Source organism: Proteiniclasticum ruminis, assembly GCF_900115135.1.
GTDB classification, from domain to species: domain Bacteria; phylum Bacillota; class Clostridia; order Clostridiales; family Clostridiaceae; genus Proteiniclasticum; species Proteiniclasticum ruminis_A.
Genome location: NZ_FOVK01000004.1, coordinates 115344 through 172413 on the forward strand (window position 1 = coordinate 115344; position 57070 = coordinate 172413).

Annotated in this window: 56 protein-coding genes and 1 other annotated feature (1 of these 57 running past the window's edge); of the genes, 17 read left to right on the forward strand and 39 right to left on the reverse strand. The window is 45.0% G+C overall.

Annotated elements, in window-relative coordinates:
- Positions 1-64: 64 nt before the first annotated feature.
- The 7 genes from BM243_RS08075 to groES form a co-directional block, all read right to left on the reverse strand.
- A complete protein-coding gene (locus BM243_RS08075; RefSeq protein WP_074911867.1) occupies positions 65-619 on the reverse strand; it encodes a hypothetical protein in 555 nt (184 codons plus the stop codon).
- Positions 616-954, reverse strand: a complete 339-nt coding sequence (locus BM243_RS08080; RefSeq protein ID WP_074911868.1) for a type II secretion system protein — start codon at positions 952-954, stop codon at positions 616-618. The genes BM243_RS08075 and BM243_RS08080 overlap by 4 nt, the downstream gene beginning before the upstream one ends.
- 88 nt (positions 955-1042) lie before the next feature.
- A complete protein-coding gene (locus tag BM243_RS08085; protein WP_074911869.1) occupies positions 1043-1579 on the reverse strand; it encodes a helix-turn-helix domain-containing protein in 537 nt (178 codons plus the stop codon).
- Positions 1580-1651: 72 nt separating this feature from the next.
- On the reverse strand, positions 1652-2116 hold the full coding sequence (locus tag BM243_RS08090; RefSeq protein ID WP_074911870.1) for a hypothetical protein: 465 nt from the start codon (positions 2114-2116) through the stop codon (positions 1652-1654).
- On the reverse strand, positions 2113-2322 hold the full coding sequence (locus tag BM243_RS08095; protein ID WP_143093557.1) for a helix-turn-helix transcriptional regulator: 210 nt from the start codon (positions 2320-2322) through the stop codon (positions 2113-2115). Before BM243_RS08095 ends, BM243_RS08090 begins: the two co-directional genes overlap by 4 nt.
- 207 nt (positions 2323-2529) lie before the next feature.
- The gene (gene groL / locus BM243_RS08100) at positions 2530-4146 is read right to left on the reverse strand and encodes a chaperonin GroEL (protein WP_074911871.1); all 1617 of its coding nucleotides are present in this window, start codon (positions 4144-4146) and stop codon (positions 2530-2532) included.
- 18 nt (positions 4147-4164) lie between these two features.
- Positions 4165-4446: a co-chaperone GroES gene (groES, locus tag BM243_RS08105; protein ID WP_074911872.1), complete on the reverse strand. Its 282-nt coding sequence runs from the start codon at positions 4444-4446 to the stop codon at positions 4165-4167.
- Positions 4447-4776: 330 nt separating this feature from the next.
- Between groES and BM243_RS08110 the strand changes: the two genes are divergently transcribed.
- From BM243_RS08110 to BM243_RS08130, 5 genes are all read left to right on the forward strand, one after another.
- The gene (locus BM243_RS08110; protein ID WP_074911966.1) at positions 4777-5412 is read left to right on the forward strand and encodes a TIGR01906 family membrane protein; all 636 of its coding nucleotides are present in this window, start codon (positions 4777-4779) and stop codon (positions 5410-5412) included.
- A 63-nt stretch (positions 5413-5475) separates the two neighbouring features.
- The gene (locus tag BM243_RS08115) at positions 5476-5886 is read left to right on the forward strand and encodes a HutP family protein (RefSeq protein ID WP_031577000.1); all 411 of its coding nucleotides are present in this window, start codon (positions 5476-5478) and stop codon (positions 5884-5886) included.
- A 285-nt stretch (positions 5887-6171) separates the two neighbouring features.
- Positions 6172-7143, forward strand: coding sequence for an ABC transporter substrate-binding protein (locus BM243_RS08120; RefSeq protein WP_074911873.1), 972 nt, complete (start codon positions 6172-6174; stop codon positions 7141-7143).
- Positions 7143-8087: an ABC transporter permease gene (locus BM243_RS08125; protein WP_074911874.1), complete on the forward strand. Its 945-nt coding sequence runs from the start codon at positions 7143-7145 to the stop codon at positions 8085-8087. Before BM243_RS08120 ends, BM243_RS08125 begins: the two co-directional genes overlap by 1 nt.
- Positions 8053-8844 (forward strand): ABC transporter ATP-binding protein, encoded by a 792-nt coding sequence (locus BM243_RS08130; protein ID WP_074911875.1) that lies wholly within the window; start codon positions 8053-8055, stop codon positions 8842-8844. Before BM243_RS08125 ends, BM243_RS08130 begins: the two co-directional genes overlap by 35 nt.
- Positions 8845-8930: 86 nt before the next feature.
- Here the strand turns inward: BM243_RS08130 and BM243_RS08135 are convergent, their stop codons facing one another.
- The 5 genes from BM243_RS08135 to BM243_RS08155 form a co-directional block, all read right to left on the reverse strand.
- The gene (locus tag BM243_RS08135; RefSeq protein WP_074911876.1) at positions 8931-9890 is read right to left on the reverse strand and encodes a DNA-3-methyladenine glycosylase family protein; all 960 of its coding nucleotides are present in this window, start codon (positions 9888-9890) and stop codon (positions 8931-8933) included.
- Between the two features lie 12 nt (positions 9891-9902).
- Positions 9903-11297 carry an NADPH-dependent glutamate synthase gene (gene gltA / locus BM243_RS08140; protein ID WP_431602443.1) on the reverse strand — a complete coding sequence of 465 codons (1395 nt, stop codon included), beginning with the start codon at positions 11295-11297 and terminating at the stop codon, positions 9903-9905.
- Entirely contained in the window at positions 11278-12183 is a 906-nt protein-coding gene (locus BM243_RS08145; protein ID WP_074911878.1) for a sulfide/dihydroorotate dehydrogenase-like FAD/NAD-binding protein, read from the reverse strand. Before BM243_RS08145 ends, gltA begins: the two co-directional genes overlap by 20 nt.
- A gap of 138 nt (positions 12184-12321) precedes the next feature.
- Positions 12322-12957 (reverse strand): redox-sensing transcriptional repressor Rex, encoded by a 636-nt coding sequence (locus BM243_RS08150; protein ID WP_074911879.1) that lies wholly within the window; start codon positions 12955-12957, stop codon positions 12322-12324.
- Positions 12958-13282: 325 nt separating this feature from the next.
- Positions 13283-14020 (reverse strand): alpha/beta hydrolase, encoded by a 738-nt coding sequence (locus tag BM243_RS08155; RefSeq protein WP_074911880.1) that lies wholly within the window; start codon positions 14018-14020, stop codon positions 13283-13285.
- 218 nt (positions 14021-14238) lie between these two features.
- Between BM243_RS08155 and BM243_RS08160 the strand changes: the two genes are divergently transcribed.
- Complete coding sequence (locus BM243_RS08160) at positions 14239-15228, forward strand: hypothetical protein (RefSeq protein WP_074911881.1); 990 nt, start codon at positions 14239-14241, stop codon at positions 15226-15228.
- An 85-nt stretch (positions 15229-15313) separates the two neighbouring features.
- On the opposite strand, the gene BM243_RS08165 is transcribed toward BM243_RS08160, so the two are convergent.
- Positions 15314-15544 carry a glutaredoxin family protein gene (locus tag BM243_RS08165; protein WP_074911882.1) on the reverse strand — a complete coding sequence of 77 codons (231 nt, stop codon included), beginning with the start codon at positions 15542-15544 and terminating at the stop codon, positions 15314-15316.
- Between the two features lie 68 nt (positions 15545-15612).
- Positions 15613-15891 (reverse strand): cysteine-rich CWC family protein, encoded by a 279-nt coding sequence (locus tag BM243_RS08170; RefSeq protein WP_207646180.1) that lies wholly within the window; start codon positions 15889-15891, stop codon positions 15613-15615.
- A 99-nt stretch (positions 15892-15990) separates the two neighbouring features.
- Here BM243_RS08170 and rluF point away from each other — a divergent pair, with 99 nt between their 5' ends.
- Positions 15991-16710 (forward strand): 23S rRNA pseudouridine(2604) synthase RluF, encoded by a 720-nt coding sequence (gene rluF, locus BM243_RS08175; protein WP_074911883.1) that lies wholly within the window; start codon positions 15991-15993, stop codon positions 16708-16710.
- A gap of 442 nt (positions 16711-17152) precedes the next feature.
- Here the strand turns inward: rluF and BM243_RS08180 are convergent, their stop codons facing one another.
- Genes BM243_RS08180 through BM243_RS08200 form a run of 5 tightly spaced genes read right to left on the reverse strand, consistent with a single transcriptional unit; the run spans position 17153 to position 22129 of the window.
- Positions 17153-17755 carry an Rnf-Nqr domain containing protein gene (locus BM243_RS08180; RefSeq protein WP_074911884.1) on the reverse strand — a complete coding sequence of 201 codons (603 nt, stop codon included), beginning with the start codon at positions 17753-17755 and terminating at the stop codon, positions 17153-17155.
- Between the two features lies 1 nt (position 17756).
- On the reverse strand, positions 17757-18395 hold the full coding sequence (locus tag BM243_RS08185; protein ID WP_074911885.1) for an Rnf-Nqr domain containing protein: 639 nt from the start codon (positions 18393-18395) through the stop codon (positions 17757-17759).
- A gap of 13 nt (positions 18396-18408) precedes the next feature.
- The gene (locus BM243_RS08190) at positions 18409-19353 is read right to left on the reverse strand and encodes an FMN-binding protein (RefSeq protein ID WP_074911886.1); all 945 of its coding nucleotides are present in this window, start codon (positions 19351-19353) and stop codon (positions 18409-18411) included.
- A gap of 14 nt (positions 19354-19367) precedes the next feature.
- Complete coding sequence (locus BM243_RS08195; RefSeq protein WP_074911887.1) at positions 19368-20831, reverse strand: RnfABCDGE type electron transport complex subunit D; 1464 nt, start codon at positions 20829-20831, stop codon at positions 19368-19370.
- Positions 20832-20845: 14 nt separating this feature from the next.
- Positions 20846-22129, reverse strand: a complete 1284-nt coding sequence (locus tag BM243_RS08200) for an RnfABCDGE type electron transport complex subunit C (protein ID WP_074911968.1) — start codon at positions 22127-22129, stop codon at positions 20846-20848.
- A 507-nt stretch (positions 22130-22636) separates the two neighbouring features.
- Between BM243_RS08200 and ispF the strand changes: the two genes are divergently transcribed.
- Both ispF and BM243_RS08210 read left to right on the forward strand, forming a co-directional pair.
- Positions 22637-23113, forward strand: a complete 477-nt coding sequence (gene ispF, locus BM243_RS08205) for a 2-C-methyl-D-erythritol 2,4-cyclodiphosphate synthase (RefSeq protein WP_074911888.1) — start codon at positions 22637-22639, stop codon at positions 23111-23113.
- A 30-nt stretch (positions 23114-23143) separates the two neighbouring features.
- A complete protein-coding gene (locus BM243_RS08210; RefSeq protein WP_074911889.1) occupies positions 23144-23938 on the forward strand; it encodes a nitroreductase family protein in 795 nt (264 codons plus the stop codon).
- 229 nt (positions 23939-24167) lie between these two features.
- On the opposite strand, the gene BM243_RS08215 is transcribed toward BM243_RS08210, so the two are convergent.
- The 5 genes from BM243_RS08215 to trhA form a co-directional block, all read right to left on the reverse strand.
- Positions 24168-24497: a hypothetical protein gene (locus BM243_RS08215; RefSeq protein WP_074911890.1), complete on the reverse strand. Its 330-nt coding sequence runs from the start codon at positions 24495-24497 to the stop codon at positions 24168-24170.
- 160 nt (positions 24498-24657) lie between these two features.
- A complete protein-coding gene (proS, locus tag BM243_RS08220) occupies positions 24658-26094 on the reverse strand; it encodes a proline--tRNA ligase (protein ID WP_074911891.1) in 1437 nt (478 codons plus the stop codon).
- 48 nt (positions 26095-26142) lie between these two features.
- Positions 26143-26343 (reverse strand) — a binding site (T-box leader).
- A gap of 125 nt (positions 26344-26468) precedes the next feature.
- The gene (locus tag BM243_RS08225) at positions 26469-26735 is read right to left on the reverse strand and encodes a hypothetical protein (RefSeq protein WP_074911892.1); all 267 of its coding nucleotides are present in this window, start codon (positions 26733-26735) and stop codon (positions 26469-26471) included.
- A gap of 169 nt (positions 26736-26904) precedes the next feature.
- On the reverse strand, positions 26905-27954 hold the full coding sequence (locus tag BM243_RS08230; RefSeq protein ID WP_074911893.1) for a peptidoglycan DD-metalloendopeptidase family protein: 1050 nt from the start codon (positions 27952-27954) through the stop codon (positions 26905-26907).
- Between the two features lie 177 nt (positions 27955-28131).
- Positions 28132-28779, reverse strand: a complete 648-nt coding sequence (trhA, locus tag BM243_RS08235; protein WP_074911894.1) for a PAQR family membrane homeostasis protein TrhA — start codon at positions 28777-28779, stop codon at positions 28132-28134.
- 147 nt (positions 28780-28926) lie between these two features.
- Here trhA and BM243_RS08240 point away from each other — a divergent pair, with 147 nt between their 5' ends.
- Together BM243_RS08240 and BM243_RS08245 are read left to right on the forward strand one after the other, a co-directional pair.
- Positions 28927-29418, forward strand: a complete 492-nt coding sequence (locus BM243_RS08240; RefSeq protein ID WP_074911895.1) for a DUF1836 domain-containing protein — start codon at positions 28927-28929, stop codon at positions 29416-29418.
- A gap of 132 nt (positions 29419-29550) precedes the next feature.
- Positions 29551-30342 carry a VOC family protein gene (locus BM243_RS08245; RefSeq protein WP_074911896.1) on the forward strand — a complete coding sequence of 264 codons (792 nt, stop codon included), beginning with the start codon at positions 29551-29553 and terminating at the stop codon, positions 30340-30342.
- 100 nt (positions 30343-30442) lie between these two features.
- Here BM243_RS08245 and BM243_RS08250 read toward each other — a convergent pair whose 3' ends face one another.
- Positions 30443-32461, reverse strand: a complete 2019-nt coding sequence (locus tag BM243_RS08250) for a fructose-1,6-bisphosphatase (RefSeq protein WP_074911897.1) — start codon at positions 32459-32461, stop codon at positions 30443-30445.
- A 529-nt stretch (positions 32462-32990) separates the two neighbouring features.
- Between BM243_RS08250 and BM243_RS08255 the strand changes: the two genes are divergently transcribed.
- Positions 32991-34604 carry a sensor domain-containing diguanylate cyclase gene (locus tag BM243_RS08255; RefSeq protein WP_177213487.1) on the forward strand — a complete coding sequence of 538 codons (1614 nt, stop codon included), beginning with the start codon at positions 32991-32993 and terminating at the stop codon, positions 34602-34604.
- 99 nt (positions 34605-34703) lie between these two features.
- Here the strand turns inward: BM243_RS08255 and BM243_RS08260 are convergent, their stop codons facing one another.
- From BM243_RS08260 to BM243_RS08295, 8 genes are all read right to left on the reverse strand, one after another.
- On the reverse strand, positions 34704-37130 hold the full coding sequence (locus BM243_RS08260) for a sensor domain-containing phosphodiesterase (RefSeq protein ID WP_074911899.1): 2427 nt from the start codon (positions 37128-37130) through the stop codon (positions 34704-34706).
- A gap of 157 nt (positions 37131-37287) precedes the next feature.
- The gene (locus BM243_RS08265; protein WP_074911900.1) at positions 37288-37941 is read right to left on the reverse strand and encodes a vWA domain-containing protein; all 654 of its coding nucleotides are present in this window, start codon (positions 37939-37941) and stop codon (positions 37288-37290) included.
- Between the two features lie 79 nt (positions 37942-38020).
- Positions 38021-39040 (reverse strand): O-acetyl-ADP-ribose deacetylase, encoded by a 1020-nt coding sequence (locus tag BM243_RS08270; protein ID WP_074911901.1) that lies wholly within the window; start codon positions 39038-39040, stop codon positions 38021-38023.
- A gap of 482 nt (positions 39041-39522) precedes the next feature.
- On the reverse strand, positions 39523-40959 hold the full coding sequence (locus BM243_RS08275; RefSeq protein WP_074911902.1) for a YlbE family protein: 1437 nt from the start codon (positions 40957-40959) through the stop codon (positions 39523-39525).
- 2 nt (positions 40960-40961) lie between these two features.
- Entirely contained in the window at positions 40962-42509 is a 1548-nt protein-coding gene (fdrA, locus tag BM243_RS08280) for an acyl-CoA synthetase FdrA (RefSeq protein ID WP_074911903.1), read from the reverse strand.
- Between the two features lies 1 nt (position 42510).
- Complete coding sequence (locus BM243_RS08285; RefSeq protein WP_074911904.1) at positions 42511-43347, reverse strand: oxamate carbamoyltransferase subunit AllH family protein; 837 nt, start codon at positions 43345-43347, stop codon at positions 42511-42513.
- Positions 43348-43390: 43 nt separating this feature from the next.
- The gene (locus BM243_RS08290) at positions 43391-44641 is read right to left on the reverse strand and encodes an ankyrin repeat domain-containing protein (protein ID WP_074911905.1); all 1251 of its coding nucleotides are present in this window, start codon (positions 44639-44641) and stop codon (positions 43391-43393) included.
- Positions 44642-44727: 86 nt separating this feature from the next.
- Positions 44728-46266 carry a xanthine permease gene (locus BM243_RS08295; protein WP_074911906.1) on the reverse strand — a complete coding sequence of 513 codons (1539 nt, stop codon included), beginning with the start codon at positions 46264-46266 and terminating at the stop codon, positions 44728-44730.
- Between the two features lie 273 nt (positions 46267-46539).
- On the opposite strand from BM243_RS08295, the gene BM243_RS08300 reads away from it, so the two are divergent.
- A complete protein-coding gene (locus BM243_RS08300) occupies positions 46540-48228 on the forward strand; it encodes a PucR family transcriptional regulator (RefSeq protein ID WP_074911907.1) in 1689 nt (562 codons plus the stop codon).
- 98 nt (positions 48229-48326) lie between these two features.
- On the opposite strand, the gene arcC is transcribed toward BM243_RS08300, so the two are convergent.
- From arcC to BM243_RS08320, 4 genes are all read right to left on the reverse strand, one after another.
- Entirely contained in the window at positions 48327-49268 is a 942-nt protein-coding gene (gene arcC / locus BM243_RS08305) for a carbamate kinase (RefSeq protein ID WP_207646181.1), read from the reverse strand.
- A 173-nt stretch (positions 49269-49441) separates the two neighbouring features.
- Positions 49442-50269, reverse strand: coding sequence for a hypothetical protein (locus tag BM243_RS08310; RefSeq protein WP_074911908.1), 828 nt, complete (start codon positions 50267-50269; stop codon positions 49442-49444).
- Positions 50259-50489: a helix-turn-helix domain-containing protein gene (locus BM243_RS08315; RefSeq protein WP_031576925.1), complete on the reverse strand. Its 231-nt coding sequence runs from the start codon at positions 50487-50489 to the stop codon at positions 50259-50261. Before BM243_RS08315 ends, BM243_RS08310 begins: the two co-directional genes overlap by 11 nt.
- Positions 50490-50504: 15 nt before the next feature.
- The gene (locus BM243_RS08320; protein WP_074911909.1) at positions 50505-51491 is read right to left on the reverse strand and encodes a hypothetical protein; all 987 of its coding nucleotides are present in this window, start codon (positions 51489-51491) and stop codon (positions 50505-50507) included.
- 415 nt (positions 51492-51906) lie between these two features.
- On the opposite strand from BM243_RS08320, the gene BM243_RS08325 reads away from it, so the two are divergent.
- Genes BM243_RS08325 through BM243_RS08340 form a run of 4 tightly spaced genes read left to right on the forward strand, consistent with a single transcriptional unit; the run spans position 51907 to position 56298 of the window.
- The gene (locus BM243_RS08325; protein WP_074911910.1) at positions 51907-52326 is read left to right on the forward strand and encodes a MarR family winged helix-turn-helix transcriptional regulator; all 420 of its coding nucleotides are present in this window, start codon (positions 51907-51909) and stop codon (positions 52324-52326) included.
- 44 nt (positions 52327-52370) lie between these two features.
- On the forward strand, positions 52371-53882 hold the full coding sequence (locus tag BM243_RS08330; RefSeq protein WP_074911911.1) for a phytoene desaturase family protein: 1512 nt from the start codon (positions 52371-52373) through the stop codon (positions 53880-53882).
- Positions 53882-54823, forward strand: coding sequence for a phytoene/squalene synthase family protein (locus BM243_RS08335; RefSeq protein ID WP_074911912.1), 942 nt, complete (start codon positions 53882-53884; stop codon positions 54821-54823). Before BM243_RS08330 ends, BM243_RS08335 begins: the two co-directional genes overlap by 1 nt.
- Positions 54824-54855: 32 nt before the next feature.
- Positions 54856-56298: a DUF92 domain-containing protein gene (locus tag BM243_RS08340; protein ID WP_074911913.1), complete on the forward strand. Its 1443-nt coding sequence runs from the start codon at positions 54856-54858 to the stop codon at positions 56296-56298.
- A gap of 81 nt (positions 56299-56379) precedes the next feature.
- Here BM243_RS08340 and BM243_RS08345 read toward each other — a convergent pair whose 3' ends face one another.
- Both BM243_RS08345 and BM243_RS08350 read right to left on the reverse strand, forming a co-directional pair.
- The gene (locus tag BM243_RS08345) at positions 56380-56631 is read right to left on the reverse strand and encodes a hypothetical protein (RefSeq protein ID WP_074911914.1); all 252 of its coding nucleotides are present in this window, start codon (positions 56629-56631) and stop codon (positions 56380-56382) included.
- Between the two features lie 71 nt (positions 56632-56702).
- Positions 56703-57070: the 3' portion of a hypothetical protein gene (locus BM243_RS08350; protein WP_074911915.1), read on the reverse strand. It continues 175 nt past the right edge of the window; 368 of the gene's 543 nt are visible here — the last part of the coding sequence; its start codon lies off the right edge, out of view; it ends in the stop codon at positions 56703-56705.

Consider the following 57070-nt stretch of genomic DNA (forward strand, 5'->3'; position numbering starts at 1 on the left):
ATTTTGCAGGAATTGCGTTGCTTTTCACAGGTTCATAAAAGATAACCTTCACAATCTCCCAATCCTAAAGCAAAATCCCAAAGAACTTATGAAACTCATCAACATGAGAGAGTAGAAGTCCAAAGAACAGAAACGGAAGAAAATAGATTTCCCTTCTGCGTCCAACCACTGCGTAGAGGAGACCTAATGCGGAAGCGTAGAACAAAGTGTAGAACACATTCCGCCCATAGGCCATGGAGATGAAAAGAAGCACATAAACATCTGCTTCTCCAAAATAGAACTGAAGCTTCCTGCTTTTCTTATAAAGAGGCAGCAGGAGCATAAAGAGAGCGGCAATATAGCTGTGATGGGTATAAAATCCAGAGAGGGCAAAGGGCACCATGAGATAAAGAGAAAGATTGTAGACTCTTCCAGAATAGTGGTCTGTATAGACCCCGGAGAGAAATGCGCTGTAGAAGAACACTTCAAGAAAAGAGAAGCTGAAATAATAGGAAGAAAGGACCAGAAGGATTCCATAGATTATGGCTGACACCATCCAGTCTGGTCTTTTCTCTTTCAGCAGGTGCTTTCCAAGAAGGATTCCACCCAGTGGTCCTAAGATTCTACAGAGATGGATCATGAGGAGGGACTTTCAATGCCTTCCGTAAACTCCCTCAGATATTTCAGTGTTTTTTCCTGATACTCTGCTGAAACCTTTTTACGGGCAGCCAAGTAATCCGTACTTGTTAGGGGCACTGCCGATAAGGCTATGGTTTCAGCAATCTTATTGCTGGCTTCCAGATTATAGACATCCACATAGTTCAGCGCCTCCCGGACATAAGCTCTTTGCTCCAGTTCATTCGCCTTGCCCACGATGCCCTGATATTTCGGTGCGGACATGGCCATGAGAATACTGGAAATACCAAGAACAATAAGAAGCTCCACCAGAGAAAATCCCCTTTTCTTGTTTTTCATTTTCTTTCCTCCTTTCCTTTGATACCCTCATTATAGGAAGGAGAACCCTGCTTTATTCACTTCACAAAAAAAAGGATGATTGCTCATCCTAATAACTGAGAGATTTCAGTTTCAGCTCCACCGTATGTTCATCCAGAAGAATGATGTGGTATAGAGAGGTGAGTCTGTCTTTCAGCTTCTCCTCTTCTTTATTCCCCCCAGAAAGCTGACGGTGCATAAAGTAGTAAAGAGCTTCAATGATGCCCACGCCTCCACCGGTGCCAAGCTCCGTACCAAGCCTTGCGGTATCTGAAAGCTGTCCGCTTTTCACATCCTTCATGACTTCAGTAAACTCCCCTTCCACCAGAAATCTTTCTTTCATGGCATCCACAGCAATTTTCAGCTCATCCCAGTTTCTCACCACAAACCGCTCTTCTTCTTTCTGGATCCTTAAAAGCTGGTCCAGTACTTCGCCAGGTGAAATCCCGGTGGCATCAGAAAGAGCCGATAGGATTTTCACCGAGTAGCTCCCTGGATCTTTCTTGTTGGCACTGGATAAGGTCTGCTGAGAAATCCCAGTCCTTTTCGATACATCATAACGGGTAAGACCAAATTTTTGTAGAAATACGTCCATACACTGATTCATTTTTACACCTCATACTCAAATATTTTTTACTTAATTATATTTTAGTAAAAAATATCGTAGTAGTCAAGAGTTTTATTCATTATATTTTTTTAGGTAATAAAATAAGAAAAGCATGGCTTCCAAAGTAATGCCAATGACCAAAGCAAGAATCAGTGTGTGTACTGAGATCATTTTCTTATTCATAAAAAAGGAGAGTGCCGCAATCACTAGCATGAGCGCATTGAAGGTAAAATAATTGGATTTTCTGTTGGCATCCATGACAATCTTTTTTTCCCGTTCGTCCTCTTCTGTAACTGCTAGATTTCTTACCATGAGGGATCGAAAACCTCTGATCTTCTCTCCTCTCATGCTGTTCCAGAAGAGAAGAAGACAGACGGCTATTAGAATAGCAATCGAAACAAAAAGAAGAAGCAAGTCTTCAAATTCCAAATAGGCTCCATGAAAAGCCCCATAAAACGACATCCTTGTCAGATAGACCCCATATAGTGCCCAAACAAGTAAAATGCCAAGTATTTGTCCTATGATTGTTTTTTTCATTTTGTGTCCTCCGTTCTGTAAAATATTTCTTCGATGGGTACCTGAAACAAATCTGAAAGCTTAAAAGCCAGTTCCAGTGATGGCGTATAGCTGCCCTTTTCCAGTGCGATAATGGTCTGGCGCGTCACATTCGCTTTTTTTGCCAGATCCTCCTGGGTGTACCCCAGCTTCGCACGGAACAGCTTGATATTGTTCTCCATTGCCATATCTTTCTCCCTCCCTCTCCTAGATTCTAAACCGGTTTTATACACCAATTGTAAAGTTAACTATACATAAAGTCAAGTATATTTTACATTTTGTATGGTTTACTTTACTTTTTAAAGCCAACGTATACGGTCATAAAGTAAAGCAAAGCAAAAAAATAAAGACGGCGCTAAAAACACCGTCTTCATAAACATATTTAATTTATATACTTAGTACATTCCGCCCATATCTGGAGTTGGCATCATAGGCTTGTCTTCCTTGATGTCCACCACAGCTGCCTCTGTGGTCAGGAAGGTTGCAGCAACGGATGCCGCATTCTGAAGAGCAGATCTTGTAACCTTCGTTGGATCCACGATACCAACCTTCACCATATCCACCAGTTCTTCTGTGATGATGTTGAAGCCAATGCCCTTCTCGCTGTGCTTCACCTTTTCGATGACAACGGAGCCTTCTACTCCACCATTGATGGCGATCTGTCTTAGTGGCTCTTCAAGAGCTCTCTTCACGATATTGATACCTACAACCACATCTGGGTCTTCGCTGGTCAGAGATCCTACTGCATCAATGACATTGATGTAGGCAGTTCCACCACCCGCAACGATACCTTCTTCTACTGCAGCCTTAGTTGCAGCCAGAGCATCTTCCATACGGAGCTTCTTTTCCTTCAGCTCTGTTTCAGACGCTGCACCCACCTTAATGACCGCTACGCCACCAGCAAGCTTTGCCAGTCTTTCTGAAAGCTTTTCCTTGTCAAACTCGGAAGTGGTCTCTTCCATCTGAGCCTTGATGACATGGACTCTATTCGCAATCTCTTCTTTAGAACCTCTTCCGCTGACAATGACCGTCTGGTCCTTATTGATTCTTACGGTATCTGCGCTTCCCAGCATATCGATGGTCGCATCCTTCAGTTCTCTGCCGAGCTCTTCAGAGATGACCTGTCCACCTGTAAGGATAGCGATGTCCTGAAGCATTTCTTTTCTTCTGTCTCCAAATCCTGGAGCCTTTACAGCCACACAGACGAAGGTTCCTCTCAGCTTATTCACAACAAGTGTCGCGATGACTTCACTTTCAATGTCATCCGCGATGAGAAGAAGCTTCTTTCCTGTCTGTACCACCTGTTCCAGCACTGGAAGGATTTCCTGGATGGTGTTGATCTTCTTGTCTGTGATGAGGATGAAAGGATCGTCAAGAACTGCTTCCATCTTTTCTGTATTGGTAGCCATGTAAGCAGAAACATATCCTCTGTCAAACTGCATACCTTCCACCACTTCCAGCTCTGTGCCAAAAGTTTTGGACTCTTCTACTGTAATTACACCCTGGGTGCCTACTCTCTCCATGGCATCAGAAATGAGAAGTCCCACTTCCTCGTCCTGAGCAGAAACTGCAGCCACTCTTGCGATGTCTTCTTTGCCTCCAATAGCAACACTCTGCTCTTTGATGGCTTCTACGGCTTTATCCACAGCAAGCTTGATTCCCTGACGGATGAACATCGGATTTGCTCCTGCTGTCACATTCTTCAGACCTTCCTTGATCATGGACTGAGCCAGCACCGTTGCAGTAGTGGTTCCATCTCCAGCCACATCGTTGGTCTTGGTGGAAACTTCCTTCACCAGCTGTGCCCCCATGTTCTCATAAGCATCTTCCAGTTCAATTTCTCTTGCAATGGTCACACCGTCATTGGTGATGAGAGGTGCGCCAAACTTCTTTTCCAGGACCACATTTCTTCCCTTAGGTCCCAATGTAACCTTCACGGTGTCTGCAAGGATGTCCACACCCTTTTGCATCGCTCTTCTTGCTTCTTCTCCATAGATGATTGTCTTTGCCATAATCGTCTACTCCTCCTACTACTCTATAATTGCCAGAATATCGTTTTGTCGAACCACGATGACTTCTTCACCCTCATGCTTCACTTCTGTGCCTGCATATTTGGAGAAGAGAACCTTGTCACCAACTTTAACTTCCATTTCCACTTTATTGCCATCCACATAGCCTCCTGGACCTACTGCAATGACTTCAGCCTCCTGTGGCTTTTCCTTGCTGGAACCTGTGAGGACAATACCGGACTTTGTGGTTTCCTCGGCTTCGCGTCTTCTAAGTACTACTCTGTCTCCTAATGGTCTGATCACTTTGACATTCCTCCTATTAACTAACTTTTATTAGCACTCATCAATGCCGAGTGCTAACATCTATTCTTATTATAATTTATTTGTTTCCGATTTCAACTAGAATTTTATAGTCATTCTCTTAAATACGGCATAAATCCGGACAAAAAAGTAATTTAGCTTCCACTTTCTATAAAAATCTCCAATTATCTTTCAATATCTTTGTTCTACTCACGGCTCCAAAATCATGATATCATTATTCTAATTGGATTGCGAGGACATTCGTTCCTTTCTTTCCCACTAAGAAACGAGGTGAACATGGAAGCCTTTCCAAGATGCTTCCAGAAGCAGCATATGAATAAATTCAAAACAGCTCTCTACGCACTGATTCACGCCGTTGCCGTACTTACAGGCTCGGTGCTTTTAGGTCTTAACACCAGAATCCTCTATTATATGAACATCACAAAGATTCAGGCCCAAAACGGAGAATATGACTATGCGCTCATTAAAAGCAACTACGATATTCTCATCGACTATCTGAATCCTTTTTACCGGGGAAAGCTTCAGCTCAATGGACTTCCCATGTCTCCCCAGGGTGAGTTTCACTTCTATGAAGTCAAGGTCATTTTTGACCTTGTTTGGATCCTTTTCGCCGTCAGTCTGATCCTGTCAGTCTTATTGTTTATTAAGAGGAAACGTGAAAACCAGCTGGGATACCTAAAGGGGGCTGCTGCCTTCACATTTATTCTTCCCCTCCTTCTTGGCATCCCCTTTGTCGTCAATTTCTCCAGGGCCTTTGTGGTATTCCATGAGATTGCATTTTCCAATGATTACTGGATTTTTGATCCCAACATCGATCCAGTCATCCGGATCTTACCTGAATGGTTCTTTATGTATGCTGCATTTCTCATTCTCCTCTATATGGTTCTTCTGGCTCTTCTGACGCTATTTCTTGAGAAGACCTTTGGAAAAAAGAAGCAGGACGCCTGAATATTTGATAGAATGAAAGAAAGAACGCAGAAAACACTATGGTGAAATTGTGAGGAATAGGATATGAACAAGAGTTTAGATGTACCAAGAGAAGCCGTAAGGCTTGCACTCACCAGCCGTGAGGAAGAACGGGACTATATCAGGAAGCTGGAAGCCCTGGGTGGAAAAGCCGCTGCAGTGGACATCGGTGGGAACATCTCCATCAGCATCAGCAAGATCCTGGAAAGAGCCCTGGTGGCCTCCAAAAGAGTGGGGCTTATTAAGGAAGAGTATGCAGAGGAAGGGGCTGTCATGGGTGCTGCCCGGGATGCCCTCATGCAGGTGCTGGAACGTTCCAACAATCTCAATGTGGGTGGAAAAATCGGGCTGGTTCGCATGGGCAATGACCTGGCCGTCTGTATTTATGTGAGCATTGGCCTGCTTCATCTTAATGAGTTTGCCATCGGTATTGGTCACAGAACTTTAACTGTATAGAAAAATCCGTTAAGAGGCGCAATTTATCTAGCGTCTCTTTTATTTTGTGTTCAACTTTCAGAATCTTTCGATGTAGTTGTTTTCATTTTCAAAGTACTTCGAAAATTATATAATTTTACCGCTAATTTTTAAAGAATTCTAAAATTGCGCCTCATTTTTCATCATTGTTACAAGAAACTCCGGGTTTCACTGAACTTGATAAAGTTCTGATCCCTCTATATAATAAGGTAATTCATAATTTGTTCAAGATTATGGAAGAACAGTAGTATTAGGAGGATATGTAGAATGGTAGGAAAGAAACTCGTGGCCCTCGGTATTGTGGCCATGGCCCTTGCAGTGGCAGGGTGCCAGGAAAAAAAGGAACTCACTCAAATTGGCATCAATCAGTTTGTGGTGCACGAAGCACTGGATGCTTCAAGACAAGGATTTTTGGATGTGCTCAAGGAGAATGGTTATGTAGAAGGAGAGGACATCGAAATCGACTATAAGAATGCCCAGGGAGAACAGCCCACAGCGCTGGCCATCGCCGAAGATTTTGTAGCAAAGAAGAAAGATCTCATCTTCGCCATTGCAACCCCAAGCGCCCAGGCATCTTACAACGCAACGAAAGATATTCCGATTCTCATCACTGCGGTGACCGATCCTGTGGATGCAGGCATCGCGGAATCCTTTGAGAATCCAGGCAAAAATGTTACTGGAACCTCTGACGGTGTACCCATCGGACCTCAGCTGGAGATCCTCAAAAAGGTGCTCCCTGATGCTAAAACCATCGGAGTCATTTATAACACTTCAGAACCCAACTCCACCTATCAGGTCAATGCACTGAAAAAAGCAGCAGCGGATATGGGCTTTACCGTCAAAGAAGCCGGCATCACAGCCCTTAGCGATGTCAATGCGGTGCTCCCCAGTGTCCTGAAAGAAGTGGATGTCCTTTATACCCCCACAGACAATATGGTCGCTTCAGCCTATGCGCTTATCGTAAAACTGGCCAATGACGAGAAAATTCCAGTCTTCTGCGCAGAAGACGCTGGCGTCAACGTGGGCGGACTCATTTCCGCAGGTCTTGACTACTATGAGCTGGGCAGAGAAACCGGACTCATGGCCCTTGAGATCCTGAAGGGAAAAGAACCCAAAGAACTCCCCATCTCCACCATGAAAAATCCCATCATCGTGGTGAACAAAAAGGCTGCGGAATCTTTAGGCATTACCATTCCAGAGGAGATTCTGTCTGTCGCGAAAGTGGCAGGTGAAAAATAATGAGTATTCTCATCAGTATTCTGGAACAGGGTCTGCTTTTTGCAATTCTTGTATTCGGAATCTATATCACCTATAAAATCATGGATTTTGCGGACCTTTCTGTGGACGGCACCTATCCCCTTGGAGCTGCCACCGCTGCAGTACTCCTTCTTAGAGGAATGAATCCATGGGCTGCAACAATCCTGGGAGCTATGACGGCTTCCTTGGGTGGCCTTGTAACAGGAATCATCCATACCAAGCTGAAGATCAATGGACTCATGGCAGGGATTCTCGTTATGTTCGGTCTTTACTCCGTAAACCTTAGGGTCATGGGAAAAGCCAACATTCCGCTTTTTGCTGAAACCACAGTGTTCACACTGCCGGAAGTTTCCATAGGTGGGGAAAACCTCAGCACACTCTTGCTTCTCCTTCTCATCGTGACGGTTCTTCTCTTTGTTTATGAAGCCTTTTTCAGAACAAAAACCGGCTTTTTCTTAAGAGCCGTGGGCGACAACGAAGAGATCCTCACCTCGCTGGGGGCAGATGCCCATAAAATCAAAATTCTCGGTCTTATGACCGCAAACTTTTTAGCTGGCCTTTCCGGTGCTCTCACCGCTCAGTATCAGGGATTCTCTGATGTGGGCATGGGTACTGGAAGCGCAGTCACCGCCCTTGCGGCGGTCATCATCGGAAGCTCTCTTTTGAAGAAGCTGAGCCTGCCTATGACTTCCATCGCTCTATCCGGTGCTGTGCTCTATAAGGGTATTTTAGTGCTGGTTCTAAGACTTGGACTGGACCCCAACGACTTCAAACTGGCCACCGCCATTGCGGTGATCCTAGCCATGGGCATGAGTTCCGGGGCACTGAAGAAAAGACGCAAACAAAGCGGGTTGAAGAAAGAGACCAAAGAGGATAAAGGAGGTGCCTTCTATGCTAAAGCTGCAAAACTTGTCAAAAACCTTTAATCCAGGCACCCCCATTGAAAATACTGTGCTGAAAAACCTCAGCCTTCAGGTGAAGGAAAAAGACTTCATCAGTCTTCTGGGTTCCAACGGTGCAGGTAAGTCCACACTTCTTCATCTCATTGCAGGAACCTATGAGGCTGATGGCGGTCTTATCCTTTTGGATGGACAAGATATCACCTACGAGAAAGCCCATGTGAGAGCAAAGCTTCTTGGTAGAGTCCATCAGGACCCCAGACTCTCTGTCTCTCCTTCCATGACGCTTCTGGAAAACCTTTCTTTGGCCGATGCCAAAGGAGAGAGCTTCAGCCTGAAAAAAGCAGTGGACATAAAGAGAATCAGCTACTACAAAGAGCAGCTGGCCTCTTTGGGCCTTGGCCTTGAGTCCAAGCTCCACACAAAAATAGGGCTCCTCTCCGGCGGCCAGCGTCAGGCTGTGGCCCTCTTTATGGCCGTGATGAAGAAACCGAAGCTTCTGCTTCTCGATGAACATACCGCCGCACTGGACCCCAGAACCTCAGAACTCATTATGAAAGTCACGGAGAGCCTGATCCAAAAAGAAGGCATCACCACCCTCATGGTCACCCATAACATGAATCACGCCTTGGCCTACGGCAACAGACTGGTGATGATGCATGAGGGCGAAATTGTAGAAGACCTCTCTCTGGAAGAAAAGGCAGCCCTTTCTACAAAGGATCTCATTGCCCTCTTCCAGAAAAACGCTCATTCCGTGGAGGACCGCATGGTGCTCCAAGTATAAAGCCTCTTCACTCCTAAAATAGAAGAGACCCTGAAGGATACGCTGCTTACCTGCCGCTGGTTCCTTCGGGGTCTCTTCTTTTATTTCTACTTCTTTTCTTCCGGGATCCTGATTTTCTTCTCTCTGGCGTAGTAAAACAGATACTGCTGGGAAAACCCTGCAAGAGATCCAAACTTTTCCTTGGCAAAGCTGCGCATCTTCGGGAGACTCTTGGGCTCTGTACCATAAAAATAAACCATGGCTTTCTTCACCCAGACATCCACAGGAAAAGCACCGGTCTTCCCCATGGAGAACAGCATGACGCAGTCCGCCACTTTGATGCCAACCCCTGGGAATCTCTCAAGGGCTTTCAGGCACTCCTCCTCTGGAAGAGCCGAAATGTATGTCAGATCATAAGAAAGGATCTCCCTCTCTTCAGGGGTCAGCGCTCTCTTCTCTATTTCTTTCTTCAGATGAGACGCCTTATAAACAAGCTTTGCGGTCTTTTCGATGTAGGCAGCCCGATATCCAAGACCTAGTTCCCGAAGCTCCTCTTCTGTGGCTCTGGAAAGCGCTTCTGGCGTAGGAAACGCTTCATAGGTCTCTCCCTTATACTGAATGGACTGACCATACTTCTCACTGATTCTTCGAATGCCTTCCCGGATTTTAGGAATCAGATTGTTGGAGGAAAGAATAAAAGAGATGAGGGTTTCAAAAGGATCCTGCCTGAGAATGCGGATGCCAAAGCCGAAGGATACAGCTTTCTTCAGTAGCGGATCTTTTCTCAGCGCCCCCTTGATCTTGCCGTAGTCTCTTGAAAGATCAAAATAGTCTCTGAAAAAGCTTTGAAAGTCTTCCTTTGTGATGCCAAGAAGATAAACATCATTCTCCACAAGCTTCACTTCCAGCACTTTCCCTTCCACGATGCCCAGATAATGATCCTTCTCCATATTTTGGCTTGTCCACCGGAAACACTGTCCGCATTCAAAGATCTGCTGAGGGTGAAAATGCTTCACTTCCTTTAACGCAATCCCATCCTCCAAAATCTCCATCTCTTTATAATCCATCTCGTCCTCTCTTTACTTCTCTTTTCCCATCAGGTACTCATGAATGCCCTTGGCTGCAGTTTTTCCTGCGCTCATGGCGAGTATCACCGTGGCAGAACCTGTCACCGCATCTCCTCCAGCAAACACGCCTTCCAGGCTGGTGGCTCCAGATTCTTCTTTCACCAGGATGCACCCTCTTCTATTCGTTTCAATGCCTTTGGTGGTGCTGGAGATCAGCGGATTGGGCGATGTCCCAAGGCTCATGATGACACTGTCGCAGGGCATGGTGAACTCGCTTCCTTCAATTTCCATAGGCCGTCTTCTTCCAGAGGCATCGGGTTCTCCCAGCTCCATTTTCACGCAGACCATGCCTTTCACAAATCCCCTTTCATCCACCAGGATTTCCTTCGGATTTGTCAGAAGGTTCATCTCAATCCCTTCTTCGATGGCGTGATGCACTTCTTCCGCTCTGGCTGGAATCTCCTTTTCGGATCTTCTGTAGACAATGCTTGCTTTTGCGCCAAGTCTCGCTGCAGTTCTTGCCGCATCCATGGCCACATTGCCTGCGCCTACCACCGCCACATGCTTTCCATGACTGATGGGGGTATCGTAGCCTTCCTGGAACGCTTTCATAAGATTTGCCCTGGTCAGGTACTCATTGGCAGACATGACTCCGTTGGCATTTTCACCTGGGATTCCCATGAACATGGGAAGTCCTGCTCCGGATCCAATGAACACCGCTTCGAATCCTTCTTCCTCAAACAGACTTTCTATGGTCACCGTCCGGCCCACAATAACGTTGGTCTCGATGGTGACCCCCAGATCCTTCAGTAGCCTGATTTCTTCCTTAACAATGGTTTCCTTCGGCAGTCTGAACTCCGGTATACCGTACACCAGTACCCCGCCTGGCTCGTGCAGCGCTTCAAAAATGGTCACTTCGTAGCCTAATTTTGCCAGATCTCCCGCACAGGTGAGACCCGCAGGGCCGCTGCCCACCACTGCCACTTTATGTCCGTTTGCCGGCGCCTTCTCTGTGTTCTTATATCCCGTCTCCATAGCCCAGTCTGCCACAAAACGCTCCAGTTTTCCGATGTTCACAGGTTCTCCCTTGATGCCCACAATGCATTTTCCTTCGCACTGCTCTTCCTGAGGACAGACTCTGCCACAGACTGCTGGGAGGTTACTGGCTTCCCCGATGGTGTCTCTTGCTTTATCGATGCGCCCGTCCTTCAGTTCCTGGATGAACCTAGGAATGTTGATGGCCACAGGACATGCGCCCACACATCTTGGATTTCTGCATTGGAGACAACGCTCTGCTTCTCTAAGAGCTTCCTCCTGATTATAGCCAAAACTGACTTCCTTGAAGTTCTTCACTCTCTCTTCGGGCTTCTGCTCCCGAACAGGTACTCTATTTTTCATCATGGGCAATCTCTCCTAAACTGCAGAATCCGGAATCCTTATGAACATCCTTCTGCTCTTTCTCGATGGTTTTCTTCCCTTCCTGGGACTTGTACATGGACTGTCTTCTCATGGCTTCATCAAACTGGATCAGGTGCCCGTCAAACTCCGGACCATCTACACAAGCGAATTTCACTTCATCTCCCACAGTGACTCTGCAGGCCCCACACATACCTGTGCCATCCACCATGATGGGATTCAGGGATACGATGGTTTTCAGCTGGTATTCCTTGGTGAGCCTTGACACAAATTTCATCATGATCATGGGACCAATGGCCACACAAAGATCGTAGTTTTTTTCTCCATCATCCAGAAGCTCCTTCAGCTTTTCTGTGACAAGCCCGTGATACCCATAACTGCCATCATCGGTACAAATGTAGAGATTTTCAGCCACTTCCCGAAACTCCTTTTCAAGAATCAGGGTGTGCTTAGATTTCGTTCCGATGATCACATCCACTTTGATGCCTTTTTCTTTCAGCATCTTCACTTGAGGATACACAGGCGCAGTTCCTACACCGCCTGCAATGAAGACAATTCTATGCTCTTTCAGTTTCTCTGCTTCTTCCGTCACTACTTCTGATGGATTCCCCAAGGGGCCGACAAAATCTCTGATTTCTTCCCCGGCTTCCTTCTCCGCAAGTTTTTTCGTCGATGCACCCAGCGTCTGAAAAACAATGGACACACTTCCTTCTTCCCTGTCATAGTCACAGATGGTTAGAGGCACTCTCTCTCCTCTCTCATCCACCTTCACAATGACAAACTGACCTGGCAGAGCGCTTTTTGCCACTCTTTTCGCTTCAATATCCATCTGGTAGATATTGGGCACCAGTTCTTTTTTCCGTAAAATTTTATACATTTGTTTCCCCCAACATATTTCATTTTAGAGCCTGGCTCTATCCTTTTTCAGTATACGGACTTCTCTTCCTTTGTTCAAGAAAAAACAATGAGCAACAATGAAAAAGAGGCCTCCGCGGAGACCTCTTCCTATGACTTTTTACTTATCCAGATCGTTCATGAGATACACCAAAGTCAGAAGACTTTCACTCAAGTGCACATTCTCAATGGATACATTCTCTGGTACATGGATGTCTATGGGGGCGAAGTTCCAGATGCCCTTGACGCCATTTGCCACCAGAGTGTCTGCTACCCTCTGCGCCACGGTGTGTGGTACACAGATGATGCCGATGTCTGTCTTGTTGTTTTTCAGGAACTCATCCATGGTGTCAATATCGCTGATTTCGATATCTTTCATCTTCATGCCAATGAGCTTGGGATTCACATCAAAAATTCCATTGAGATCGAATCCGAACTTCTCGAATCTTGTGTAGTTTGCCACAGCCTGACCGATGTTTCCTGCACCAATGATGATGGTGCTGTATCTTTTGTCCAGCCCCAAAATGGTGGAAATCTCATTGTAAAGCTCTTTCACGTTATATCCGTATCCTTGCTGACCGAAACCACCGAAGCAGTTGAAGTCCTGGCGAATCTGGGAAGCGGTGAATCCGATCTTCTCGCTCAGTTCTTTGGAGGAAACACGGTCCACATCATTTCTCAGAAGCTCTGCCAGATGTCTGTAGTATTTTGGTAATCTTTTAATTACGGCCATAGAAATATCTTTTTTCTTGTCCATCCTTACACCTCATCGTTAAATAAATTTCTAACAATATCATACCATAAATTATTTTAAGTTGTGTATATTTTTGTCAAAGAAAATCTGATTTTTGATCAATTTTATGAATTTCTCAGAAATACCCCCATTATGTATTAGGATATTTTCATAATTGCATCAGAAATCTATATATATTTAAATTTTCCAAAGCTGCCGCAAACCCTCCTGTGGTTTTCTGTTCCGGTCTCCAGCACTTTGTCTTCAAACAGGACAGTATAAAAAGGAAAACCTCTGCCGTACAAGAGAACTCGACGCAGAGGTATTATTTCACATTAAAGTTCTAGGTCTAGGGAAGGATTTCTAAAAGCGCATCCAGCACATACTGCTGCTGGTCATCGAAACTGATATCCGGGAGACTGTCTCCCTTCTGGATGCCATAATTTCCGAAACTCGCATGATTGCCTCCCCGGATGACGACGCCTTCAAAGCTTTTTGGCAGACGGTCCTGAGCCTCCTGAAGGCTTTCAAAATCCACCACCTGGTCTTTGTCACCCACCAGGGAGTATACAGGAAACGGTGCAGAGGATAAATCAGTGTTCCCTGCTGGATAGGACGCAAGAAGAATCAGACCGTCTACTGTATCCTGATTCTTTTGTGCAAAACTTGACGCGGAGACACCTCCTAAAGAATGTCCAATGAGAACCCATGGCATCTCCTCATTCACGTAGCTTTTGGCTGCGTTATTTTCCAGTATGGACAGTTTGAACGGCACCTTTACGATTACTGTCTTATAGCCAAGAGCGGCAATCTTTCGTGCTAAATGCCCATAAGCCCGTTCAGAGACTCTTCCGCCAGGATAAATCACAACGCCTCCTTTGGGAGAAGAGGGTGTGAATACGAGGTCGCCTTTCACCTCTTCAAAGGTTATTCCATCTCCTGAAACCAAGGCTCCTTCGGCCACCATGGACGCTCTATAGTAGTCTCTGGCGTAGACATAGAATCCAACCCCCATGAAAATCACGAGGATGAGTAGGATCCTTACAATCCGGTCTCTTCTTTTTATCTTCTTTTCCACTTCTGTCATCGCTATTCCTCACATTCTGTTTCTGCACTCATTCTAAGATTCCGGGCAATCCTGTGCCCACTACTTCAGTATACTGTATTTTAGTGAAACCTTTAAGGGTTCTGAAGGGATTTTCTTCCCTTTTCACAAACTCTTTGCGAAGTTCTTGAAATGTCAGAGCCCATCTTTACTGTCCTGTGCTAAAATAGAAGCAATAAGAGATAAAGTTTGGTGAAATCATGAAAAAGAGAGTCCTTGATAAAGATCACTATATATTTTTGGATAAACCTCCGGTCAGTCTCTACAATGAGGAAGATCATGAGGAAAGAAAGGCAGAGATCGACGCATACACTACATCCTTGCGTACCTATATGATTTCTCTGGAATCTCTTTCCAAAGAGCATTTTTCCAGAGAAGAGCTCAGCCTTCACCTGAATCTGGCACTGATTCTTCTTTCAGAGGAAAAGCTTTGGACCAGGACAAAAGAACTGAAACGAATTCCCCTCAAAGTATTTTCTTCCATGGTGGAAGAGCCACTTTTTGAACTGAAAAAACGTCAGAAGCACATTCTTGCGCTGACTCTTCTCTTGGAGCCGGGCATCTATCCGAAGCTTCAGAAGACCCTGCACTTTGGTCCAGCAGAGGAGAAACGGACCACCCTCATTGAGGGAAAAGATCATACAGGTACAGTTCTGAAACGAAGAGGCGGTGTCGCCTATATTCTTACCAATGATGGAGCTTTTTATAAAATCCGGGATACGGGATCAGAAGTCGGAACCCTTGGCTATGGAAAAAAAGTCAGAAGAAAACCCAATGTGCTGAAACCGCTTCTCGTCCTTCTCGTTCTTGCCATTCCCTTAGGATTCTACTACAATTCTCTGCAGAAAGAGATAGAGCGTACTGTCATCATCAAAGCTGTAGGCGAAGTGACGCTGAAGTTCAACTCCTTTGGTCATCTTGTGGACGCCTTCGGAAACAATCCCAAAGGGAGAGACTACATCGAAAGGGCTAGATTTGATGACCTCAGCCTGGATGCTGCTGTGGGAGAAGTGCTGGAACAGGCCTACATCAGTGAGACCATCCGTGAAAAAAGCACCGTGGAGATTCTCATCTCCGGTAAACCCCTTGCCAAAGACTACTTTCATGAAGGCGAAACAAAAGACCGCATTGTCAGCTACCAGATCGAAGCAAAAATCAACGACAATGGCTCCTTCCTTTACACCCAGTGACCAATAAACAGAAAGAAAAAAAGTCCCGGATCTTATTTAAATAGATCCGGGACCATCTTATTTCTCTAGCTGTTCACTTCAGTCTTTATTTGTTGTAAAGCTCTTCGAAAGAACCTTCGTCAAATCCAACCATGTACTCTTCATCTACAAAAATTGTAGGCACACTGCGCACGCCAAGAGCCAGAAGTTCTTTTCTGAACACTGGGTCAGAAGTGTTCTTCTCTTCATAGGAAATATCGTTGGCATTGAAGTATTCCTTTGCCAGATCGCAGTAGGTACAGGTATTGGATGTGTATATGACAACCTTTTTGCTCATTTTCTTCTCCTCCAAAGTCAAAGTCTTTGCCGGAACAAGAATCTTCCGGTATCTTTATTGTACCGCACCTATTGAATTTTGTCCAATTTATCTTTGGGCAGTCTCAGTCCTTCCGCACCTTCTTCCTGGTATTTTGTTACACAATCCTCACAGACACAAGAAAGGTTTCTTGCCTCTTCAGGGACCAGAAGAAGCAGGCCATCAGGAAAAGAGACGGTGGTGCACCAGCAGGTGGAAGGATCTTCTCCACTGACCATGTGGCAGTGGTTTTCTTTATGGCAGATGGGGCAGATTCCAGCGTTCATATGTACCTCCATAATTCTATCAATAATTACTACTCTCATCATATGCCCCTTTCTCCATCTTCTCAACATCTCTTGGGAAAACATCCCGTTTCGTGTATAATATCATTTTAGAAGTATATGAATTGAAAAGGAAGGAATTCCATGGAAGAGAAAAGAATCAATAAAGCCATCTCAGATACAGGTTTCTGCTCCAGGCGGGCAGCGGACGGTTATATAGAACAAGGCAGAGTCACCGTCAATGGTTTGGTTGCTGTGATGGGCTTGAAAGTCACCGAGAAGGATGAAATAAGAGTGGATGGAAAACTCGTGGACAATAAGCCTCCTCTGGTGTATATCGCCTTGAACAAGCCAAGGGGCATTGAATGCACCACCAACAGAAAAGTACGTAATAATATCGTGGATTTTGTAAACCACAAAGAAAGGATTTTCCCCATCGGACGGCTGGATAAGGACTCTGAAGGGCTCATCCTTCTCACCAATGACGGAGACATCGTAAACAAGATTCTGCGCGCAAGAAACAACCATGAGAAAGAATATATTGTCACAGTGAATAAACCCATGACAGACTCATTTCTAAAAGGTATGGGAGGGAGAGTCCCCATACTGGATACCTACACAAGAGAGTCCAAAGTAGAGAAGCTGGATGAGAAGACTTTCCGGATCATCCTCACCCAAGGACTCAACAGACAGATTCGTAGAATGACAGAGTACTTCGGATATAGAGTGGTGACACTGAAGAGGATCCGGATCATGAACATAGAGCTTGGGAAACTGGCTCTTGGAAGATACCGAAATCTTTCCCCCATGGAGCTTTCTCAGCTGAACGATCTTCTCGAAGATTCCTATAAGACCATAGACTGATTTTTTCAGCCTATGGTCTTTCTTTTTAACTCAGTTTTAACACGATGAAAATATCATCAAAACAAAAACCGTACAATTGTTCACTTATGCACACTATTCACAAAGTCCTGTGGATAACTTGTGGAATTCCTGTGGTTTTGAGGGGATGAATTGAATTTTGCACAATATACACCCCTGTTCAAGAAATAGTTTTCCACCTTATCCACAGGTTTATCCACAATTGCACTGATTTCATGTGAGTAACGTGTGTAATTCGTAGGTACAAGCTGTATTTTCTGTGGAAACTTGAACATGAATATTCTTTTACCTGAAATCTTAAAAGAGTTTCAAGTAAATCAGCCAAGTTTCAGAACTGTACTGATATTTTGTCAAAAAAACTCTCCGTTTTCCAGGTTTCCAGAAAACGGAGAGTTTGCTATATAAGATTCAACGGATTCAGATTTTATAGAATTCCATTAAGCCCGCTGAGTGCAAGTACAGCCAGGGCTGCATAGACCAGAAGGATTGGAAGGCCTTTGAAGGCTTTAGGTGTATGTGCTACAGAGAGTCTTTCCCTAACTGCTCCATACAGGATGAAGGCAAAGAGAAGACCCAGTGGTGCTCCGACTGCTGTAACCAGTACTGGCAGCAGCTCTTGAGCGTCATTGGCAACTGTTCCTTGTAGAAGGAATTCCATTCCTTCTGTACCTGTCATCAAAAGCAGATAAAGTATCGCTGAGTTTGCTGACAGAAGTGGAAGAATCTTCTTCACTCTTTCGTACATCTCAGGTTTTACTTTCTTCACACCAGACATCACAAGCGCTGTGGACACAAGAATCAGGAGAACATAGACCAAAAGATTCAGTACGTCCAGTTCAAATAGTGTCCCGGCAAAGTACCCAAGAATGCTGGAAATAGCCATAACAAGAGCCGCAGAAACTCCTATACAAAGAATTTCCCCTTCTTCTTCTCCGAAATGAGCCAGCTGTCCCAGTCCCACAAGCTTAGTCAGTGCAAGATTGTTGATCAGTATAGTACCAAGAAGAATCGGTAGTATGTTTTCCATTTTACTTACCTCCCTTGTCGTTTCCGGACTTTCCAATGGCCTGGAACAGTCCGCCAACAAACGCTGTCATCAATAATGCTCCAGTGGAACCTGCAAACAGGCTCAGGGTGAACTGCTGTGGAATGATATTGAAACTGAAGAGTTCAGCACCATTAAGCGGATTCAGAAGGGCGATGCCTCCAGACACTGCAAGTTCTCTTAAGAATGCTATTGCCAAAAGAGCCACCACATAGGCACAGCCAGCCAGCAGCGCATTTTTCATGTTTTCTCCAAAAGATGTCTTTTCTGTCAGTGATCCACTGGCAAAAAGAATCAGAGAGTTCACGGCCATCAAAGGAATAAAGATGCCCACTTCAGAAGCAATACCAGACATATAAGCCAGTGCAAGAAGCTCTCCAAGCTTTGCAAGGAATGCGGAAAGCACAAGACCTACTGGAATCATCATCTCTGAAGGTGTCACTTTACGAAGAAGTCCACCCAGAACTCCTGCAAGAATCACCAGAACGAAGATCAAAAGTCCCATACCAAGGGCTGTTGTCACGCTTCCTGTCACTGCAAGGGCTGTGGTGAGTCCTAGAGCCAGAGACAGAACAGGATTATTTCTGAAGAAACCTATTTTTATGTTATTTAACTTATTCATGCTCTTCTCCCTCCTACTTGTTCGCATTCAGCGCTGCGAGAATTGCATTGATGACGGATGTGCTGGATACCGTTGCCATAGACACCGTATCTGCTTCTACGGATGGATCTGCATAAGAGAGATTCTCAAACTGCATTGCAAAATCCTCGTGAAGGACTTTGTCTCCAATGCCCTTGGTGTCATTCACCTCGAGAACTTCCACCTTTACAATCACCTGGTTTGTTGGATCCAGTGTAATCTTCACAACGTTTGGCTTTGCGCCATCATACTGCTCAATGACAGCATATCCTGCCGCTTCCACCGTATAGGTGACATTTCCGCCTTCTTCCACGGTATCAATGATAACGCCTTGTCTGGATTCAGAGACATCTTCTCGGAATATGGGCAGCTTCCCTCCAAACTCCAGTGGTGGTGCCGCAGGCTCAGGCGCTGCGCCTTCTCCATTGTCTTCAATTCCCATCATGGCATTAAAACTTGCTCTAGCGGCATCAATGGCATCCACAACGGCTTTGGAGCTCACTGTAGAACCTGAAATAGTAGCAATTCCGTCTACAGAGGTCTTGCCGACCACAGATCCGATAAAGGCTTCTTCGCCTACCTGGCTTCCATATCCAGGAGTATCATTGAGATTGATGATTTCATACCCAACGATGTTTCCTTCAAGATCAAAACCCAGAGCGAATGTGATCTTATCTGCAAATCCCTGGTTTTCAAGGATATAGACGAAACCGCCATTATCTTCATCTTCAAATAGCTTCTGGATCAGACCAGTTTCATCAGTAAATTCTTCTTCTTCAAAATTCTTGGAATCCGGGAAGATCTTTTCCAGGATTTCCTGATATTCGCCACTTCCTGCTGCTTCAATGAGGGGTCTCAGCTGTGCATCTGCAAAAAGAAGCACGCCGCCTGCAACGAGAACAGTAGCAAGTAAAACAACGAAACCTTTCATGTTTTTCATCTCTCTGTCCTCCCTTACTTATTCAGTGTTTCAAAAGCAATACGTACTGCCTTTGTCACAGATGTGGATGATATGGTTGCACCAGAAATTGCGTCCACCCCAGCATTCTTGTCCTCAAAGGAGATGCCCTTGAACTGGTCAAGGAACGCAGGGTCATCAATTCTGTCTCCAAGTCCTGGAGTATCATTTACAGAAACGATGGCAACGCTTTCTACAGTATTGGTGTCTTTATTGATCTTCACTTCAATTTTATTAGGTTCTCCACCAGACTGGATGGCATAATATCCAGGCGCGGACAGAACGAAGGTCACAACAGATCCCTCTTCTGACTGTTCCAGCACCTCAGGAAGGTTGTCCTGACTGTCAGTGAAGATGCCAAGGCCGCCTCCTTCTCTTGGGAACTCAATGGCTTTGGGCTCAAGACCGTTTCCAGCCATGAAGGTCAGAAGGATTCCAGCTGCAAAGGTCACTGCAATGGATACAGTGTACTTCTTCACAGAATAGATGGACCATCCGTCTGTGAGCTTGTCAATGAGTGGAGACACCATATTCATGATGAGAATGGCAAATACCACACCACCTGGAAGACTTGCCTGCAGTCTGATGATTACGGTCAGTGCAGCAAGGCCAATGGCATAAATGATTCTTCCGCTGATGGTGGTAGGATTGGTTACTGGGTCTGTGGCCATGAACACCGCACCGAAGACAAGTCCTCCAGCCAGCACATGGAACATGGGGTACCACATACCTACACCGTTGACCAGTGCAATGATGGTGGTGAACACAAATACAGAACCGATATAAACTGCAGGAACCTTCCAGTCCAGAACCTTTCTATATGCAAGATATGCACCTACAAGAAGGATGAGCAGCGCACTGGTTTCACCAATGGCTCCAGGATACCATCCCAGAAGAAGATTGGTGAGTCCGCCAAACTGATCCAGGAACTTCTCTGCCACAGCAGCATCCTTGATGAGCCATCCTGCATTGGCGATGGAGGAGACGGGTGTTGCACTGGTAGTGACATCTGCAACAGTCGATCCCATCAGGGAGGCAAAAATCACAGCACGGCCTACACCAGCTGGATTGAAGATATTATGGCCGAATCCTCCAAAGATCAGCTTTCCAACGAAAATAGCAAAGAATGATGCTACTCCGATGGCGAAGTATGTGGTGGAAATCGGTACGGTTAAAACAAGAATGATTGCTGTAACCAGCGGGAATGAGCTTTTCATGTGTTTTACAATGTTCTTTTTGGTTGCCAGTGCAAACACCGCTTCTGTCAGCAGTGCCACCACAATGGCCGTCACCATAAGAAGCACGCCATGGATGACATAGTCCATACCATACTCCTGGAAGTAGAACACCATGGAGAAGATAAAGACTACAAGAAGTCCAACGCTGAGCTCAGCCATGACACCCTGGGTGCTGTGGTCTTTGTCTCTATTGTTTGGAGACACTTTGGTCAAAAATTTCATTGATACTGTCCCCCTTACTTCTGCGCTGCGGCTCTTAAGAGTGCTTTACCACGTCTTACGCCTTCAGTCACTTCGATTTTAGATGGGCATACATAAGTACACATGCCGCATTCGATACACTGGTCTGCACGGAGCTTTGTCAGAAGCTTCACATCCCCTGCTTCTTCCGCGTTGTTGATTCTTACTGGAAGAATCCCTGCAGGACAGTGGTCATTACATCTTCCGCATCTAAGACAAGCAATGGCCTCGTCTTCATCAGGCTTCAGAATGGTGATGGCATTGGACGCAGAATTGATCACGGCACGATCTGTGGAAACAGTCTTCCCCATCATCGGTCCGCCGCCTACGATACGTACTTCATCATAAGCATATCCACCGATCTGCTCTACGATTTCCTGAACAGATACGCCTACGGGTACACGCACGTTGGAAGGATTCTTCACTGCATCACCAGAGATGGTACAGATTTTCTCAATGATTGGCTTGCCATATCGCAGTGCTTCGGAGAAAGCGATGGCTGTGGTCGCATTGTTCACAATAACGCCTATTTCTCCTGGCAGCTTGTCATATCTCTTCTTGAAGACTTCATAAATCAGGGTTCTTTCCCAGCCCATGGGATACTGGTCCGGAACTTCTTCCACGAAGAGTCCTTCTGTATCCTTCACAGCTTCACGAACCTTGGCTATGAGATCTTTTTTTGTTTTCTTGATGGCTATGAGCGCCTTCTTGGCACCAGACATCTTCAGCATGGTCTTGGTTCCATACACCAGCTCTTCCACCTGATTGTCCATGATGCGGTAGTCCGCTGTGATGTATGGCTCACATTCTACTGCGTTGATCAATAGAGTATGAATGCCTTTGGCCCCTTTGTACTTCACGTAAGAAGGGAATCCAGCTCCACCACACCCAACGATACCGGCATTCATCATGAATGTCACCAGTTCTTCTACAGAAGCTTTCTCAGCGTCTATAGGCTCAAAGGGTCTCTCAAATGTGTTGAGTCCGTCATTTTCAATGACGACATGGTCTATTACTCTTCCTGTAGTATGCTCCAGTTCTTCAATACCCAAAACTTTACCGGAGACGGAGGAGAAAATAGGCACCTTGAAATGGTCATCACGCTTTGCAAGCATTGTGCCTGCTTTCACGGTATCCCCTGCTTTCACAAGTACATCTGTACATGCCATCAGCGGTATAAAGACCTTCTTACCGGCCACGATGTTCTTCACTTCACCATGGCTTGTCAATTCTTTGTGCCCATTCAAATGTAATTTCATGGGCCCGATCAATATTGACATACTGTTCACCCGACCTTTCAGAATTTCGTTAATAATTAAACCAAGAATGAAACAGCTCCCGATTCTCTTTATCATTCTTTTACAGTTCCTGAATAATTATAACATAAAACTCAAAGATTGAAACTTCAATATGCCCTGCATATCAGGATCTTTACTCTGAATTCGACAAGAAATTCTGATCTTTTTTGATAAGTTCTTAAAACAAACCTTTTCACAAATTTAGTATAATATTATCAAAGGTTTTGACAGTATTTAACAATCTAAATTTTGGATGTTAATTTGTTAACTTTCTTTGAATAAACTAACAGATTCATGATAGTACCTTATCAAGGATGATATATCCATAAAGGAACCCTGAAAACTTTTCGTTTTTTAAGGTATAGACCCTTTTCCATTTTCATAATTTTACTGCGGGTTTCGAAAACGAAACTCCAGATTCTGTTTTTCCTCAACCATGGTATAATATAGGAAAGAACACAGAGAAAACTCTGTTTTATGGAGGATTTTATGAGAATAGGTATAGGTTACGATGTACATAAACTTGTGGAAGGACGGGACCTCATCATCGGCGGTGTGAAGATTCCACATGAAAAAGGACTATTAGGTCATTCTGACGCAGATGTCCTGACCCATGCCATCATGGACGCTCTTCTTGGAGCGGCAGCCCTCGGTGACATCGGTACCCATTTCCCCGATACCGCTGCTGAATATAAGGATGTGGACAGTCTAGTTCTACTGAAAGAAGTAAAAAAGATGCTGAAAGAGCGTTCTTATAAAATCATCAACATTGACGGTGTAATCATTGCCCAGGAGCCCAAGATGAAGCCTCATATCCCTGCCATGAGAAAGGTTCTTTGCGAAGTGCTGAACCTGCAGGAAGACCAAATCAACATCAAAGCCACCACAGAAGAAGGTCTTGGCTTCACAGGAAGCAAAGAAGGCATCTCTTCTCAAGTGGCCGTACTCATTGACAAAAGATTCTAATAAATAAAGTTCCAGCAAAGGAGGCAGGGTATGGAAAGACTTTATCAGAACATCTCCAAACGAAAATCCACACGAAAATTCAACATGGACTCCCTGGATCCTTCCTCCATGGAACGGGTAGAACAGGCACTGCAAGACATTCCTCAGCTTTTTGAGAATCTTACTGTATCCTTTATCCTGGTGAGAGATGGTGAGCATTTCATGGAAAAGGGCACCAGTATCCTGGGTGCTTACACCAAGGTGAAGTCTCCGCATTACCTGGTGGTGGCTTGTAAAGAAGCATCCGGGTTCCGCCAGGCCGCTGGCTATTCCATGGCGCATGTACTTTTAAAGCTCAACGACTTAGGCATCGCCACCTGCGTCACCTATCCAGGGGTAGATCTCATGACCATTCAGCAGTTTGCCCCACTGGAAGAAGAAGAGGTGCCCATTCTTTTCATCGCCTTTGGCAATCCGGAAGATCCATTGTCTCTTTATCCTAAACCGGATTATTATAAGAGGCGTTCCTATAAGGACATCCTCCTTCAGGGGCCAGTAAAAAGAAAGTACAAGTTCATTCTGGAAGCGGCAAGACTTGCTCCATCCTCTTTCAATACCCAGCCCTGGAGATTTGCTGTGGATGGGCATAAAATCCATCTTCTTCGGGTGAAGCTCGGCTTTATCAAAAGCAAGCTTTTTTCTTCCCTGAATAAGATCGATATGGGACTCGCTCTGGGCTTCATGGTCATCGCCCTCAAAAGCAAGGAGATGAAATTCCGCCTGGTGAAAGACCCCGTGGCCTATGAAGGCATGGAATACATGATCACCATTGAAATGAAAGAATAAGAATATAAATCTATAGGAGGAACTTCTTATGAGTCCAATCAACAAGAAAAAGCTCTTTTTTCTCGCACTTTTCCTTGGTACCCTGCTTTTGATGAAAGCATCGGAAAAGGTTCTGACGGAGCACCCTATAGCAGAAGATTTTTAACTAAAAAAACAGAAGAGTACAGGATCTTCAGGAGTTGCTCCTCATAGATCACTGTACTCTTTTCTTTTCTACCCGCCGTTTTATCTAGGCTTCTACAGCGCCTTCTTTCAGCAGGATGGTCAGTCTTGCATTTTTCTCTGTGACCTCATATGAAAGCACATGCTTTTCTCCATCCAGTTCAATAAAGGACATGGCAGAGAGCAGGTCCCGATCCATGAGAAAATGCACGGAATAAAGATTTCCCTGTCCAACGCGGATGAGGATGGAAGAAACTTTAAAAAACTCCATCTCAATCTTGTATTTGAGAATCAGGGGTCTTCCTTCATTATCAAGAAAATAATCCTTGTCGCCTTCCCGGTCTTTTACACTGCGCAGATGATAGTTCCCTTGGATCAGCTGTTCCAGTTGGTACATTACAAACGCCCCCTTTTATTCAGCTGCATTCCACAGCTTTGTCTTCCTCTTCATTATAATCCACTGCTTCTACGAAATGTTTCTTCTCTTCAGATGTTTACAAAAAATGCAAAAAAAGACAGGAGGTGCCTCTATCTGCACTTCTCCTGTCCAGTTCTTTTTAATATGCTTTACCCCAGTACACCATGGTGTCTGTTTCTTTGCCACAGCAGACGCAGGTGTCAGCCACCTTCTCCTGCTCAAAAGGCATGCATCGGGAGCTGAGCCCATATACTTCCTTGATCTTCTCTTCGCAAGCCAGCTCTTTACACCACATAGCCTTAATGAAACCAGGCTTGTTGTCCGCTGCATCTCTCATTTCTTCAGGGGTTGTCACCGTTGTGGTCATTTCTTCCTGTCTCTTCACAGCTTTCTCATAAAGCGCATCATGAATTTCATCTAGAAGTGCTGGAATTCTTGTCTCCAGCTCATCCATGGACACGATCATCTTTTCTCTGGTATCTCTTCTTACAAGAACCACCTGATTATTTTCGATGTCCTTAGGACCTACTTCCAGTCTTAGAGGCACTCCTTTCATCTCATACTCACTGAACTTCCAGCCTGGCTTCTTATCGGAAGCGTCCACTTTCACACGGCATACGCCTGAAAGCTTACCGCGAAGCTCTTCCGCTTTTTCCAGAACGCCTTCCTTGTGCTGTGCCACTGGAATGATCATAAGCTGAGTGGGTGCCACTCTTGGTGGCAGGATGAGTCCTGAGTCATCCCCATGAACCATGATGATGGCACCGATGACTCTAGTGGATAGTCCCCAGCTGGTCTGATGCACATGGCTGAGCTTTCCGTCTTTGCCTGTATATCGTATACCAAACGCCTCTGCAAAGCCCTTTCCAAAGTTATGGGATGTTCCGGACTGGAGGGCCTTTCCATCATGCATAAGCGCTTCAATGGTATAGGTGGCTTCAGCACCTGCAAACTTCTCTTTGTCTGTCTTTCTTCCCTTCACCACTGGAATGGCGAGAAAATCTCTGAACATGTCTGCATAGACATTCAGCATCTTGATGGTTTCTTCCTGGGCTTCTTCAGCGGTCTCATGAATGGTGTGACCTTCCTGCCAGAGGAACTCGGAGGTTCTTAGGAAAGGTCTTGTGGTCTTTTCCCATCGGATGACGCTGCACCACTGGTTATACTTCTTTGGCAAATCATTATAGGACTGCACAATGTTTGCGAAGTGCTCACAGAAGAGCGTCTCTGAAGTAGGTCTGATGCACAGCCTTTCGGTGAGAGGCTCAGATCCACCATGGGTTACCCAGGCCACTTCAGGAGCGAATCCTTCCACATGGTCCTTTTCCTTCTGAAGAAGACTCTCAGGAATCAGCATTGGCATATAGACATTCTCATGTCCTGTTTCCTTGAACTTCTTATCCAGATACCCCTGAATGTTCTCCCATAGTGCATACCCGTAGGGTCTTAGGATCACAGCACCTTTAACGCTGGAATATTCGATGAGTTCTGCTTTTTTCACGATGTCTGTGTACCACTGGGCGAAGTCCACATCCATGGATGTGATGGCTTCTACAAGCTTTTTGTTGTTGTTCATTACAATACCTCCCACAAAATTAAAAGAAATAAAAAAAGAAGGCTCAATAAAAGGGGCCAAATCTCTTCGGCGGTACCACCCTTATTGATACTTCTCCTAACGTATCCACTCTAAAGTATAACGGCTTTCCCCGCTCAAATGGTTGAGAAACTCCAAGACAGGTTCTGGAAACTTTCCTTGAGGGCTTTCACCAATCCCCTCTCTCTATGAAGGCAGGACTTCCATACTGGTTCTTTTCATCGTTTATATCATATAGATTTTATAGGAAATTCCACTTCCGGTCAACTGCTTTTTTTAAGAGACTCCTAAGAAACTCACAAAGGCACTTCTCTTCCGCGCAGGAAGGCACTGACCTTCAAAGATAGCTGTAGAGGCTATGTGAGAATCCACCAGCTTTTATACCGGGGGTCCAGATAGAGTGCATGCCTTTCTTTGAGTCTTTTTCTTTTTCCCCGGACGAAAAATGTCTTCTCCGTAAGGCCGTTACTATGCTCTTCCAGAACATAGTAAATCTTCTCCACTTCATACACATAGTAGGCGGCATTCTCCACAGAATAGAAACGGAACTTCAGTGGATACACTTTGCCTTCTTTATAATACGAGATCACTTCGCATGGCCGTCGATAATCCTGAGGGTACATAAAATCACCTTCTTTACTCTTTGATTTTATATTAGAACACATGTTCTTTATTGTCAAGAGAAAGAATACAACACAATATGTGGTGCGTTATCAGAAACAATCCACAACATCTTGTGTGTAATGTGTATAACTTCTTGCACAAAAAAAGAGAGCTTCCGCTCTCCTTCTCTTATTTTAAATAGCTCATTGGATTCACAGCTGTGCCATTCTTTCTGATTTCAAAATGCAGATGGCTTCCAGTGGATCCTCCGGTACTTCCCATCTTTCCAATGCTTTGTCCTTGAGTCACAGTGTCTCCAACGCTCACGGAAATTCTGCTTAAATGTGCATAAGCTGTCTCCATACCATTTGCGTGTCTGATCACTATGAGTTTTCCATAGCTTCCCTGATATCCGGTAAAGATCACCTTACCATTTTGGGAGGCTGCGATGTTGGTGCCTGAACTGTTTGCAATATCAATTCCTGTATGCATTCTTCTGGTTCTGGAGATCGGATGGATTCTGTACCCAAAGGGGCTGGTGAATCTTCCTGAAGTTGGCCAGATAAAAGTGGTGGATTTTCTCACAGCCTCTTCTTTCTCGATCTGATCTTCCAATGTGATTTTTTCTACACTAAGGGCAGTCAGTGTCACGTTTGTCTCTTCAGATACTCTCTGAGCTTCTGTCACTTCATTTGTATACTGCTCTTTCTTGCCCATTTCAGTATTCATCAGAGCTTCCACCTGAAGAATGTTCTCTTCAATCTCCGCTCTTTTCAGAAGCAGCGCTTCTTCAATCTCGCGGTAGGTATCCTGATGCAGATACTGATTTTCATAGGTCCCATATACGTCAAGTTCTCCATGGATCAGTGCAGTTCTTTCTGCTTCTTCAAGGACTGTATAAGCCCTTGCGATGGTCAGCACCGCTGCCTGCAGAAGATTCGAAGGCTTCAGTTCATCAAGAAGCACCATTCTTTCATCCACTGCTGCTTTTTCCTCTGCCAGGAACCTGACGCGGTCCTGGAATACAGAGACTGCCTGTCCAATGGTTTCAATTTCATTTATTCTGGTTTCAACCAACCGTTCATTTTCAGTTTTAACTTCTTCAAGGGTCTGTATCTGTGCAACAACTTCATTCAGTTTTGTTTTACTGTTTTCATCTGCCAGTACCCTAACTTTCGGGAAACTGCCAACAGCTAAAATCACCAACGCAGTGGCAACCGCTTTGCTCCAAGGCTTCATGTTCATTCCTCCATCATTTTCATACGACTTTTTTATAGTACGTCTTTTTTGTAAAGAAAATATGAAGAGAATTAAACATTTTGTAGCACAAAATTAAAGGCAGTCTTTACAACTGCCAAAAGCCCCTAAATTCAATGGGTTCTGTAACCATTTTGTTTCCAGTCTCTCTTTAAAAAATTAAGCGAGATAAAAGAATGTGAAGAAATAATGTAGAAGACTGCCGCCTAAAATGAACAAATGGAAAAGTTCATGAAAGCCCAGCACCTTAGAAAAGTTCGGCTTTTTGATCATATAAATGAAGCCGCCAATGGAATAGAGAATTCCACCAAAGAGAAGCAGAAGGAATCCTCCCTGAGGAATACTTGCATACACATCTCCAATGAAAAAGATGACCATCCAGCCCATCATGAGATAAAAAAGTGTATAGAGCACTCTGGGAATCCCTGGTATAAAAATCTTCGAGAGGATCCCAAAGAGCGCAATACCCCAGACAATGCTTAGTATGAGTACTCTCTGCTGCCCTTCAAGCACCATGAGGCACATAGGGGTATAGCTTCCCGCTATAAGCACATAAATCATGCTGTGGTCCAGCTTCTTCAGTTTCCTTATGACTTTTTCGCTGCCATTATAACTGTGATAGATTCCGCTGGCCAGGTACAGCAGGACCAGACTAAGTCCAAATATGATCACACCCACAATACTCTTAACGGATGCTTCTGTCACAATTCTATGAGCCAGCATCACAATGGTTCCGATAAAGAAAAAAATTGCCCCGCCCAAATGAGTCCAGGCATTCACCGGCTCTCTTAATTTACTTTTTTTCATGTAGATCCCTCCATCTAGTTTTAATAACTATGTGTTGTCTTATTTGTATTATACCGCAGCTTTTGTAAAATGCAATATTGAAAATGTGAATTGTATCTATTATGATGATGATATGTAGTTTTGAAAACAAGATAAGGAGATGAAGCAATGCTTGAAAATTCCTTTCCCCAGCTGCCAGAAGTGGACGCTCTGCCGGATTTCGGCCTGTATATGGACCAGGTCATGACTCTGATGGAGAAACAGTTCCCCAAATGGCCTCTGACCAAAACCATGATCAATAATTATACCAAAGACAAAATCCTTTTTCCCACGGAAAAGAAAAAATACTCCAGAGAGCATCTCATGATGCTGTCTCTCATCCAGATTCTCAAAAGAACCCTGACACTGCCCCAGATTAAAACCCTTCTCTCCCCTCTCAGCAAGGAGCTGGAAAAAGGAGACACCACGAATCTTTACACTCTTTATGAGGCTTTTCTTTCCCGCTACGAGAGTACACTCACCTACGCATCGAATCTTTCTGCCTCTGTAGCAGCAGACAGCGAACAAAAGGAAAGCCTCGTGTATCTCTATGCGCTCCTTTCCAGTTATTTCCAGAATCTTGCAGAGGAACAGGCAGAATCTGTCAAAACCCTTCTATGACAACATTTACAGGTGAAGTGTTCACAGTTTTTTATCTTGCACTTCATACAGGCTTTTCATCCGTCTCGTACACTTAGACTAAATCCCATAAGAATCACGGATTTGAAGTTGAAATGAAATGAAGGCGATTAAATGAAGACATTAGAACTTGGTGCAGTGCACCTGAATGTAAACAACTTAACCAACATGAGAGAATATTATGAGCATCTTGGGCTCACCGGTAAAATGGAAGACGGAAAAGTGGTGCTGTATGCAGCAGACCGTCCGCTTCTTGTTCTTCATGAAACCCACAAAACCAGACGTCATGAGGTGGGTCTTTATCATTTTGCCATAAAAGTTCCCACAAGAGGTGATTTTGGTGATTTTCTGTATCATGCAGCAAAAACAAGACTTCCAATCACCGGATTCTCTGACCATTATGTGTCAGAAGCCGTATATCTGACAGATCCTGAAGGAAACGGCATCGAAGTCTACTGGGACCGGCCTCAAGAAAAGTGGATGAAAGATGGGGCTCTTCACATGTCCACAGATATGATGGACATAGATGGCGTCCTAAACTCAAGACATTCCAATGAGTTCAAAAAATTCCCGAAGGATACGGTCCTGGGACACATCCATCTCCATGTTCTGGATTTGGAAGCTTCTTCCCAGCATTATAAAGAAACACTGGGACTTGAGAAAATGTTTGATTATCCCAGTGCAGGCTTTTATTCCAGAGATGGATACCATCATCACATTGCCATGAATCTTTGGCTGCCAGGTTCTCCAAAAGAAAAGGAAGACCATTATCCTGGTATTCATTCCTTTATTCTCTATCTGGAGCCCTCCATCTATGATGCACTCTATAAGACAGAAAGCTACAAAATGGTCCACCGGGATCCCAGTAACATTCTTTATGAAGTGCACCGGGGATTTCTCAGATAACCCCCTTTTTGCTTCCTCCTATTTGAAATATACTTTCTCTTTTTTGTATATTTCAAATATTTAAACCCCGAAGACATTGTCTTCGGGGTTCTCCTTTTGTCTAGGGTTTGGTCTCATTGATGTAGGCTGTCTGAATCATTTCCTTGATGTAGCCTTTTCTGTAGGCATTGACCAGCTGCAGAAGATCCTCCACCTGAGACTTCAGCTCAAATCCCGTGTCCGTATCCGCCACCCGTCTTCTGCTGGTGACACTTTCAAGGACCATCACCGTGGAGACGATGTCCTTCTCTTCTATAATGGCTTTCTTTGTAGATTCGAAGGGTTCGTGGCTCACTAGATTCATGCCATGGGAATTGTAGATGAGAGTGTACCCGGCAATGCCTGTTTCCTTCTGATAGGCTTTGGCAAATCCGCCATCAATGACCAGAAGCTTTCCTCCAGCCTTGATGGGACTTTCTCCTTTCATTACCTTCACTGGAACATGACCGTTGATGAGATGGGAGGTTTCAATATCAAGACCGAAATCCTCCAGGATCTTCTCGATCCATTTGATGTTTTCACGGTCTTTATAGTAGGGATTCTTCTCCTCCGCATGGGTTTCCTTCTCTTCAATATAATAGCGCTCAAAAGTGGCCATTTTTTTCTTTCCAAACAGTGGTGATGCAGGTCCGCACCAGAGATACCACATGGCATCGAGTCCTTTTTCCCTGAGGACCGGATCGTTGTTGAAATACCCCTGCCTTGCCAGTCTCTCCAGCTCATCCAGAGCTCTTTTCCCGTGGTATTCTTCTCCATCAATCATGATGGGCATGAACTCGCCGCTGGCCTCCATAGGAATACATCCATGCAACAGCAGATTGCCGTTGAACACCTTGTACATGCTGCCCTTTGAATAAAGAAGCTTCACGTGGTCATTGAGCCTTAAAGAGTTCATAAAGCTTCTCTTTAAGCGGTCCACAATCTCCTTCTCCTCTTCTGTGAGGATAAAGGGATTCTTGGGGTCTATGGTTGGAAACTCTTTGGAATTGAGAGCATACTCCATACCATCCACAAGGATGGTTCCTTTTTCGTAGTCAATCATATCCAGCAGCATCCGGTCATTCATGCCATACTCCGGATGACGATATATGATCTCCGCTTCCAGCTTCATCTGAATGAGAAAGATGGCTTTGTGGATTTTAGCCACCATCTCCATTTCCCGCTGGTTTTTCTCTGTAATCTCCACACCTCTTGGCATGAAATTCTTCAGCTCTTCATTTCCATAGGTATCCATGGCGAAGGTAGCCAGTGGCAAAAGATTGATGCCATAGCGGTCTTCGAGAAGCTCAAGATGGTTGTATCTGGCGGTGATTCGGATGACATTTGCAATGAGAGCCTCATTCCCCGCACAAGCCCCCATCCAGATCATATCATGGTTCCCCCACTGAATATCCAAAGAGTGATACTCTTTCAGCATGTCCATGATGATATCCGCTCCCGGACCTCTGTCATAAATATCTCCTATAATATGAAGACGGTCCACAGCAAACCGCTGAATGAGATTGCAGATGGCCACAATAAACGCTCTGGATCTGTCCAGATCAATGATGGTGTCAATGATCTTATTATAGTAGTCATACTTATTGATGCGGTCCTCATTCTCGTTGAGAAGTTCATCCAGGATATAGGCAAACTCCTTCGGAAAGGCTTTACGAACCTTTGATCTGGTGTATTTGGATGAAACTCTCTTGCAGACTTCTATGAGCCTGAACAGGTGGACTTTATACCAGTCACTGAGTTCTCTTTCATTGATGTCCAGCATATCCAGTTTCTCATTGGGATAATAAATGAGTGTCGCTAGAGCTCTCTTTTCTGCTTCTCTTAAGGTGTTTCCATAGAGATCATTGATTTTATTGCGGATAACTCCGGATGCATTTTTCAGCACATGCCGAAAAGACTCAAACTCCCCATGGATATCTGACAGAAAATGTTCCGTGCCCTTGGGCAGGTCTAGAATCGCTTGCAGATTGATGATCTCTGTTGTTGCCGCGTCTATGGTCGGATACTGCTTGGCAAGCAGTGTCAGATAATCCAGATCTCTTATGGTTTTCACTTCACTTCCAGTCAGTTCATTTGTCATTGTAACGCCCCCAAATCATACCAAATTCCTTTATTTCATTTATTATACTATGGAAATCCTTTTATCCCCATAAGTGATTCATATCCTAGGATAAAAAACCTGCAAAAATACACCATTTATCAGCTGGAAACAGACCAAAAATCGATATTTTTATATTGTTTCTGTCAAGGAAGCAATAATCTCACAACAAGTAAAAATAAATACCGCCAGAATCTGAAATTTGTAAACCTTTACCACAAGAAGACTTCCTGATGCATTTTTGTTCGTAAAAAACATAGATACTCATCTGAACTACACCCCGTTTGATTTTCATTGAATCTCCATAGAAATTCCTATATGATTAAAGTAAATCATGAACTTTTCTGAATTTTACGGAGTAGGGTGAAAAACCCAGTGGATTGAAGTGTACAAAGATAAAAAAAGATTTGGGAATTCTTTATGGGTTGCAGCCGCTCTACTGTCAGCTGTCAGCCTATATGTAATGCTCCTTGCTTTCTACCCTTCCTGGTTCCAAAACCTGGAGGGGAACTTGTGGCGCAGCGAATCTCAAAATCTCATGGATCATGCGGAGTACATCACCACAGGCTCTTCCTTGAGACTTCCTGAGATCCAGCAGCTGAAAGGCCTGAGGAAATTCGATGCTGAAAGATACAGCGTGGCAGAGAGCGGCGAAGCCATGTGGATCAGAATTCCAAGCAATATTCTGAAACAGGACTATTCCATCTTCTCAGCTCAGCCCTATATCAGAAATTTTGATATTTATTTCCCGATATTTACCGGAAGGCTGACCCAATATCAGAACACCGAGGTTCTCTCCACAGGAAAAGTCCGTGGTAGAAGCATCCATGCTTTTGCCCACATGCCAAATTCCATCGATGCTGAACAGCCGATTTATATCAGGATTGAAGGTCCGGTTCAGAATCCAGATTTCCAGACCATGCTCTATGAGGACTTTTCTGTCTACGAGAATCGCCTGTCCCTCTTTTTTTCCATTCATTTCACTGTTTTTATCATCATATTTCTTGTGAATGTGATTTTATACTATATTTTCAAAGAAAAGTCCTACCTGTTCCATGGGCTGTTTCAGCTCTTCACTACCCTTTCCCTGTATTACTTTACTTCCTTCGGAAACCGTATGTATGATATGGGCAGAACTTTTCATTATGAAGAGTATCAGATTCTAGCACTCCTTTTTATGTATCTGTTCCTTTATGATTATCTGAAAGTCAAAAGTAAAGGAATCCTTTTTAGAGAGCTGTATCTGGGTGCCATGGCCATCGTTGGCACTTCGGCATTTTTCATCCTCATGACAAATCATGATCAGGAGATGTATTTTACTGCGGCCATCACCAGTCTTTCCTATCTCTTTATCTTCGCGGCCACCTACTACACGTATCGGAACAAAACACGCTTCTCCGTATGGATTCCCTTTGCAACTTATGTACTGATGCTTTCATCCGTACTCCATACTTTGAGCCTATATGCATTCTTAGGAAGCAGCATCAGCATCAGACTCATGGTATTCACCTCCGTGCTGATTGAAGCCGTGGTCTTTACTTACAGTATTTTCCACCACATCAGTGATCAGCAGAAGGAGAATGCCTTCCTGAAAAATCAGGTGAACTTAGACCACCTGACAGGACTGAAAAACAGGTACTACCTGGACAAATATGCCAAAGAGAAGATGATGCTACTGGAAAAAGGTGGAAAATCCACTTCCATGATCATCCTGGACATCGACTTTTTCAAATCCGTCAATGATGATTTCGGCCATGACAAAGGAGATGAGGTGCTTCAGGAGCTGGCCAGAAAACTGGAGGCAACCTTCAGAAAGGAAGACTCTGTTACAAGACTAGGTGGAGAAGAATTCATCATACTGCTTTATGACAGCAACCTGAAAACCGCTGAGCTTCTTGCAGAGCGAGCAAGAAGTGTTGTAGAACATACAGATTTCGGACTGCAAAGACCCCTCACCATCAGTCTGGGGGTTGCAGAGAAGAAGCCAGGGGAGACATTCAATGAGCTCTATAAACGGGCTGATGACGCTCTATACACAGCAAAATCCATGGGAAGAAATCAAGTGCGGCTTTCAAGAGAACACACATTTACCGCATTTTTAGATGTACAGCAAGAGCCGGAATAACTTCAAAAATCCGATGGATTTTTTCAATGAGAAAGGCAGGAGAACCAAGATTCTCCTGCCTTTCTTATTTTTTCGGGTTATTGGAGTAGAGGATGCTCGCTAGTTGTGGGGTTCATACACTGTAAGAAAATCCAGAAGAGAAGCTTCTGTCATGGGTTTCCCATAGTAATATCCTTGCACACTGTCGCATCCTTCCATCTTCAAAAAATCCACTTGCTTTCTGGTTTCAGCTCCTTCTGCCACCGTGAGCATCCCCAGGTTATGGGCCAAAGTGATGATGGTGGATACAATATCCCTGCTCTTATCATCCTCCTCAATACCATCTACAAAGGATTTGTCGATTTTTAAGTAGTCAATGGGAAAATCCTTCAGATATTTCAAGGAGCTGTATCCGGTGCCAAAATCATCGATGGCTACTTTCAGTCCCAGCTCTTTGATCTTCTGCAGCTCCTTCTGAACCACTTCTGCATGGGAAGCAATGGACTCTGTGATTTCCAGCACCAGCTGGCTGGGTGGAACTTTTTCGTCCTTGATCATTCTTTCGAGGCATAGAAGAAACTCAGGATGATAAAACTGATGGGTGGAAATATTCACCGACATTTCCAGCTGATATCCCAGCTGATTCCACTTGGCTAAATCTGAAAGGGCTTTCTTTGTTACCCAGTTGCCAAGTTCGATGATGAGACCGCTGTCTTCCGCCACTTTTATAAACTGATTGGGAGGAACCGTGCCCAGTTCCTGACTGTGCCATCTGAGAAGGGCTTCCACTCCAGTGATCTTCCCGCTTAAAAGCTCCACCTGAGGCTGATATACCAGGGAAAACTCTTCTTTTTTCATGGCTTCTTTAAGCAGGAGCTCCATCCGGAGAGCCTCATCTTCCCTCTCCATGCCCTTGGTCCCATAGAAGGTGGCATGGTTTCTTCCCGTTTTCTTAGAATAATACATGGCATTGTCTGACTTTTTAAGCAGTGTCTCCAGATCTTCACCATCTTCCGGGTACAAGCTGATTCCAATGCTGGAAGACACACTGACTTCAGCATAATGAATGATGAAAGGATCTTTAAAGAGGCTTTGAAGATTCTCGGCGAAAGATTCCACTTCGCTCCGCTCTGTAAATCCATAAAGAAAAATATACTCATCCCCACCATAACGGTAGAGCTTTGCTCTATGGTCATGGACATGATAAAGAAGTCTTTGGGACACTGCCTTTAGAAGCTCATCTCCCACTTCATGACCCCAGTTGTCATTGATGGATTTAAAACGGTCCAGATCCAGAACCAGAACACCAATCCTCGCTTCATCCTCCAGAAGACGGTCAAAGTCTTCCATCATAGCTCTCTGGTTGGGCAGATGGGTCAGATGGTCCTGATAGGCTACCTTTTTCAGGGAGCGCTCCATATTCTTCCGGTTGGTGATGTCCTTTCCGATGCAGTGGATGCCTTTCATTTCCCCCCCGATGATCAGAGGCATTACGGTGATATGAAGATGCACCACTTCTTGTTTTCTATTGAACATGGCGGTTTCGTAGCGGATGGAGTGTCCATTTAGAACCTTGGAGAACTCCTTTAAGGTAAACTGCTGGTACTCTGGCAGAATAAAAGGGAGAAAAGGCTTCCCGATGAGCTCCTCTGCGCTGTAGCCCATGAGTTCTTCTGTGGCTTTATTAAGATGCAGAAAGTTTCCTTCCAGATCATAGGTGACCACGGCATCGATGTTATCCTCAAAAAGAGACCTGTAGCGCTCCTCACTCTCCAACAGCTCAATCTCCATGTCTTTTCTCTTGGAGATATCCTTGGCGACTCCAAAGACTTCCATGACTTCTCCTTCGATGATGACAGGAATGGCCGTGATATCAAGATATCCCACATCTCCCGTTTTGTTCACAGAGCGGAGCTCTACCTGGGCAATCTGCTTTTCAAGGACCTTGCCAAAATACTCATTCACAAGTCTATGGTCCAATTCATGGATCACCTCAAGATAATGAAGACCGATGATCTCTTCCTTCGTTCTTTTAAAATACTCCGCCCCTTTGAGATTCATCTCCAGAAAATATCCTCTGGTATCGATGAGGTAGTGGATGTCTGGACTCTGTTCAAAAAAAGCATCATACTGCAGATGGATTTTGTTCAGTTTCTGAAGGAGCCTGTCCTGCTCTCTTTTATCTTCCAGAATCAATAGAGACAGCACTTCTCCCGCCAACTCCCTCAGAGGAATGATTCTGGCGGTGACAGACATAGGCTTCCCTTTTGCAGTCATTGTTCTAAGCGGAAAAGTATGTCCACCGTGATGAATGAGCGGGTGCCTGCTCTTATCTTCCAGCTGGATATTCAGTACATCCAGGCAGTTCTTGGGATCCGGCCGCGTGTCCTGGTTTTCCGGAATTTCCAGGTATGAAGAAAAAGCCCGGTTTCTGCCGAGAAAAAAGACTTCTTCTTTATTTTTCTCCAATAAAAGTGCTGCAGGATAAGGCAGTGCTTGAAGAGCAGTAATAAACTCCCCAAGACTCATTAAATTCTGTTCATTCATATGATTTAAATCCTTCCACATGCGGTGTATAAGCGGTGTATAAAATACTATTTATATTATACTAGGATAGCTTGAAAAAACCTATGATATTCAATGGATGTTCACAAAAAAAAAGAGAGAAGGTGCTGCTGCACCTTTCTCCCGAAATCTCATGATTCTATGGCCTTTTTTTTCTTTTTTCAAAGTCTTCCTCTATTTTCTTTTTCCAGTTGGGATCCATCTGGCTGCTGTTTCTCATATTGCTTACAGCTTCACTGATGACCGAATAATTGAGTCTTGTGCCCTTCTCATCCGCATGATAGGTTACAGCGCGGTCTCTGCCAATTCCATACTGTTCGGCAGCTTCTTCTGCATCAATGTTCGCGCCAAGAAAAAGAAACTCCCAGCCATACTTCGTCTTTTGTGTTTCGATCATCTTTCTTACTTTTTCCTGGGTAAACTCCCTGCTGGCATTCTCATATCCGTCTGTGGTGATGACAAAGAGCACTTTACCCGGTTTTTCTTCCGGCTTTTCATTCTTATGCACCGCAATCATCTCACTGATGGTCAGTCCTACAGCATCCAGAAGGGCTGTGGAACCTCTGACATAGTACTCTTTGTCTGTTAGAGGCAAAACCTCTTTCAGCGGCATCATTCTATGCAGCAGCTCATACCGGTCATCAAAAAGCACCGTGGTGATTCTTGCCCTTCCTTTTTCCTTCTTCTGCTTCTCAAGAAGTGCGTTATATCCCCCGATGGTGTCCTTTTCAAGTCCTGCCATACTGCCGCTTCTGTCCAGAATAAAGACCAGTTCTGTGTAATTCTTCTTCATTGCTGATTCCTCCTGTATGTTTTATGCTTTTAGCATACAGGACATCTCATCGGATGGGGTCGCCTCAAAAGCGACATCTTCAGGAACTGGTGAGCGTCGTTTCCAGGAAGCTGAAAAGCACCTCATTGATTTCGAAAATATTATAGTTCTCCTCTTCGATGAAGTAGGAAAGAATGAGATCAAACCTGCTGCTTCTTGAAAGCGCATACCCTGCTCTTCTTAGAAGATCCTCTGTTTCATCCATGGAGAGATAAAGCGCCACCGCCAAAGACAGCACCGTCTTTTTGCTGGGCTGATAGTCTTCATCTTTCCTGATTTTAGAAAACAGTTTTCTGTCCATATTGGCTCTTTTATAAATTTCTGTATCCGTATACCCTTTTTCATCGATGAGCCTTAAGAGCATCCTGCTGAATGTCTCTTCCTTTCTATGAAGAAGCTCCTCCAGTTTTCTCTCCTTCCCTGGTGCTCGGAACGCTTCCTCTACGCCCATCACAGGCAGATCTTTCAGAATTTCCATTTGGTAGGCTCTGCTTTGTGCTTTTCTGTCCCTGCTGAAATACCCTTCTTTTTCCTCCACATAATGGTCATCCACATAGCTTTTTACAGCGTCATGGAGATTTTGAGAAATCAGGAAGGCTCCTTTATCAAAAAGAACCAGATATACCAGAAGATCTTCTTCCTTCAGAAAGGCTCTGATGGTATCCACTGCTACCTTCATGGCTTCTTTCTTGGGATATCCGTATATCCCCGCCGAAATCAGAGGAAAGGCTATGCTCTGAAGACCCTTTTCCTTGGCAATCAGTAAAGAGTTTCTATAGGCGCTTTGTAAGAGTTCCTCTTCCCCATGGTTCCCATCCACATATCTCGGCCCCACCGTATGGATGATATAGTCCGCAGGCAAATCATATCCTTTGGTGATTTTAGCTTCTCCTGTTCTGCATCCTCCTAAAGTCTTGCATTCTTCAAGAAGATCTTTGCCTGCAGCTCGATGGATGGCTCCATCCACACCCCCTCCACCAAGCAGGCTCTCATTGGCTGCATTGACGATGGCATCAACTTTCATTCTGGTGATATCTTCTCTAATCAGTTCCAGTGGCATTGACTTCACTCCTCATGCACTTTTCTTATATCTAGGATAATCTTTTTTCCGGAGAAACACCAGTGCTCTATCCTACGGTGATTCACATTCTTTCTTAGAATCTCAACACTTTTCTTTTTCCAGATTCTCATTATTTAACTCCCTAAATATCAAACTCACAAAATTTGCATAAATATGCACTTCATTCAAAAAAAGTCTAGGATGTAACCTTTACCTGCTGTATCATAAAAGTGTAAACCCTTGGGAGAAGTGTCTTTTCCAATTCCGCCTTGAAATCAAACATTCCTTCCCTTGATTTAATTTTTGGGCGCTTCTTCCATTTTACAGCTAGAGTCTCCGGTTTGAGCAAACACCTTAAACCGGAGATTTCTTGTTTCACCAGGATATACTAGCATAAAAAGAACCCCATTCTTTCAGGAGATCTCCTTTGAAAGAATGGGGTTTTGAAATGAGAGGGATGGTCTATGAGGGATAAAACGATCTTATGCTTCCAGTTCCTTGATTCTCTTTGCCAGGGCCAGTGCTGCCTTCTTGAAGCACTCCATTGGAGGATTTACAACACCTGCGCCGATCATACCGATACCTGGCTCTTTATGAGCAATGGCAGTATCGATGAGTGGCAGAACCCCTGTCTCCAGAACTTTTCTCAGATCGATTCCAGTTGGAATACCCTGGAAGTTCAGGATTGGAATGGTCACGTTTGGATTTTCAGTGGTGGTGATTTCACCCATCTTCTTGGTGTAGTTGATGGCATCATTTACAGTTCCACCAACCAGGGAAACGATGGCTGGCGCTGTGGACATAGCAAATCCGCCAATACCATAGGTCTCTGTAATCGCACTGTCTCCGATATCAAGGCCTGAGTCTTCTGGCTTGAATCCTGCAAAGAGAGGTCCTACAACCACCTGAGCTGGTCCAGTGAACCACTGGTTGCCTTCCAGTCCGCTGACACGGATACCGAACTCATATCCATTTCTGGCCATGGTGGTCAGGATGGAGCTGTATTCCACATTATGGGCAGCGTCCATGGCATTTTTCGCCAGAGCCATCCAAGTAGGTCCGGAGAAGTAGTCAGAGGATGCCACGAAGTTGAACACATCCACCTTGTCTTTGGTGGAGAAGCTGGTCTGCACCAGGTAAGGGGTCAGTGCCTGAATCAGAAGTGTAGTACCTGCTACGTTTCTGTTATGGCACTCATCTCCCATATGAAGAGCCTGGGAAAGAAGAAGTCTCAGATCGATTTCTCCTGCAATTTCCATGGCTTCCTTCAGCATTGGGCCTAGAACATCTCTCATCCAGATGAGTCTTTCAATAACACTTTCGTCATTGGCACCCATTCTGAGGATCTTTGAAAGCTGCTCGCTGAGGTTTGTATAAGAAACATTTCCGTAGGTCTTATTTTCTACGATGTGCACATACATGGAAGGAGAAGTGACGCCCGCCATGGATCCAACGGTACTGTGCTCGTGGCATGGAGAGAATTCAATTTCTCCAGAAGCTGCCAGTCTTTCTGCATCCGCAATGTCTTTTGCCAATCCTTCGAAAACCAGCGCTCCTGTCACGGCTCCCTTCATGGCACCACACATGTTTTCCCAAGCCACTGGTGGGCCGGCATGAATGATCATGTTCTTCTTCATTCCTGGAATGACGTTGATCGCCTGATCAAAGCCGATGAGAACAGGTCTGGAAGAAACTACTTTTTCTACTACATCTTTGTTTGCTGCTTCAATCTTTTCACGGATTCCTGGAGTATCCAGATAATCCAGTGCAGCCAGGACTTCTTCATCTCCGTCTGCTGGAGGCATGAAATTCACCTGGGATACCTTTACCCCCTGGCTGTTGAGATCTTCTTTGAACATCTCCAGTCCTACGTTGACAACTTCCAGTTCACTGCTGAATAATTCGTTGATTTTTACCATTTTTAGTTCTCCTCCTTTGACACAAATCCTCTGGATAAGAGTCCAGTGTTCTCACTGCTGCTGGATATGGTCACGCCTTCTGCCATGAGTCTTTCCACCTGATCGTCAAAGACCTGTGGATCCAGCTCAGTTCCTAATACAAAGGCAAGGATCTCCAGATGTCTGCCTTCTTTTGCTGCAATGGCCTTTGCTTCCTTGATGGCAGGGAGTGTAGCACCTACTGGGTCCATATGAGCGCCGTATCCAAGGATCATATCAATGGCAATGACGCCAACTTCTGGATCTTTCGCTTCCTTCACAATACGGTCCAGTCTCAAGGATGGATCAATCATTGGATGAGGTCTTCCCTGTGTGAAGCTGTCATCTCCAAAGTCGATGAAGGTATGTTCTTTGCTTGCTTCCATAGGTCCGATCTTATAAGCTTCCTTCTTGGAGATGTTGCTGTATACAGGTCCAACAGCTTCTTCTACAAGGTATGCAACTTCCTGGCAGATGGTTCCGCCGCAGAAGAGGCCTCTTACATATTTCTGCTCTGGATTCAGCTTAGCTTTGATTTCTTCAATGAGTGGCATATTGAGTGAATGCTTGTTGATGGTTTCTTCTGGAACACCAGACAGAATCACAGCCTTCAGCGCTGCCTGCTTGGTGGTCTTTGCATAAATCGCTCCTGAAGCTTCGATTTCCTTCTGGTCTCCCCCAAGGAAACAGATGACTACAGGCTTCTCGCTCTTCTGTACTTCTGCATAAATCTTGTCTGCAACTTCTTTTGCGGGTGGCTTGGAAACCAGAATGATAATCTTGGTGTCCTCATCTTCCTGAAGTGCTTTGATGCCGTCCAGCATCATGATGCCGCCTACTTCTTTAGACAGGTCTCTTCCGCCAGTTCCGATGAGCTGGGAAACACCGCCGCCAAAGTCATGGATACGAACGCTGACTTCCTGTGCGCCTGTTCCTGAAGCTGCAACGATACCGATGGATCCACGTCTTACCTCATTGGCAAAACAAAGTCCTTTTCCATTAAGTATTGCGGTACCGCAGTCTGGTCCCATGACAAGAAGACCCTTTTCATGCGCTTCTTTCTTCAGTTCAATTTCTTCTTCCAGTGTCACGTTGTCACTGAACATCATGACATGAAGACCTTCGCGGATGGCTTTCTTTGCCACTCTTGCTGCGTAAGCGCCAGGTACGGAAATCACTGCAACCTTGGCATCTTTATGATGCTTTACAGCGGCTTCTACACTGCTGTATGTAAGATCCTTCTCTTCTCCCTGGACTTCTTTTCTCTGCATGACTTCTTCTACTTTTACGAGAAGCTCTTCTGGATCGTAGCCTTCCTCGCTCTCGATGACGATCATAAGATCTCCAGGCTTTGCCTCTTCTGCTTCTTTCTGAAGAAGACCTGTGTTCTTTAAAACATCCTTGTTCATGCTGGTGCCCATGGCGATGTTCACCTGCTTGACGCCTTCTACACCATTGGCTTTGGTAGAAAGTGCCATAAGGGATACAGAATCAAAATAAGTATTCTTTTTGATGATGGTTTTAATTGCCATTTCATTTCTCCTTTTCCAAACATATTTTTAATAAGCTCAGGACTCCTAAAAGAATATCCTGGCCAGAAGTGTGTCCAATTGCTCTAACCTGTTCTCTTTCTTTTTCAATCTCCTTTTCTCTCAGAATGGCCTTTATGAAATCCAGGAGATTTCTCCTTACAAAGCCTTCCCGTGCTCTTGCGAGGCCATGGAAGCTCAAGAGATTTGTCTCGTCCCGGGCTTCTAAAAGCACCTGGTCAAAAAGCGGCAGATATTTTTCATATGGATTTCCCGGAAGGTTTAGTACGAGCATCATGCCAAGAAGCACATCATCTCCACTGGGGGTAAGCCCAGGTCCAAGCCCAATGAGCTTTTTAGAAAACGAGAGAATCTGATCTTCATCCTCCTTCTGGAAGGCATCGGTAAGATCCATCAGCCGTTCATGAAGCAGTTTTTCCACAGCTCTCTCATAAGGGGAACCTCCGTGTTGATTTTCTCTCTCCAGTATGCTTTCTGTTTCCTGTATCAATCTATAACACCAGGGGGATGGGTCATAGGGAGGAAAGAGGAGAGAAAACCGGGAAGCATTCTCCAAAGGTATGCGATGCCCTGGAATGCGAAGCTCTTCTCTTGTCATGAGGATCCTCTGATCTTTTATAAAAGGAGACTCCTCGAAACTCTTCAGGGATAAGGTAACGGCCAGAGGTCCGTCATCCATTTCAGAAGTGAGCAGGGTATAGAGATGGTTCTCCTCATCGATGATGTTCAGCGCTTTCTGAAACACACTGTGCACCTGACCCCTGATGGGTCCTTGAGTCAGCAGTCTGTCCAGCGCATCATGAATCTTCAGGGCTTCCATCTCTATGTCCTCCTCTACTTGCTATACTTTCAAAAAATAAGGTTTATCGGGCTTCCAGTTTTTCTTCCACTCTGGAAAGTTCTGCTTCATATACAGGAGCCTGCTTCATGGAAAGCGCCAGGTTCAGCAGCTCTTTTGCCTCTTCCAGACGTCCTAGAAGATGAAGAGACTGCGCCTTGTGGAATACATAAAGGGAATTCGCTTTATCCAGAACAATGGCCTTGTCCATGGCTTCCACCGCTTCCTCATGACGGCCTAAGGATCTTAAGCTGTTCGCCTTATGGAAATAGTAGTCATATCGTGGTGGGTCCAGTTCCAGAAGATCATCCATGGTTTTCACCGCTACTTCATGCATGCCCAGTTCTCTCAAGTAGTTGGACATATGGTATCTGTAGAAGAAGTCCTGTGGATTCATCTCGATGGCTTTCTCATACTCACGAAGGGCTTCTTCGCTCTTCTTCATGAGTCTTAAGGTGTTTGCAGTGTAGAAGTAGAATTCAGGAAGTGCCTTTGGCAGCTTTGCCCCTTCTAGATAGGCTTCCAGAGCCTTGTCATATTCTACCTTCAGTGTGTAGACATACCCTTTCAGGTAATAGGCTTCCAGAGCGGTTCTCTCTTCCTTCACCAGGGTATCGAGTACTTTCAGCGCTTCCTCATAATGGTTCTCCTCTATGAGACGTCTAGCTTCCAGCACAGCAGGAACCTTCTTTGGCTCTCTTTGTTCCAGGATAGAAAGGATCTTCTCATTGCCTCTTTTTCTGGCTACTTCTATGGGGCTGTTGCCATCGTGATCCACATCATGGGGACGGGCTCCGTTTTCCATGAGTTTTCTTACAATATCACTGTAAAGAAAACTTTCGTTGCCAAGGATCACTGCTTCCTGAAGGGCGGACCAGCCAAGATCGTTCACGTGATTCACAGGAACGCCAGCCTTGATGCCCACTTCTACGGTCTTAAGGTATCCTTTTTCAGAGCTTGGGAGAAGCACGGTGCCGCCAAAGCGGTTCACGGACTTCAGATCTGGTGAGTACGCCAGAGCCTTCTCCAGAATTCTGTGGAACCCGTTGGCTCCTGCACAGAGCCAAGGGCTCAGCATGGTGTTGTCACGGATGTTCAGGTCTGCTCCTTTTTCCAGTAGAAGCGTTGCCAGTTCCAGATTGTTCTTCTGAACAGCAATCATCAGTGGAGTACGCCCATCTTTGTCCTGGACATCGATGAATGCACCCTCTTCAATGAGCCGTGCCACTTCTTCTATGTTTTCAAGACCTGCTTGGCGCAGTAATTCGTCATTCATTGTCATTTCTCCTTACTTTTGGAATGGGAGGAAGGAGCCTTTTCATACAAAGGCTTCCTTCCTCATCTTTTCTCTTCTGTATCTTCTTAAGCGGTCTGATCCGGCATATCGGTTTCTCCAGCCAGGCCCTTCTTGTCTGCAAAGAACTTGTAGGCAAAAAGACCAGCGATGAGAAGGTATCCTACGGTGATTTCAGGCTGCAGACCAAATCCTACTCCTGGGGAGTGGATGACACCGGTATAGGTCAGAGCTGCTGCAGTCACTGCTGTGATGATGGCTTTCACCGAATCATTTCTGATGGCGAAGACCACGAGACATCCCCAAACGATACTGGAAATGGGTGCGCCGCTGCCAAGAGCGACCAGTCCTCTATGGTATACGCCCGCCTTCGTGAAGGCTTCCAATCCTACTTGTCCAGCGTTGGTTCCAGCTGCACTCAAGGTGTTGTTCACAAGGGTCAGTGCCCAGTTGGCGATCCATGGGAATAGAGATACAAACACAACAGGCAGTTCAATCTTTGGTGTTTCATTGGCAGCCTGTCTTGCTACAACGATTCCTACATAGAAGAGGATTGGGAATACAGCACTCAGCGGAATAATTCCTAGGAAGAGACCACCAAGACCTAAGATACTGATGATAAATACAGTGAAACCAGTCACTAGGGTATATCCGATACCTGCACCAATGGATTTCCAGCCAGGATGTCCGATGTATACAGTGGTTGGGAAAGGACAACCAAAGAAGCTTCCGATGATAGAAGAGATTCCGTTGGCAAGCATTATGTTTCTTACGTTAAAGTCATCGCCTGCTGCAGAAGCGGATTCAATGTTTTCCAGGGTGAAGATGAAATTTGTGACACCCAGTGGAATCGCTGAAATCAGGAATACCATTGCAGGGGAAATGCCTTTGAAAAGATCTCCAAACTGTGGAATTGGGAAGGAGAAGCCAATCTGCTTCAGACCTTCTGTGATGCCTGAAGCATCCATCTGTCCAAAGAGCCAAGCCAGTACAGTACCGATGGCAAGGATCAGGAATCCTGTAGGAATCTTAGGGAATACCGCTTTCTTACCAAACCAGTTGATGAAGATGACAGCGATAACAACAAATGCTACATAAGGTGCTTCAAAGGACTGAAGGATTGGGTTCATAGCAAGAAGCAGAAGTCCCAGTCCAGAAAGAGCGGATAGAAGAACGCTTCTTGGGATGATTCTTCTCAGCCAGTCTCCAATGAATGCGCCAGAAAGTTCGATGAGCGCTTCCAGGAAACACCAGCCAAGAGCTACACGCCAAGCATAGTACACATCGCCAGTGGATTTCGCGATAGGCATGATGACCATGAACACAACGATGAAGATCGAGGGTGCACTAGGTCCCGAAGGGAGTGCAGTGACATCCGTTCGTCCTGTTTTCTTCATCAGGTTCTTTCCTGCATACCAGTAGAAGAATCCTGCAGTGAATATAGCAAGTCCGAAACCAGGTGCAATTCTCTTATAGACAAATTCCGCGGGCATGCCAACGGTAAAAATCAGAAGTCCCGCCATGGTAAAGAAGTTTGTAAGATTATTGGCAAGCAGCCCGAAGTATGCACCCCAGTCGCCTTTTTTCCAGCCAAGTAGTTGAGCCATAATATACCTCCTAAAAATAAGTTCAAAATATTGGACTCTCTTTTCCTCCTCCTGCATGAACCCGGGTACCCTGTCGAAGACACACATTCTGGAAGGAAATTTCCTTTGTCATGTTCTATGTTATCCTTTGTAAACAATTTCATCATTAGCTGATATCACCTAAGATTTCACTTTCTGTTTGTGCAGAAGAAACAAAGTCATTGTTCTTTTTCATGAGGAAGCCTATAATGTATCTAACTTATGAATTTTTTAACAAATCGAGGTGTATCGACCATGCTTACAGTCAGGCAACTTTTAAAACTTCCAGCACTTCGGGATCTCAAGCTGGTATCCGGCGAAGAGGGACTCGACCATGTGATCTCCAGTGTCAATATTATGGACAACCCCGATGCTCTTGACTGGTTTTCCCCAGGAGAGATGTTGGTCACTTCCGGTTATTTCTTCAAAGACAGTGAAGAACGCCAAAAGGAAGTGATGAAGCAGCTGAAGAATCTCAACTGTCCCGCACTGTGCATCAAGCCGAAGCGTTATTTCGGCACTGTACCGAACTGTATTCTGGAACTGGGAAATAAATACAAAATGCCCATCATTGAGATTCCCTACGGCATGTCTTTTGCTAAGATATCCACCTTTGTTCTGGCAGAAACATCTGAGAACTATGATGTGATCAATAAAAAATCTCTGGAGATCCACGAGGAGTTTCTTCGGATTTCTCTTCACAGCGGTGGCCTCAAAAAAATCTGTCAGAGTCTTTCCTCCATGATCGGAAATTCTGTGATACTTATGGATAAATACTGGAACGTACTCCTATGGGAAGTTCAGGAGAAAGACCCACATCCAGTGACGGAGTTTCTTCCTCTGGAAATGTCCAAGTCTTTTGTGGATGATGAGTTCATCCGGACGCTTCCCATGGATTTTGAAAGTCTTCAAAAACCACTCGTCCGTTCCACCACCCTCCATGACGTAGAGATCCCTTTCGTGCTGATGCCTGTTTCCATCGGCGTGCAGCACCATGGGTATATCCTTGTTTGGAATACGCTGAAAGAGCTCCAGGATATAGATTTCATTGCTCTGGAGAATGCAGCCATGTCCTTTGCCCTGGAAAGAATCCGGAACAATGAACTGGAAAGAACGAAAAACAGAATCCGAAGAGATTTCTTTGATGAGCTTTTATCCGGTCAGATCAAGGATGTGGAAAATCTCACTTACCTGTGCGAGGTCCATGGTCTCAATCCGAGTCTTTCCTATACACCCATGATTCTCTCCGTTTCTCTGGAAAGTGAATATTCCATGGAGAACCTCATTGAGAGAAAACGGGAGGAAGACGAAAAGGTCAAAGAAACCCTCCGCTTTATAGATGACTACGCCATACAGAAAGACTACGTTCTTCATGCTTTTAGTCAAAATACACAAATCATTCTTCTTCTGGGAAAGAAAACCAAAGAGGACCATTCCATCTCCCTTATGAAGTCCTTGGGGGAGGAGCTCCTGACTGACGCTGAAATCTCCATAAAAAATGTGAGTCTCTCCATGGGGATCGGAAAAACCGCCAAAAACCTTCTGGATCTTCATAAGTCTTTCCGGGAAGCCAAGGAAGCCTTAAGACTCCTTAAAAAATCTCCTACGGAGAAGAAAATCTCTCATTTTGAAGATTTTATTGTGCATCACTTCCTGGAAGAGAACATCGATCCTACGGAGATGAGACAGTTTTTCCAGCATACGCTGGGCCCCATCCATGAGTATGACGAAAAATACAAAAGTGAGCTTCTGCCCACATTAGAATCCTGGATTGCCCATCACTTCAATGTGGCCGAAACCGCCCGTGCTCTTTTTGCCCATAGAAATACCATTCTCTACCGGATGGACCGGATTTCCACCATCCTTCAGTCGGATCTGAAAGACTCCGATGAGATCCTCAAATACCAGCTGGCTCTTAAGATCTACCGGCTGCTGGATTTGTAGAATCTATAAAGATGTACGATGCAAATTTAAAGGTCTGGATTCATGCTTTTTGAGGCATAAATCCAGACCTTTTCTTTTGTTTTTCTATGATATTTTCTTTAGTACTTGACGATTCTTGTTCCTGTTTCTCCCTTAATGGCACGCTTCAGCTGATCCATGGAAGTAATGAGTGCTTCCCCGCCTGTGGCCTCCACAAAGGAAAGAGCCGCATCGATCTTGGGACCCATGCTTCCTGCAGGGAACTGTCCATCGGCCATGTGTTTTCTTGCCGCTTCCACATCCATGACAGAAAGGTTCTCCTGTGTAGGCTTGCCAAAATTGATTGCCACCTGTTCTACACCCGTAAGGATCACAAGAAGATCTGCATCAATTTCCAGAGCAAGCAGTGCGGATGCATAATCTTTATCGATGACCGCCTCTACGCCGCGATACTGGTCTTCCACATCTTTAATGACAGGAATTCCGCCGCCGCCAGCTGCGATGACGAGATATCCAAGACCCGCCAGAGCTTTAACCGCTTCTTTCTCGATGATCTCCTGAGGTTTTGGAGAAGCCACTACTCTTCTGTATCCACGTCCGCTGTCTTCCTTCATCACATACCCTTTTTCTGCCATGAGAACATCTGCTTCTTCTTTGGTGAAGAAAGGTCCCACTGGTTTTGTAGGATTCTTGAAGGCAGGGTCTGTTCCGTACACTTCCACCTGGGTCACCAGGGAAGCAATCTTTTTCGTCAGGCCTCTTTCCTTCATTCTGTTCATGAGGCTCTGCTTGATGACATAGCCTAGAAGCCCTTGGGTCTCTGCGCCGCAGGCATCCATGGGATACGCAGGCACAAGATCCTTCCCCGCTTCTCCTTTGATCAGGGAATTTCCCACATGAGGTCCATTTCCGTGGGTCAGTACCACATTGTATCCTTCCTCTAGTAGATCAATGATATGGTCACAACTCTTACTTACATTTTCAAACTGTTCTTCGATGGTTCCTTTTTGCCCTTCCATGATGATGGCATTTCCGCCTATCGCAATAACTGCTGTTTTCATGATAATCCTTCCTTTCTGAAATCCTTTTCTACGAATAACTTTATCACGGAAAAGAACGAAGAACCCATCCACAAAACAGCTAAAAAAACATCCCTTCTTTTGGTTATAGTAACCAAATCGCATGGAAAAGAAAAAAGACCGGAGCATCTCACAGCTTCCGGTCATAACCTTCCTTATTCTTCCCAAAGGATGGGCACAAGCTTCTTTAGAAGAACTCCATCCGCTTCCTCATAAAGAGGGAAGGACTCTTCCTCCTTGGATACAAGAAGCCTTTCTATCGAGTCTTCTCCTTCTGAAGAAGTTTCATACTCCAAGAGAAGATAAGCTGTATCCTTTTCTGGTCTGTACTCTTCCAGATTCTCAGAAGAAGGAATCACTGTTTCCTTTCTGATGGTATGGTCTTTTCCCATCTCAAAAATTCTAACGGTTTCCGGTGCAGCTTTATACAGAAAGCTCACCTTGAACTTCATCTGATATCCTTCGTTGTTTCCGATCTCGTCATAGGAGGCATCTTCTGAAAGCATCACCGCACTGAGATGATCCACTTGATAGCCCATGTCATCAGACCGCTGCATGAAAACCTCTCCGTTCTCATCCTGGCGAATCCGGTAGGGATAGAAAATCTGATTTTTCTCTGTGAAGTAGAGCACCGCCTCCACATCTAACGCGGTTCCGCCTCCCTCTCCCACGCTGGCAGTGATATTCATGTCTGAAAGATGGCCACTGGTGACCTGCTCCTGATAACTTTCTCCATCTTTTTTTGTTACAGAAGGAGAAAAAAAGAAATATCCTTTCTCCTCTTTCACCTCATAGGTTTCCGTTTCTTCATCATAGACCACTGCTGGAAGATCTTCTTCCGCAAGATGACCCATCCGGTCTGTCCGTAGGTACACCCCGATGAACCTTCCTTTGGAAACCTGCTCCTCCTCTTTCGCCAGCTGACATCCTGTGATCATCATGATCCCCAATAGGAGACCACCAATCAAAAATCTACGCTTCATATTCTTCCTCCTCCAATTCCCCATCAAACTTCAACAGATCCCCCACATCACACCCAAGAAAATAACAGATTCGGTTTATCGTATGGAACCTGATGCCTTTCGCCTTTCCACTTCTTAAAATGGAGAGATTGGCTTCTGTGATCCCCACAAGACCGCAAAGCTCCTTTGCTGTCATGCCCCGCTCTTTCAGCATCTCATCCAGATGCACGTTAATCGCCAAGAAACTCCCTCCTTTTTATATGAACAGGTCGTTGTCTTCTCTCAGCGCTTTGTTTTCCTTCAAAAGCACTGTCAGAAGATAGATCCCGATGGATGCCATCATGGGCAGAACAGGCAGTAGGAGGGTCACTTCCATGGAAAGGATGTTCCCAAGAAGAAGCAGCTGCAGGAAGTGATAGGAAAGGTTCATCAGAACCGTCGTCTGGATGAGCGTAACACTCCCTTTTCCAAGCCGCTCTGAGAGGGCCATGGTCTCTTCTGAAGTCCCTTTTTTTGAAATTTCCAGAAGCTTCGCTCCCCGATAAAGAAGTGGGATACCCAGAAGGTACGGAAGAGCGCCCAGTAAAAACTGCAACAGAAGGAAAAACTGGCTGATGGTAAGATTGTCATTTCCATAGAGACCACCGAGCATTGCAGTATTTCCTTGGATGAGGGTTTCACTTTTAGAGATCCACTGCCACAGCAGAGGTCCCATCACTTGAAAAACAAAAAGAAGAAACATGAGATAAAGTGCTCCTTGACCATAGGCAAAAAGACCGGTACGGTCCTGTTCTTTTAGGGCCTGAAGTGCAGACAGAACGATGTAAGAAAAGAGAAGAGAATACAGCATTCCGCCCATGATCGTGGAAAAAACTGTCTCCCCGCCAACGTCTCCATAAAGCGCTGCCAACCCTTTTGGATTCATCAGCTGATACAAGGATAAAAAAAGAAGCCCACTTCCAGCTGCTAAAATCAGTTCCCGTAACTTCCTCTCTTTTTTTCGTCTGAGGAACAGCACATATAAAGGAGACAACGACACATCCAGATAAAGAAGCCAGGCCAGCACATTATAAAATCCTCCCTTTAAGGAAAGACTTCTCAAGATCTTTGCGAGGGGCACGAGAGGAAAAGAGAAAGCGGAAAGAAACAGTTCTGGAGAATTTCTGCGAAACAGAAGCAGAAGGAGAAGAATCGAGGAGAGCATCCCCGCACTGATGGTCCAGAACTTTTTGGATGGAAGCATACAACACACCTTCTTTTAATTATTGCAAAACGATAATTATTGTTCTTAGTGTATCATCAAAATTATTGTTTTACAATAATTATTAGAGGGAACAGAAGATTTTCTTTTATTCTCTTTTAGAAAGATCGTCGAAATCATTTTTTATCATGAAAAGACCTTGGTCCTCCTTCTGCTCCAGTAAATCAAATCACATTTTGACATATTCCTTCTGCAGAATTACATTATGTGATATTTCCACTTTCAAGCTTCCTTCCTGAAGAATCTTAGAAGTGCTGTAACTGCCTAAGCTGAAGCTTTACAGTGGTTTTTTTCTGTTTTTTGCTCACGGGATGCTTTTTTTCTTCCTCTTCTCTACTCCTATAAACAGTATATCTGTTGTATAATACAACCAAGTGAAAAATTAAGGAGGAAGAACATGTTTATCTGTACAATCAGTGTCTTTCACAAATACGGAAAACAGATTCTGGATGAGATGCTGCAGCCCCTTCAATTGGATTGGCGTTCCATGGTGGTGCTTCTTGTTGTGGATCAGGTTCCGGGCATCTCCCAGGGAAGACTCATTCCCTTTCTTCAGACGGATAAAGCCAATGTGGCGAAGCTTCTGAAAGAAATGGAAGAAAAGGATCTTCTGGAACGGAAAGAAGAGGAAGGCGACCTCAGGATAAAAAACTGTCATCTCACTTTAAAGTCTTCCGCACTGATGCCAGAGCTGAAGAAAATCATGAGAGACTGGGAAGAACAGTGTTTCAGCGGAATCACGGAACCAGAGAAAGAAGTGTTTTTAAAAGTATCCCGCCAGATTGGCTATAATCTTACAGGCCACTGGAAGCTTTAACATCATAAATCAAATAAGACTTACAGAAGAACGGAGGAAAAGTAATGGGAAAAAAAGTATTAGTTGTCGGAGCCGGCATGGCCGGTCTGTCTTCAGCCATACGGCTGCAGCATGCAGGGTATGAGGTGGAGATCTACGAACAGGGACCACAGCCCGGAGGCAAAATGCATCAGATCCAAGCCGAAGGGTTCACCTTTGATGTGGGACCGACTCTGGTCATGATGCCTTCCATCTATCAGGAAGTCTTCGCCCTGGCAGGAAGAAATCCCGATGACTACATCCCCATGAAGAAACTGGATCCTATGTATGAGGTGTACTTCAAAGATGAACCCTACAGACATTATGAAGTAAGTTCGGATCTCACAAAGCTCATGGAGATGGTGGAAAAGAAAGGACCGGAGAATGCCAGAGGCTTTCTTCAGTATCTTTCCGAAATCTACACCCGATATCAGGTGGCTCTTGATCACTTCATCACGAGGCCCTTCCGGAGCAAAAAAGACATCTACAATCCTTTTATGATGCAGCAGGCGCTGAAGCTCAAAACCTTTGACAGCGCGGACCATATGATGGCCTCCTTCATGCCGGACAAGGATCTTCAGCAGATGCTTTCTTTCCAGACCCTTTATATCGGGGTATCTCCACAGAAAGGACCCTCTCTTTACAACATCATCCCTATGATTGAACTTCTTTATGGCGTCTGGTTCATTGAAGGCGGGATGCACACCATGGCACAAGGCATGGCGAGACTCTTTGAGGAGCTTGGCGGTAAAATCCACTACAATCATCAGGTGGATGAAATTCTCATCGCGGGTGGAAAAGCCCTGGGACTTTCTGTGAAGGGCAAGGCAGTGACATCAGACTATGTCATCAGCAATGCGGATTTCCCCTACACCATGACCCACCTCATCAAAGAGGACAGCGCCAGAGGAAAATACACCAAAGAAAAGATCGACAGCATGGACTACTCCTGCTCCTGCCTCGTGTTTTACTGGGGTATGGATCAAACCTATGAAAAGCTTGCACCGCACACCTTTGTGATTTCTAAGGATCTGGATGACAATCTTACCAGAATCTTTGACGGACGTCTCATTGAAGATCCTTCCATCTACCTTCATGTGCCCTCCCAGGTGGATCCTTCCATGGCACCGGAAGGCAAATCCAGTTTCTATACCCTGATTTCTGTGTCAGAGCTTGGCACTGGCACCTATGAATGGAACGAGAAGACCATCAGCCATTACCGGGAGAAAGCTTTTGAAACCCTCTCAAAGATCCCGGGCCTTGAGAACATCCGGGAGGACGTGACTTTAGAAAGAATCTTTACCCCAAAAGACTTTGAGCAGTCTTTTTCTGCCTATCGAGGCGCTACTTTTGGACTTCAGCCCACCCTCCGGCAGAGCAACCACTGGAGACCCCAGGCCAAATCCATGGAAGTGGAAGGACTCTACTTCACAGGATCCAGCACTCATCCTGGTGCAGGGGTCCCCATCGTCCTTCAGTCTGGAAAGATCTGCGCTGAGGAGCTGAGACGGGACGAACCAGGAGATGACTTCAAGTGATGGAAAAAGAAAGAAAAGAAGATGTCCTTCAGCGCTCCTATGAAGCCGCAGAAGACATCATGAAGCACCGTGCCAAAAGCTTTTATGAAGCTTTCAGAAGACTGCCTGAAGAAAGGTTTCTAGGGGTTTGCGCCCTTTACGCCTTCAACCGCTATGCAGACGACCTGGCAGATGGAGATGCTTTGGGGAAAACAAGAGAAGAAAGGCTGCTGGCCTTGGAAGAGCTGGAAAGAAACGTGAAGAACCTGTATCATGAAGAAGATCTCAGTTCTTCCTTGGAGGAAAGTTTCTGGCCCGCCTTTGAGGACACTGTGACCTCCTGGGGAATTCCTCTAGACGCACTTCTTCTTCAGATAGAGGGACAAAAAAGCGATCTCTCTTTTCAGAAGATCACTACTCTGGAGGAACTCAAAGAATACAGCCGGAAAGTAGCGGGGTCTGTGGGCAGAATGATGGTACCTCTTTTGGCACTGGATGAGAAGCTCGCTGAAGATCCGGACTTTCTAAAATCTTGTGAAGATCTTGGCATCGGCATGCAGATTACAAACATCCTGCGGGACGTGGGGGAAGACCTTCGGGAAAGAGACAGGATTTATCTGCCCTCAGACCTTTTGGAAGTCTATGGAATAAAAGAAGAAATGTTAAGGTCCCTGAGTTTTGGAGAACACTTTACCGAAGAGTCTCTGCCTCCAGGGTTTGTCCCTATGGTGGAGCATCTCATGGAACTTGCAAACCCTTTGTATGAGGGCATCGCTTCCTATCTCCACTATTTCCATCCTGCAGCAAGAACCCCTTTGTTATCTGCAGCACTTCTTTATCAAGGCATCCACGGAGCCATCCGGAAATCCCGCTATAATGTATTCACAAAAAGATGCTATACAGATCCCATGACCCGGGCTAAACTGGTACTAAAGGCTAAGAGTCTTGTGGATCTTCTGTAACACAGCAATGAACTAAAGGAAGGATAAGAAATATGGAAAACATCATCGGTCTCGCTTCATCGCTGGCCTATATTTTCTTTGTCATCGGTATTGCCACAGTGGTGGCAAAGAAAAGTCAAGGCGCTTCAGAAACCTCTCGAAAAGTGGTCCACATTCTGGTGGGCAACTGGGTTTTTTTAACGCCTCTTTTCACGGAGCTCTGGGCTGTGGTTCTCGTGCCCTTCACTTTTATCATCATCAACAGCCTGAGTCTTAAATACACGCTCATTTCGGCCATGGAAAGAAACGATGACAGCTTGGGAACCGTGTACTATGCAGTCAGCCTCTTCTTCCTCTCCGGCCTTGGTTTTATTCTTGGGTTCCGTGCGCTGCCTTATATCGGTGTCCTCACCATGGCCTACGGAGACGGATTTGCCGCCATTACCGGTAAAAAATGGGGTAAGAGAAAGCCGTTTCCTTTTGCACCTCTAAAGTCATTGGCTGGAAGCCTGACGGTGGCCACTGCGGCATTTTTAGCCACTTTTGGCAGTCTCCTCTACTTCCAAAAGGACTTCAGCACAGAGCGCAGTCTTCTCTTTATTCTCTTCATTGCACTTCTGAATGGTATTTTCTCTGCCTTCATGGAGCTCACTGGGAAAAAAGGCTGCGACAATCTGACTCTCCCCATAGGATCCGGACTTTTTGCAGTCCTTACCATGGAGTTTGGCACCCTGCCGTATTTTCTTTATCTGGCAGCAGCCCTTGCCATACTGGTTTATGCCTTCAGAAAAGAGGCCATTACCCCGGATGGAATGGTGGCCGCTCTTCTCACCGCTGTGACCTTATATACCCTTGGCGGATTTCTTCTGGGCTCCAGTCTCATTCTGTTCTTTATTCTTGGTACCGGCGTCAGCAAGATGAAAACCAAAGAAAAGAGCGAAGCTGAAAAGACCCAGGAACATACAGGTGCCAGAAACTGGAAGCAGGTCCTGGCAAACTCACTTCCTGCTGTGATTCTCTCTTGGATCTACTTTTTCACAGATGAGCCCATTTATCTGCTTCTTGCTTTCACGGTTTTCTCTGCCGCAGCATCAGACACCTTCTCCTCGGAGATCGGGATGATGAGTAAAGGCAAGGTCTTCCATATCCTCACCGGTAAGCCTCTGCCCATGGGTGTTTCTGGTGGCGTGACCCTTCAGGGTCTTGTGGCGGGAATCGTCGGAAGTGTCCTTCTTTCTCTTCCGATTCTGCTGGCCTTTGGCCCAGAAGAATATCTTCTCGGGGTTCTTCTTGGTTTCTTTGGCACCATCATCGACAGCGTTTTAGGGGCATCCCTACAAAGAAAATATGAGGATGTTTCTGGAAAACTGCAGGACATTCCAGCCCATGCCATGGACCTGCCGAAGAAAGGATTCAGACTGGTATCCAATAATGCCGTGAATCTTCTCAGTCTCACCTTGGTGGCCATCGTAGGGTATGTGGTGACCACCCTTTGATTTTAAGAATTGAGCATACAAAAAAAGAGCTGGCATCTATGAATGATTTCATGGCTGCCAGCTCTTTTCTATGGAAACTCTTTATACGGTAGGCTCTTCTTCTTTAGGTTCATCAGCTGTATGCACGATACTGTTTTTCTCCAGTTCTTCCAGACGTTTTGTGAGATTATCCAGCGTATCGATCTGATGAAGAATAAAGGTCATGGGGATGGCTGTCATAAGAGCAAAAAGCAGAATGATTCCCCATCCGCTGAGTAGCGAATCACTAAACATTGTAAGGAGCAGTATCAGAATCATAATATTCAGGAAAAATAGAGCAACGAAATTCTTCATGGTATCTCCTTTCATTCACGCTACATGATGATACTTTCTCAGAAGCACTTTCCCAAGTATGACCTTACACCTTACTGTACTCCCTTTAGTGGGTAGATGGGGTCTAGGCTCCCTGCAGGATAATAGGCCAAGTCTTCCGCTGTCCAGTTGGTGGTTGTGAAGGCTTGCCGGTTCTGGTCCGGTAAGGGAAAAAGGTCTTTCTCCTCTGCCTTTCCACTCTTTTTGAAGAGACTTCCTGATGCAATCTCATAATAGTAATAATAGTCGTCTATGGTTTTCTCATGGGTGAAGCCAAAAAGATAGATTCCTTTTTCATCACTGCTGAGTCTTGTCTCTGAAAGCACGCCCTCTCCAAAAGCTTTCTCCACATTAAGGTCAAAAGCCGTCAGCATTTTTTCTTCTTCCACATCATATAGAAATACACCAAATGACGTATGAA

What these genes read in the sequence shown, in the direction of transcription:
- BM243_RS08075 (WP_074911867.1), bottom strand. Translation starts at nt 619, where the DNA reads ATGATCCATCTCTGTAGAATCTTAGGACCACTGGGTGGAATCCTTCTT.
- BM243_RS08080 (WP_074911868.1), bottom strand. Translation starts at nt 954, where the DNA reads ATGAAAAACAAGAAAAGGGGATTTTCTCTGGTGGAGCTTCTTATTGTT.
- BM243_RS08085 (WP_074911869.1), bottom strand. Translation starts at nt 1,579, where the DNA reads ATGAATCAGTGTATGGACGTATTTCTACAAAAATTTGGTCTTACCCGT.
- BM243_RS08090 (WP_074911870.1), bottom strand. Translation starts at nt 2,116, where the DNA reads ATGAAAAAAACAATCATAGGACAAATACTTGGCATTTTACTTGTTTGG.
- BM243_RS08095 (WP_143093557.1), bottom strand. Translation starts at nt 2,322, where the DNA reads ATGGCAATGGAGAACAATATCAAGCTGTTCCGTGCGAAGCTGGGGTAC.
- groL (WP_074911871.1), bottom strand. Translation starts at nt 4,146, where the DNA reads ATGGCAAAGACAATCATCTATGGAGAAGAAGCAAGAAGAGCGATGCAA.
- BM243_RS08110 (WP_074911966.1), top strand. Translation starts at nt 4,777, where the DNA reads ATGAATAAATTCAAAACAGCTCTCTACGCACTGATTCACGCCGTTGCC.
- BM243_RS08115 (WP_031577000.1), top strand. Translation starts at nt 5,476, where the DNA reads ATGAACAAGAGTTTAGATGTACCAAGAGAAGCCGTAAGGCTTGCACTC.
- BM243_RS08120 (WP_074911873.1), top strand. Translation starts at nt 6,172, where the DNA reads ATGGTAGGAAAGAAACTCGTGGCCCTCGGTATTGTGGCCATGGCCCTT.
- BM243_RS08125 (WP_074911874.1), top strand. Translation starts at nt 7,143, where the DNA reads ATGAGTATTCTCATCAGTATTCTGGAACAGGGTCTGCTTTTTGCAATT.
- BM243_RS08130 (WP_074911875.1), top strand. Translation starts at nt 8,053, where the DNA reads ATGCTAAAGCTGCAAAACTTGTCAAAAACCTTTAATCCAGGCACCCCC.
- BM243_RS08135 (WP_074911876.1), bottom strand. Translation starts at nt 9,890, where the DNA reads ATGGATTATAAAGAGATGGAGATTTTGGAGGATGGGATTGCGTTAAAG.
- BM243_RS08145 (WP_074911878.1), bottom strand. Translation starts at nt 12,183, where the DNA reads ATGTATAAAATTTTACGGAAAAAAGAACTGGTGCCCAATATCTACCAG.
- BM243_RS08150 (WP_074911879.1), bottom strand. Translation starts at nt 12,957, where the DNA reads ATGGACAAGAAAAAAGATATTTCTATGGCCGTAATTAAAAGATTACCA.
- BM243_RS08155 (WP_074911880.1), bottom strand. Translation starts at nt 14,020, where the DNA reads ATGACAGAAGTGGAAAAGAAGATAAAAAGAAGAGACCGGATTGTAAGG.
- BM243_RS08160 (WP_074911881.1), top strand. Translation starts at nt 14,239, where the DNA reads ATGAAAAAGAGAGTCCTTGATAAAGATCACTATATATTTTTGGATAAA.
- BM243_RS08165 (WP_074911882.1), bottom strand. Translation starts at nt 15,544, where the DNA reads ATGAGCAAAAAGGTTGTCATATACACATCCAATACCTGTACCTACTGC.
- BM243_RS08170 (WP_207646180.1), bottom strand. Translation starts at nt 15,891, where the DNA reads ATGATGAGAGTAGTAATTATTGATAGAATTATGGAGGTACATATGAAC.
- rluF (WP_074911883.1), top strand. Translation starts at nt 15,991, where the DNA reads ATGGAAGAGAAAAGAATCAATAAAGCCATCTCAGATACAGGTTTCTGC.
- BM243_RS08180 (WP_074911884.1), bottom strand. Translation starts at nt 17,755, where the DNA reads ATGGAAAACATACTACCGATTCTTCTTGGTACTATACTGATCAACAAT.
- BM243_RS08185 (WP_074911885.1), bottom strand. Translation starts at nt 18,395, where the DNA reads ATGAATAAGTTAAATAACATAAAAATAGGTTTCTTCAGAAATAATCCT.
- BM243_RS08190 (WP_074911886.1), bottom strand. Translation starts at nt 19,353, where the DNA reads ATGAAAAACATGAAAGGTTTCGTTGTTTTACTTGCTACTGTTCTCGTT.
- BM243_RS08195 (WP_074911887.1), bottom strand. Translation starts at nt 20,831, where the DNA reads ATGAAATTTTTGACCAAAGTGTCTCCAAACAATAGAGACAAAGACCAC.
- BM243_RS08200 (WP_074911968.1), bottom strand. Translation starts at nt 22,129, where the DNA reads ATGTCAATATTGATCGGGCCCATGAAATTACATTTGAATGGGCACAAA.
- ispF (WP_074911888.1), top strand. Translation starts at nt 22,637, where the DNA reads ATGAGAATAGGTATAGGTTACGATGTACATAAACTTGTGGAAGGACGG.
- BM243_RS08210 (WP_074911889.1), top strand. Translation starts at nt 23,144, where the DNA reads ATGGAAAGACTTTATCAGAACATCTCCAAACGAAAATCCACACGAAAA.
- BM243_RS08215 (WP_074911890.1), bottom strand. Translation starts at nt 24,497, where the DNA reads ATGTACCAACTGGAACAGCTGATCCAAGGGAACTATCATCTGCGCAGT.
- proS (WP_074911891.1), bottom strand. Translation starts at nt 26,094, where the DNA reads ATGAACAACAACAAAAAGCTTGTAGAAGCCATCACATCCATGGATGTG.
- BM243_RS08225 (WP_074911892.1), bottom strand. Translation starts at nt 26,735, where the DNA reads ATGTACCCTCAGGATTATCGACGGCCATGCGAAGTGATCTCGTATTAT.
- BM243_RS08230 (WP_074911893.1), bottom strand. Translation starts at nt 27,954, where the DNA reads ATGAAGCCTTGGAGCAAAGCGGTTGCCACTGCGTTGGTGATTTTAGCT.
- trhA (WP_074911894.1), bottom strand. Translation starts at nt 28,779, where the DNA reads ATGAAAAAAAGTAAATTAAGAGAGCCGGTGAATGCCTGGACTCATTTG.
- BM243_RS08240 (WP_074911895.1), top strand. Translation starts at nt 28,927, where the DNA reads ATGCTTGAAAATTCCTTTCCCCAGCTGCCAGAAGTGGACGCTCTGCCG.
- BM243_RS08245 (WP_074911896.1), top strand. Translation starts at nt 29,551, where the DNA reads ATGAAGACATTAGAACTTGGTGCAGTGCACCTGAATGTAAACAACTTA.
- BM243_RS08250 (WP_074911897.1), bottom strand. Translation starts at nt 32,461, where the DNA reads ATGACAAATGAACTGACTGGAAGTGAAGTGAAAACCATAAGAGATCTG.
- BM243_RS08260 (WP_074911899.1), bottom strand. Translation starts at nt 37,130, where the DNA reads ATGAATGAACAGAATTTAATGAGTCTTGGGGAGTTTATTACTGCTCTT.
- BM243_RS08265 (WP_074911900.1), bottom strand. Translation starts at nt 37,941, where the DNA reads ATGAAGAAGAATTACACAGAACTGGTCTTTATTCTGGACAGAAGCGGC.
- BM243_RS08270 (WP_074911901.1), bottom strand. Translation starts at nt 39,040, where the DNA reads ATGCCACTGGAACTGATTAGAGAAGATATCACCAGAATGAAAGTTGAT.
- BM243_RS08275 (WP_074911902.1), bottom strand. Translation starts at nt 40,959, where the DNA reads ATGGTAAAAATCAACGAATTATTCAGCAGTGAACTGGAAGTTGTCAAC.
- fdrA (WP_074911903.1), bottom strand. Translation starts at nt 42,509, where the DNA reads ATGGCAATTAAAACCATCATCAAAAAGAATACTTATTTTGATTCTGTA.
- BM243_RS08285 (WP_074911904.1), bottom strand. Translation starts at nt 43,347, where the DNA reads ATGGAAGCCCTGAAGATTCATGATGCGCTGGACAGACTGCTGACTCAA.
- BM243_RS08290 (WP_074911905.1), bottom strand. Translation starts at nt 44,641, where the DNA reads ATGAATGACGAATTACTGCGCCAAGCAGGTCTTGAAAACATAGAAGAA.
- BM243_RS08295 (WP_074911906.1), bottom strand. Translation starts at nt 46,266, where the DNA reads ATGGCTCAACTACTTGGCTGGAAAAAAGGCGACTGGGGTGCATACTTC.
- BM243_RS08300 (WP_074911907.1), top strand. Translation starts at nt 46,540, where the DNA reads ATGCTTACAGTCAGGCAACTTTTAAAACTTCCAGCACTTCGGGATCTC.
- arcC (WP_207646181.1), bottom strand. Translation starts at nt 49,268, where the DNA reads ATGAAAACAGCAGTTATTGCGATAGGCGGAAATGCCATCATCATGGAA.
- BM243_RS08310 (WP_074911908.1), bottom strand. Translation starts at nt 50,269, where the DNA reads ATGAAGCGTAGATTTTTGATTGGTGGTCTCCTATTGGGGATCATGATG.
- BM243_RS08320 (WP_074911909.1), bottom strand. Translation starts at nt 51,491, where the DNA reads ATGCTTCCATCCAAAAAGTTCTGGACCATCAGTGCGGGGATGCTCTCC.
- BM243_RS08325 (WP_074911910.1), top strand. Translation starts at nt 51,907, where the DNA reads ATGTTTATCTGTACAATCAGTGTCTTTCACAAATACGGAAAACAGATT.
- BM243_RS08330 (WP_074911911.1), top strand. Translation starts at nt 52,371, where the DNA reads ATGGGAAAAAAAGTATTAGTTGTCGGAGCCGGCATGGCCGGTCTGTCT.
- BM243_RS08335 (WP_074911912.1), top strand. Translation starts at nt 53,882, where the DNA reads ATGGAAAAAGAAAGAAAAGAAGATGTCCTTCAGCGCTCCTATGAAGCC.
- BM243_RS08340 (WP_074911913.1), top strand. Translation starts at nt 54,856, where the DNA reads ATGGAAAACATCATCGGTCTCGCTTCATCGCTGGCCTATATTTTCTTT.
- BM243_RS08345 (WP_074911914.1), bottom strand. Translation starts at nt 56,631, where the DNA reads ATGAAGAATTTCGTTGCTCTATTTTTCCTGAATATTATGATTCTGATA.